Genomic DNA, 57671 nt, shown 5'->3' on the forward strand with positions numbered 1-57671 from the left:
GAGATGCTTTGAACCAATTCCTATATGAAAAAACAAAACGTAAACCGATGATCATCCCAATTATTATGGAAGTCTAATGTAAACGTAAGACCGGACCTGTTCCGGTCTTTATTTTTTTACCTGTTAAGCCGGGATTGAATTGAAGATCTTTGTTCATAATACAAAGAGAAACTCGGAAAGGGTGAAAGCGAAATGGATCATCGTATGGAAAATACAGAAGAAGAACGTCCCGAAAAAAATGATGCGAAAGACAGCATTATGAATAAAATACAGCAGCTAGGGGAAACGACACTTCCGCAGCTGCCGCAAGATACAAATATCCATTGTCTGACCATTATCGGACAAATAGAAGGCCATGTTCAGCTGCCTCCGCAAAACAAAACAACAAAATATGAACATGTAATCCCGCAAATCGTTGCCATTGAGCAGAATCCAAAAATTGAAGGTTTACTTATTATATTAAATACAGTCGGCGGAGATGTGGAAGCGGGTCTTGCAATTGCTGAAATGCTCGCATCTTTGTCAAAACCAACCGTCTCCATCGTACTTGGCGGAGGACATTCCATCGGTGTACCAATTGCGGTATCTTGTGATTACAGCTATATCGCTGAAACAGCTACCATGACGATTCATCCCGTTCGTCTGACGGGACTGGTAATCGGTGTGCCTCAAACCTTTGAGTACTTGGATAAGATGCAAGAAAGAGTCGTTAAATTTGTAACAAGCCATTCAAATGTAGATGAAGATAAGTTTAAAGAGCTGATGTTTTCAAAAGGAAACTTAACACGCGATATTGGAACAAATGTCGTCGGCAAGGATGCCGTCGAGTATGGACTGATTGATCACGTCGGCGGAGTCGGACAAGCGATTCATAAATTAAATGAGCTGATCGAGGAAGCGAGAGAAGAAGAAGGACGGATGATTCAATGATTTTGTATACCACGATGCCGCAGGAAATTGTTTTCGCGGAACAGAACCAACAGCCAAGTGCACACGAGCAAATTGAGTATAGAGGTGTTCCGCTTCTTGTCGAGATGAAAGGCAATGAAGCAGAGGTTATTCAAGTCATGAGCACTAATCCTATGCACTTTCTGCATCCGGATATTTCTCCGGGACAAAAGCTAAAATTAAACGTATAAGATTCCGGCCCTTTTTTAAGGGCAAAATATGCTATAATAGGGGAATCCTACAGAAAAACGCAGCCAGTAAACGGCTGCTTTCTTCATTATGTATGAACTTACATTTTTTAACGCAGTAAGGTGATGAGTGTGGCAAAGAAAAAAAGAAAATCGAGAAAAAAACAGGCAAAACAGCTCAACATAAAATTTGAATTAAACGGATTGCTGTGCATTGCTATCTCAATTATCGCCATTTTACAGCTTGGTGTAGTGGGACAAACCTTTATCTACTTGTTCCGTTTTTTCGCTGGTGAGTGGTTTATTTTATGCTTGTTAGGCTTATTCGTTTTAGGAGTTTCCCTATTTTGGAAGAAAAAAACGCCGAGTCTTTTAACGAGACGAAAGGCGGGGCTGTACTGCATCATTGCAAGCATATTGCTGCTTTCTCATGTGCAGCTGTTTAAAAATTTGACGAACAGAGGATCTATTGAGTCTGCCAGCGTGATCCGCAATACATGGGAATTATTTTTAATGGACATGAATGGGAGTTCTGCTTCACCTGATTTAGGCGGGGGGATGATCGGGGCGCTTCTGTTTGCGGCTTCACACTTTTTGTTTGCATCAACTGGTTCGCAAATTATGGCAATTGTAATGATTTTGATCGGAATGATTCTGGTCACGGGGCGTTCTCTTCAAGAAACGCTGAAAAAGTGGATGAGCCCGATCGGCCGTTTCATCAAAGAACAATGGTTTGCTTTTATTGATGATATGAAATCAGTCAAAACAAATATGAAATCATCGAAAAAAGCGAAAGCCAATACCAGTAAAAAACAAAAGCCGGCGCGCAAAAAACAGCAAATGGAGCCAGAGCCCGCTGCTGAAGAAGAGGAGCAGGAAATGGTATCGCCTCTCATTCATTCAGAGCCGATTATCTCAAGCTTTTCAGACCGGAATGAAGCGGAAGAGCCTCCGGCAGCTGCAGTAAAACGAATTGAGCCGGCCACAGAACCGCTTCAGGAAAATCAGTCTGAGGCTGACCATAATGAAACGGCTGCTGCTCCGCCAATGACCTTTACAGAACTTGAAAATAAAGATTATCAGATGCCGTCATTAGATTTATTAGCTGATCCGAAGCATACCGGCCAGCAGGCTGATAAAAAAAATATTTATGAAAATGCCAGAAAGCTTGAACGCACGTTCCAAAGCTTCGGCGTAAAGGCGAAAGTGACACAGGTTCATCTTGGGCCGGCTGTCACGAAATATGAAGTGTATCCGGATGTCGGAGTGAAGGTAAGCAAAATAGTCAACCTAAGTGACGATTTAGCGCTTGCGTTAGCTGCAAAAGACATCAGAATTGAGGCGCCTATTCCAGGTAAATCTGCCATCGGCATAGAAGTGCCAAACGCGGAAGTGGCTATGGTATCGCTGAAGGAAGTGCTTGAGTCAAAACTTAATGACAGACCTGATGCAAAACTGTTAATCGGACTTGGCCGTAATATTTCGGGTGAAGCTGTGCTTGCTGAATTAAACAAAATGCCTCATTTGCTTGTCGCAGGCGCGACCGGGAGCGGAAAAAGTGTCTGTGTCAACGGCATTATTACAAGTATTCTGATGCGCGCTAAACCGCATGAAGTGAAAATGATGATGATTGACCCAAAAATGGTTGAACTGAATGTGTACAATGGGATTCCGCATTTGCTTGCGCCGGTGGTAACTGATCCGAAAAAAGCATCACAAGCTTTGAAAAAGGTTGTCAATGAAATGGAACGTCGGTACGAATTGTTTTCTCATACAGGAACAAGAAATATTGAAGGGTACAATGATTATATAAAACGCTCCAATAATGAGGGAGAGGCAAAACAGCCAGAGCTGCCGTATATCGTGGTCATTGTGGACGAGCTAGCTGATCTCATGATGGTAGCTTCATCTGATGTAGAAGACTCGATTACGAGATTGTCCCAAATGGCACGGGCTGCCGGCATCCATCTTATTATTGCGACACAGCGTCCGTCAGTTGACGTCATTACAGGGGTCATCAAGGCAAATATTCCGTCACGAATCGCATTCAGTGTCTCTTCACAGACGGACTCAAGGACCATTCTGGATATGGGGGGCGCTGAGAAGCTTTTAGGACGAGGAGATATGCTGTTTTTACCTGTCGGGGCTAATAAACCTGTCCGTGTACAAGGTGCATTTTTGTCAGACGAAGAAGTGGAGCAGGTCGTGGATCATGTCATTACGCAGCAAAAAGCTCAATATCAGGAAGAAATGATTCCTGAGGAAACAACGGAAACCCATACTGAGGTTACCGATGACCTTTATGATGAAGCCGTCGAATTAATCGTCGGCATGCAGACTGCATCCGTATCGATGCTGCAAAGAAGGTTCAGAATCGGGTATACGAGAGCGGCACGCCTGATTGATGCAATGGAAGAACGCGGCGTAGTTGGCCCGTATGAAGGCAGCAAACCAAGGGAAGTCTTAATATCAAAAGAAAAACATGATGAGCTCTCTTCTTAAATGAAGGGAGTTCAGTAACAATAATAACATTATGTAAACTGTACACCTTTTTATTTATTTTTTCGACAAAACATGATATAGTTGTCCCAATTGTTCAATAATTTTTATCGAAAGTGGTTTACGGAGGGGAAACATGTCTACAAAAGCTGATAATCGGCACTTGTATTTAAAAGTGATTGAACGAATAAAAGAGGATATTAAAAATGGAATCTACACTGAGAAAGAAAAGCTCCCTTCTGAATTTGAGCTTTCCAAAAAGCTTGGTGTCAGCCGGGCGACTTTGCGTGAAGCACTGCGGATATTGGAAGAAGAGCATGTGATTATCAGAAGGCATGGTGTAGGAACTTTTGTCCATTCTAAGCCGTTATTTCTTTCGGGCATTGAACAGCTGAACAGTGTAACCAAGATGATTGAACAGGCTAATATGATTCCAGGAACGATTTTTCTTTCATCTCAAGTGCTTATGCCGTCTGATGATGATATCAAGAGATTTCATTTGACATCAGGCCAGGAAGTTTTTTATCTTGAACGTGTCAGAACGGCAAACGGACAGCCGATTGTGTATTGTATTGACAAAATTCCGATGGATATATTGCCGGATTCTTTTTCTCACCAGCAAGAGTCTATGTTTGACCTGCTTGAGAAAAATTCAGGCTCTGTGATCAGCTACGCTGTAACTGATATTGAGCCGATCGGCTATCATGATACGATTTCTCCAGTGCTGGAATGCGATCCGGAAACAGCTCTTTTGCTGTTAAAACAAACGCATTACGATCAGCATGATAAACCGGTGCTTTATTCATTAAATTATTTCAGAGCCGACAAATTCAGATTCCATGTTTTGCGTAAACGTTTCTAAAACAGACGCCTGTGATGTGTCTGTTTTTTTATTTGTCTGGTTTATGTTTCTTTGTACATACTTTTACTGCGGTTAACGCAAGATATAAAGGATGACAAAGTGAATGGGTGAAAATGTTGAAAGAAAAAATAGGAATGAAAAATATTATTGCTCTGGCTTCCGTACCGCTTGTTATGACATTAGGGAACTCCATGCTGATTCCCGTGCTTCCGATGATGGAGAAAAAGCTGTCGGTCAGTTCATTTCAAGTGTCATTAATTATCACTGTATATTCGGTGGTAGCGATCATTTGCATTCCGATCGCCGGGTACCTGTCGGATAGATTTGGCAGAAAAAAAGTACTGCTCCCATGCCTTATTATTGCGGGAATAGGGGGAGCTGTGGCTGCTTTTGCTTCGACATATATAGACAATCCTTACGCTATGATCTTGGCCGGACGGGTTCTTCAAGGCATCGGATCAGCGGGTGCAGCTCCCATCGTCATGCCGTTTATCGGCGATCTGTTTAAGGGGGATGATGAAAAGGTCAGTGCCGGTCTTGGCGATATTGAAACCGCTAACACCTCCGGAAAAGTGCTGAGTCCCATACTGGGCGCCTTACTTGCCTCCTGGTACTGGTTCGTCCCGTTTTGGTTTATTCCGTTTTTCTGTTTGATCAGCTTTTTGCTCGTATTGTTTCTGGTCGAGAAGCCTGAAGAAGATGAGGATGCACCTACAATTTCAGAGTTCCTCAAGAATGTGCGGAAAATCTTTAAACAGGATGGACGCTGGCTCTACACAGTTTTTATTATTGGATGCGTCATTATGTTTTTATTATTTGGCGTATTATTTTACTTATCAGATACGCTAGAGAATAAATATACAATTGACGGAGTGGCCAAAGGCGGGCTGCTGGCGATACCTCTTTTATTCCTGTCCAGCAGTTCTTTTATAGCGGGTAAAAAGATCGGCAAAGATAAGGCAAGAATGAAATTTTGCGTCGTTACAGGGATGATTATGTTAAGCCTGTCTTTTATCGGCTTGTGGTGGAACCACAGTTTTTATTTTTTATTTATCTTTTTGAGTTTTGGGGGTATTGGAATCGGAATGGCACTTCCTGCTTTAGATGCCCTGATAACAGAAGGGATTGAGAGTGAGGAATGCGGAACTATTTCCTCATTTTATAATAGTATGCGCTTTATTGGAGTAGCTCTCGGGCCGCCTGTGTTTGCGGCATTGATGTCTAATGCAAGCTGGCTTATTTTCATTCTTTCCGCGTTTTGCGGGATTATTTCCTTATTTCTGGTGCTCTTTAATGTAGATGCTAAAAAAAGTGAAGAAGAAAAAAACTTAGGGACGGTTTGACACACCGTCTTTTTTTTGCTGAGAAAAATAGCGAATCTCGGCAGAAAACTTGTGATTAAGAGGCATCAAGCAGGAAGCTCTTTTTTATGTCCAATAGCGGACGAACAATTAATACGTAAGAGGTTATTGTTTCCTTATAAATCCTACAGTTGCTATAATTACATGAAAGAGTGTTTCTGCGAATGCTGAAATTTGGTCATAATACATACTAATAAGAAATGAACGAAGGAGGTTTCACATGTCATATGTCAATGAAGTCAAAACAAAGCACGGCGGTTTAACCGCACATATTGTAGAAACAGAAAAATTTAAAACCGTCTCGCTTATCTTTAAAATGCTGGCGCCCTTAACAAAGGAGCAAGTTACGAAAAGAGCGCTGTTCCCGCATGTGCTGCTTCGAGGAACAGAAAGCCGTCCGAAAACTGCAGAATTGCGTTCTTACCTGGACGAACTTTACGGCACGTCTGTTTCAGCTGATCTCTCGAAAAAAGGTGAACAGCATGTAATTACATTCAGACTTGAAATTCCGAATGAAAAATATTTAAAAGATCAGACGCCGCTCCTTGAAAAAGGGCTGCAGCTTCTCGCAGAAATTGTCTTTTCACCTGCTTTGGAAGCAGGCGTTTTTCAATCGCAATATGTGGATCAAGAAAAACGAACGCTGAAGCAAAGAATTCAAGCAGTTTATGATGATAAAATGCGTTACTCTAACCTAAGGCTTATACAGGAAATGTGTAAAAACGAACCTTACTCGCTGCACGTCAATGGTGAGATCGACGATGTTGATGCCATTACGGCCGATCAATTATATGAAACATACCGACACGCGATCCAAAAAGACCAGCTTGATTTATATGTCGTCGGCGATGTTGACAGTAAACAAGTGCAAGCTGCTATTGAACAATATTTTCAAACAGAGGAACGCACCCTGGAAGCATTTGTAAACAATCATGCTGAACAACCTGAACCCAAAGAAGTCATTGATGAAGAAGACGTCAAACAAGGCAAGCTGAATATTGGCTATCGGACCAATATTACCTTTACAGATCAGGATTATTCAGCTTTACAAGTTTTTAACGGAATGTTCGGCGGCTTTTCTCATTCCAAGCTTTTCATTAATGTTCGGGAAAAAGCCAGTCTCGCTTATTACGCAGCCTCGCGTATCGATAGCTTTAAAGGTTTATTAATGGTGATGTCAGGAATTGAAGTGAAAAACTACAAACAAGCCGTCTCTATTATTGCCGAGCAATTTCAGGCTATGAAAAACGGGGAGTTCAGTGAGCAAGACATCTCACAGACGAAAGCCATGATTCGGAATCAGGTGCTGGAAACAATTGATACTGCGTACGGTTTATCTGAATTTCTATATCAGCAGGCCGCTGCCCAAGTCGATATTCCGATCGAAGATTTCCTTGCCAATATTGAGCGGGTGACAAAAGAGGATATCATTAAAGTCGGCGAAAAGATTCAGCTTGATACGACTTATTTCTTAAAAGGGACGGAGGGTGCATCTTGATAAAACCAATCGAATTTGAACAGCTTCAGGAGACGCTGTATCATGAAAAAATGTCAAACGGCCTGGACGTATACGTTTTGCCGAAAAAAGGCTTCAACAAGACGTATGCGGTATTCACAACAAAGTACGGGTCTATAGATAATCAGTTTGTCCCTCTTGGAAAAGACGAGATGGTTCAAGTTCCGGACGGGATTGCCCATTTTCTTGAACATAAGCTGTTTGAAAAAGCTGATGGAGATGTTTTTCAAGATTTCAGTAAACAGGGCGCCTCTGCCAATGCGTTCACGTCATTTACAAGAACGGCTTATCTTTTCTCAAGCACGTCAAATGTGGAACGCAATTTGGAGACATTGATTGATTTTGTGCAGGACCCTTATTTTACAGAAAAAACGGTGGAAAAGGAAAAAGGGATTATCGGCCAGGAAATTAACATGTATGATGATAACCCTGACTGGAGGCTTTACTTCGGGGTGATTGAAAACATGTACAAAGATCATCCTGTCAAAATTGACATAGCCGGGACGGTCGAAAGTATATCCCATATCACAAAGGACCTTCTTTACGAATGCTATGAGACGTTTTATCATCCGAGCAACATGCTCCTCTTTATAGTCGGCCCTGTTGATCCTGAAGCGATCATTTCTCAGGTAAGAGAAAATCAGGAAAGAAAACCGTATACAGATCAGCCGGAAATTAAACGGGAAGAAGTAAAAGAGCAAGAAGCTGTTTTCCGGAAAGAAAAAGAAATTAAAATGAATGTTCAGGGACCGAAATGTCTCGTCGGACTGAAATCAAAGCATCCGTATAAATTAGGGAAAGAGCTGCTCAAGCATGAACTTGCAATGAACCTATTGCTGGAATCTTTGTTCGGCAAAAGCTCTGCCCAATATGAATCCCTTTATGAAAAAGGGTATATAGATGAAACGTTCAGCTTTGATTTTACGGCTGAATATGGGTTCGGTTTTGCGGCCATCGGCGGGGACACGCCTGAACCGGATAAATTGGCTGAAGACATTTCAAGCAATCTGCTTCGTGCCGGTGAAATCATCACCGCTGAGAAGATTGAACTTGCCAGAAAGAAAAAAATCGGGTCATTTTTAAAGGCATTAAACTCACCTGAATACATCGCTAACCAATTCACTCGCTATGCATTTTTGGAGATGAGCCTGTTTGATATCGTAACTGTTCTCGAGCAGATCACCCTTGAGGATGTGCAGCAAATCATACAAGAGGAAATTGCTGAGGACAGACTGACTGTCTGCAAAGTGGTTCCTAAATCTTAACATGCATCCCTCCAAGTGAGGGGTGTTTTTCTGCGGAAAGAAGGAAAGAGGATGAAAAAAACAGCATTAGTCACCGGGGCGAGCGGCGGTATCGGCAAAAGCATAAGTGAATCGCTTGCAGCAGAGGGGTATGATCTGCTTTTGCACTACAATCAGAATGAAAGCGCGGCTGCAGAGCTTGCTGAAAAACTGAAACGGTCATTTGGCATATATGCTGATATTTTGCAAGGAGATCTCTCCACTCCCACTGGCGCTGATGAACTAACAAAATCAATTGTTCAGCCGGTTGATGCGATCGTTTTAAACAGCGGCAGAAGCCATTTTGGACTGATTACTGATGTAGATAATGCTACGGTACAGGAAATGGTTCAGCTGCATGTGGCAAGTCCTTACATGCTGACGAGAAATCTTCTTCCAGGCATGATCCGTAACAAATCGGGAGCGATCGTGGCAGTCAGCTCTATTTGGGGAGAGACTGGCGCATCGTGTGAGGTGCTGTACAGCATGGCAAAGGGAGCGCAGCACTCGTTTGTAAAAGGACTGGCTAAGGAGCTGGCCCCAAGCGGTATCAGGGTCAACGCAGTAGCGCCGGGTGCTGTAGATACAAACATGATGAATCAATTCAATCCGGATGAATTAGAAGAGATCGCTGATGAAATCCCGATCGGCAGGCTTGCACAGCCGAAAGAAGTTGCCGAGGCGGCAGCATTTCTCCTGTCTGAAAAAGCTTCCTATATTACTGGACAGATTCTGTCAGTTAACGGCGGCTGGCACTGCTGAAGCAAAATAAAATGTGTATAGTTTCTTTTAAGAAGGACAAAATAATTTTGTAACTTCACATGAAATGGAGGAAACTCACATGTCAGTATTAGAAAACTGGGATAACTGGAAGAATTTCCTTGGTGATCGTTTAAACTATGCGCAAGAAAAAGGCATGAGTCAGGACACCATCACTGACCTTGCTACAGAAATCGGCGGTTACCTGGCTAATGAAGTGGATTCTAAGAACGAGCAGGAAAAAGTGCTGGCAGATCTTTGGAGCGTAGCATCTAAAGAAGAACAGCACGCCATTGCCAATATGATGGTTAAGCTTGTTGAAAATAACAGCACTCATTAAGAAGAGAGGAGATTCTTCCTCTCTTTTTTATGTTTTCCCCATCACAGCAACATTCTTCTTTCTAATTAGAGAAAAATGCTTTATGATAAAGGAAGGTAAAATTTTGCCACAATGAAGGGGGTATATCATTTGGCAAAGCTCGAATGGTATTTTGAATATGAAATTCAAGTGAACCGCCCCGGACTGCTCGGGGATATTTCATCTCTTCTCGGGATGCTTTCTATTAACATCGTAACGATAAACGGCGTCGATCTTTCCAGAAGGGGAATGCTGCTCAGGTGCCGCCATATAGATCAAATTAAACGATTAGAATCAATCTTAAAAACGATGGAAACAATTAAAGTAACGAAGCTGAGAGAACCAAGGCTTCGCGACCGCCTCGCCGTGCGTCACGGCCGGTACATCCAGAGGGATGCCGATGATAAGAAAACATTCCGCTTTGAACGGGACGAGCTGGGCTTATTAGTCGACTTTATGGCCGAACTGTTCAAAAAAGAAGGCCATAAATTAATCGGGATCCGGGGAATGCCGCGCGTCGGGAAAACGGAGTCAATCGTAGCTTCCAGCGTATGCGCCAGCAAAAGGTGGCTGTTTGTGTCATCTACCTTGCTGAAACAGACAATCAGAAGCCAGCTGATTGCCGATGAATACAGCACTGAAAATGTCTTTATCATTGACGGCATTGTATCGACAAGAAGAGGATCAGAACGCCATCTGCAGCTGGTGAGGGAAATCATGAGGCTGCCTGCTACAAAAGTGGTGGAGCATCCGGACATATTCGTTCAAAATACAGAGTATACACTAGATGACTTTGATTATATTATTGAACTGAGAAATGATCCTGATGAGGTTATTACATATGAACATGCTGAAGAACCCCAAATGTTTGATCAATCCGGGTTTTCAAGCTTTGATTTTTAAAATTGGAAGGTGTTTGTTGTGACTGAACTAGGAATCCGGCTGAAAGAAGCCAGAGAGGAAAAAGCAATGTCATTGGATGATCTCCAAGCGGCAACTAAGATTCAAAAAAGGTATTTAACCGCCTTGGAGGAAGGAAATTATGACATTATTCCGGGTAAGTTTTATGTCCGGGCTTTCATCAAGCAATATGCGGAAGCCGTCGGGCTTGATGCTGACCAATTGTTTGAGGAGCATAAAAAAGATATCCCGAATACGTATCATGACGATGTGTCTGAAAAAATCTCCGGCATGAATCTCCAGAAGGAAATGCCAAAGCCTGCTTCTAAGGCGCTGGAATTGCTGCCTACAATACTTGTGATTCTCGGCGTGATTGTCGTGATCGCCATTGTTTACGCTATAATTCAGTTTGCGAATCATAAAAACGATGATAATAGCAATGCGGCATCAGAAAAATCAATCGCGAAAAGTGAAAGCAAGTATGAGATCCCTAAAGATTCAACGCTGAAAGAGAATCAAACCAACAGCTCTGAAAAAGAGACAGACACGAAAAAAGAAACGAAAGACAAAGAAGATAAAAAAGAAGACAGTGACAGTGACAATTTAGAGGTGAAAGCAACTGGCACTGAAGGATCTGTAACAACTTATGAAGTGTCCGGCGCTGATAAAATCGAGCTTGAGCTGAAGGCTTCAGACAGCTCTTGGATTCGAGTGCGCGATGAAAACAGCAGCTCTCTTAAAGAGGGTACATTGAAAAAAGACGAAACGTATAAAAAAGACATAACTGATCAGAAACAAGTTGAAATCCGCACAGGATATGCACCTAACCTGAAAATAAAAATCAACGGTGAGGTTCTTTCATATAAACTTGATCCTAAAGAAGTGATGGCACAAACAATAAAGATTGTAAATAAAAAGGAAGAAAAGTCATCTTAATCACCAGATGACTTTTCTTCACGTCCGAGTATGAAACTGGAGGGGCTTTATGTTTAACTTACCGAATAAAATCACACTAGCAAGAATTGCATTAATCCCAATCTTCATGATTATCATGCTGGCGCCGTTTGACTGGGGCAGGCTCGAATTTGGAGACGAATCCATTCCGGTCACACACTTGGCGGGCGCTATCTTGTTTATTATTGCATCGACGACAGATTGGATAGATGGTTATTATGCCCGCAAACTGAACCTTGTTACAAACTTTGGGAAATTTCTCGATCCGCTTGCGGACAAACTTCTCGTATCAGCAGCGTTAATTATCCTTGTTCAATTTGATCTTGCTCCAGCTTGGATGGTCATTGTGATTATCAGCCGGGAGTTTGCCGTAACAGGTTTAAGGCTTGTATTAGCCGGAACGGGAGAAGTAGTAGCTGCGAATATGCTTGGTAAAATTAAAACCTGGGCACAAATCATTGCAGTATCTGCATTGCTTCTTCACAATCTTCCATTTGAGCTTGTGTCATTTCCGTTCGCTGACCTGGCGTTATGGGTAGCCGTATTCTTTACCGTTGTATCAGGTTGGGACTATTTCGCTAAAAACTGGGAAGCGCTAAAAGCATCTAACTAAGAAAGAAGGACATACATGATGGAATTTCCAAAAAAAGCAGAGATTATTGCAGTCGGTTCAGAGCTCTTACTCGGTCAGATTGCTAATACAAATGCTCAATTTATCAGCAAACAGCTGGCAGAAATCGGAGTAAACGTATTTTACCATACAGCAGTCGGTGATAATCCGGAGCGGCTGAAGCAGGTCATCCGCATTGCTGAAGAGCGCTCTGATTTTATTATTTTTTCAGGAGGGCTCGGGCCGACAAAAGATGATTTAACAAAAGAAACAATAGCAAATGTGCTGGGACGTCCGCTCGTTTTAAATGATGAGGCGTTTCAATCCATTGAGGATTATTTCAAACGAACAAAACGCACGATGTCACCTAATAACCGAAAACAGGCGCTTGTCATCGAAGGATCTGACGTACTGGCGAATCACTTTGGAATGGCGCCGGGAATGCTTACAGAGCATGATTCGCGCTTTTATATGCTTCTTCCCGGGCCGCCAAGCGAATTGCGTCCGATGTTTGAAAATGAGGCAAAACCGCTTCTTCTTAAAAAGATGGGCTCCAATGAAAAAATTGTATCAACTGTTCTTCGCTTTTTCGGTATCGGCGAATCTCAGCTTGAAGCTGATTTAGAAGATATCATTGATGCACAGACGAACCCGACGATCGCTCCGTTGGCAGCGGACGGAGAGGTGACGCTTCGCTTGACAGCAAAACATGCCGATGAAAAAGAAACAGAGCGTTTGTTAAAAGAAACAGAAGCCGTTATTTTAGAACGTGTCGGTGAATTTTTCTATGGTTACGACGATACATCGCTTGTGAAAGAGCTATCTAAAGCATGCAAGGAAAAAGGCATCACGCTTTCTGCCGCAGAAAGCTTTACCGGCGGGCTGTTTTCCGAATGGCTGACAGACCTTAGCGGCGCTTCAGCATTGTTTTCCGGCGGCGTTGTTTGCTATTCAAACGAAGTGAAGCAAAATGTCCTCGGCGTCAAAAAGGAAACATTGGACCGTTTCGGCGCAGTCAGCGAGGAATGCGCATCTGAGCTCGCAAAGGGTGTTCAGCAGCTCACTGGAAGCGATATTGGCATTAGCTTTACCGGTGTTGCTGGCCCTGATACTCAAGAAGGCCATGCACCTGGACATGTGTTTATCGGTATTTTTGCAAACGGAAAAGAAGAGGTTCACGAGTTTCACTTTGCAGGCTCCAGAACAGGAATCAGAAAACGTGCTGCTAAATATGGCTGCCATTTAATTTTAAAACTGTTAGAGCAAAAATAATGTTTTCAGCACACTATCCTCCTCAAAAAACATGATTTCTCTGACTCATTATGATATTTTGGTAGAAATCAGGCCAAGAAAAAATCCGAATATGCGTTCGCTTTTTTCTTGGCAAATCCCTTCAAACAGGGTATAGTATATGTAGTGGTAACATAAAGGAGGAAAAAATAGAATGAGTGATCGTCAGGCAGCCTTAGATATGGCTCTTAAACAAATAGAAAAGCAGTTCGGCAAAGGTTCCATTATGAAACTGGGAGAAAAGACAGATACAAGAATTTCTACTGTTCCAAGCGGCTCCCTCGCTCTTGATACGGCATTGGGAATAGGCGGGTATCCCCGCGGACGGATTATTGAAGTATACGGTCCTGAAAGTTCAGGTAAAACAACTGTGGCGCTCCATGCAATTGCTGAGGTTCAGCAGCAGGGAGGACAAGCTGCGTTTATCGATGCGGAGCACGCGCTAGACCCGGTATACGCACAAAAACTCGGTGTCAATATCGAAGAGCTTTTACTGTCTCAGCCTGACACAGGCGAGCAGGCGCTTGAAATTGCAGAAGCGTTGGTTCGAAGCGGTGCAGTTGACATCGTTGTTGTCGACTCTGTAGCGGCGCTCGTTCCGAAAGCGGAAATTGAAGGCGACATGGGAGATTCACATGTCGGTTTGCAGGCACGTTTAATGTCTCAAGCGCTTCGTAAGCTTTCAGGGGCTATCAACAAATCGAAAACAATTGCGATTTTCATTAACCAAATTCGTGAAAAAGTCGGCGTTATGTTCGGAAACCCGGAAACGACTCCCGGCGGTCGTGCGCTGAAATTCTACTCTTCCGTTCGTCTTGAAGTACGCCGTGCTGAACAGCTGAAACAAGGCAACGACGTTATGGGGAATAAAACGAGAATTAAAGTCGTGAAAAACAAGGTGGCTCCTCCGTTCCGTACAGCTGAGGTTGATATTATGTATGGAGAAGGTATCTCAAAAGAAGGCGAAATCATTGATCTCGGAACTGAACTTGATATCGTGCAAAAAAGCGGTTCATGGTACTCTTATGAAGAAGAGCGTCTTGGCCAAGGCCGTGAAAATGCCAAACAATTCTTAAAAGAAAATAAAGATATCATGCTGATGATTCAGGAGCAAATTCGTGAACATTACGGTTTAGATAATAACGGAGTAGTACAGCAACAGGCGGAAGAGACACAGGAAGAACTTGAATTTGAAGAATAAAAATAAAATGAATTTGAAATGATAAAAAAGGCAGAGTGAAAACTCTGCCTTTTTTTCTTTTATATTTTCTGCAAAATAAAGATAAATAAATTGGTTTTTTTGACAACTTTTATAGTACTTCATACGTCTAACAAAACGTGTGTATTTGAAATTAGATTGGGAGGATAAAATGAATGACAAGCCCCACTCGCAGAAGAACTGCGACGCGCAGACGGAGAAAACTAAATAAAAGAGGCAAACTTTTGTTTGGTATGTTGGCCGCAATCATTTGTTTCACGATTTGGAATGCCATTCATCGAGAGGATGAAGAAGCCGAACCATCTCAAGAAGCTGCGGCGGTTTCTGATACCGGTCAGAAGCAAGCTGATCAGAAGAAAAACAAAGCCAAAAAAACAGAGGAACAAATCAAAGCAGTGGACCGCAATCAAAAAATCAGCAGTTATTTAAAAGAGATCGGCTTCAGCGGGACAGCCATGATCGTCAGAAATGGAGAAGTCGTAATCAATAAAGGTTTTGGTTACGCGGACCGCGAGCATCATATAAAAAACAATCCTGCGACATCCTTTTATGTCGGATCGTCACAAAAAGCGCTGATAGCAACCGCTATTTTACAGCTTGAGGAAAAGGGAAAGCTCCAGACAAGTGATCCGGTCAGCACGTATTTATCCCATTTTCCCAACGGAAAGAATATTACATTAAAGAATCTGCTTACTCATACATCGGGGATAAACGGACATGTTGAAGGGAATGGCGAGATCACTCCGGATGACTTAATAAAAGACATAGAGCAGCAAGGAATCAAACGCCAGCCTGGAATATGGGACTATCAGGATTCTAACTATACAGTTCTCGCTTATATTGTTGCTGAAGTGAGCGGTGAGTCTTATGAACAATACATAACCAATCATATCTTTAAGCCTGCAGGGATGACGCATTCGGGTTTTTACAAGACATACGATAAGCAGCCTTATCCAGCTGTCGGCTACAAGCTGAAAGGCAGCAGGGCCGTCACACCGTATATGCCTGATTTATCTCAGCTTTATGGAGCAGGCGATATATATATGAGTGCTGCCGATATGTACAAATTTGACAAAGCACTGATAGACGGCAAGCTCTATTCGCAAGAAAGCTATGAAAAAATGTTCACGCCAGGGAGCAGTTCCACATACGGGATGGGATTTTATGTTGCTCCCGGAAGCTATTCAAACCACGGAGTCATGCCGGGCTTCAACGTATTGAACAGCTTCAGCAAATCCGGACAAACCGTTGTTGTTTTGTTGTCAAACATTCAAAATAACGCTAAACTTGGACAAGTGAACAATAAAATATACCAGCTTCTAAATCAGGAGTAATTTACGATCTGTTTTTTCAAAAGATTGGCGGATTCACGTTCGGCACGATAAATAGGGGCGGCTCGGCAAACGTTAAGCTGGCAAGCTTGACAAGTATTTCCGACACAATTACAATGAAGTTGTAACATTTGTTTTTTTAACATGATTGTTAAACCATTTAAACTTGACAAGGGCGATGAAACTTTCATTCCCTGTGAAGGTTCTGTATGTTGAGAAAACTAGACAATGTACATGCCGACACTTATTTTGAGCAACAACCAAGTTCATAGCAAGAGGAGGTGAAAGTATGACCCCAATTATGATGGTTCTCATCTCCATTTTGCTGATTCTACTCGGTTTAGTTGTTGGCTACTATGTTCGTAAAACCATTGCCGAAGCGAAAATTGCAGGCGCACGCGGTGCAGCCGAGCAAATTCTTGAAGATGCAAAGCGTGATGCTGAAGCACTGAAAAAAGAAGCTCTGCTTGAAGCAAAGGATGAAATCCACAAACTTCGAATAGATGCTGAACAAGAAGTTCGTGAAAGACGAAATGAGCTTCAAAAACAAGAAAACCGTTTACTCCAAAAGGAGGAAAACCTTGATCGCAAACATGAGGGAATTGATAAACGGGAAGCGATGTTGGAGAAGAAAGATCATTCTCTGAATGAACGACAACAACATATTGAAGAGATGGAAAGCAAAGTGGATGAGATGATTCGTATGCAGCAGTCTGAGTTGGAACGAATTTCGAGTCTGACTCGTGACGAAGCGAAACAAATCATTCTTGACCGGGTTGAAAACGAGCTTTCACATGACATCGCCATCATGACAAAAGAAACTGAGAACCGTGCGAAAGAAGAGGCGGATAAAAAAGCGAAAAACATTCTTTCACTCGCCTTACAGCGCTGCGCAGCGGATCACGTTGCCGAAACAACGGTATCAGTTGTCAATCTTCCAAATGATGAGATGAAAGGACGTATCATCGGCCGGGAAGGGCGTAACATTCGTACGCTTGAAACGCTGACAGGTATTGACCTGATTATCGATGATACCCCTGAAGCTGTCATTCTGTCCGGATTTGATCCGATCAGACGTGAGACAGCAAGGATTGCTCTTGATAAACTCGTTCAGGATGGCCGTATTCATCCGGCACGGATTGAAGAAATGGTTGAAAAATCTCGCCGCGAGGTCGATGACTACATTCGTGAGATGGGTGAGCAAACGACATTTGAGGTTGGCGTTCACGGTCTCCACCCAGATCTGATCAAGATTCTCGGCCGCTTAAAGTTCCGTACAAGCTACGGTCAAAATGTGCTTAAGCATTCCATGGAAGTCGCATTCTTGGCTGGGCTGATGGCATCGGAGCTTGGAGAAGATGCAAAGCTTGCTAAACGGGCGGGACTACTTCATGACATCGGAAAAGCGATTGACCATGAAGTAGAAGGAAGCCACGTTGAAATCGGAGTCGAGCTTGCGACTAAATATAAAGAGCACCCAGTCGTAATTAACAGTATTGCATCACACCATGGGGACGAAGAGCCGACTTCCATTATCGCTGTGCTGGTAGCTGCAGCAGATGCGCTTTCCGCTGCAAGACCTGGCGCAAGAAGTGAGACGCTCGAGAACTACATTCGAAGACTTGAAAAGCTCGAAGAAATTTCTGAGTCCTACGAAGGTGTTGAAAAATCATTTGCGATTCAGGCTGGACGTGAAGTGCGTATTATGGTGAAGCCGGATTCAATAAATGATCTTGAAGCTCATCGCCTGGCGCGAGATATCCGAAAACGAATTGAGGACGAGCTCGATTATCCAGGTCATATTAAAGTGACAGTCATTAGAGAAACTCGAGCCGTAGAGTATGCAAAATAAAGTGATGCGCTAAGCATCACTTTATTTTTTTGACGGCTGAGGAATAGAAAGGATTTACAAAATGAGAATTTTATTTATCGGAGATGTTGTCGGGTCACCGGGCCGCGACATGGTAAAAGAGTATGTGCCAAAGCTGAAAACAAAATACAAGCCGCATTTTACCATTATAAATGGCGAAAATGCCGCACATGGAAAAGGCTTAACAGAAAAAATCTATCACAGTTTAATACAGTCTGGCGCAGATGCGATCACGATGGGAAACCATACATGGGACAAAAAGGAAATTTTTGATTTTATCGATGATGTCCCGAACTTAGTCCGTCCCGCAAACTTTCCGGAAGGAACACCGGGAAAAGGGATCACATATGTGAAAGCAAACGGTAAAGAACTAGCTGTTATCAACTTACAAGGCCGTACGTTTTTACCGCCGCTCGATGATCCGTTTTTAAAAGCGGATGAATTAATTGCCGAAGCTGCTAAAAGAACACCGTACATTTTTATCGACTTCCATGCGGAAGCGACAAGTGAAAAGCTTGCACTCGGCTGGTACACGGATGGACGGGCATCTGCTGTAGTAGGAACTCACACTCACGTGCAAACAGCGGATAACCGCATTTTGCCGAAGGGCACGGCATATATTACTGATGTAGGAATGACCGGCCCATATGACGGTATACTGGGGATGGACAGAGAAACGATTATCAAACGTTTCAAAACAAACCTTCCTGTGCGCTTTACTGTCGCTGAAGGAAAAACAACCCTGAGCGGAGTCGTCATCGATATAGACGATCAAACGAAAAAAGCCGTTAAAATCGAACGTATTTTAATCAATGATGATCACATGTTCTTTGAATAATTGATCACATGGTTATTTTATAAAAATATTAAAAAGAAAAGCAGGAATATAGCAACTCCTTAGTGAATATAGTAAAAATGGAAGGTAGCCCGCTATTTTTGAAAAGCATTGTGGGGATGGCTTTTTGGATAGCAACATCTAATAATGATTGTTCTAATGAACACTCACTTATCCATTGTAAAACTAAGGGGGAGCAGAAATGGAAATCTTAAAAGTTTCAGCAAAATCGAGTCCAAATTCAGTGGCAGGTGCGCTTGCAGGTGTGTTAAGAGAGCGCGGAGCCGCCGAGATTCAAGCAATTGGAGCGGGTGCTTTGAACCAAGCTGTAAAAGCTGTGGCAATCGCCAGAGGATTTGTGGCGCCAAGCGGGGTTGATTTGATTTGTATTCCGGCTTTTACTGATATTCAGATCGATGGTGAAGAAAGAACAGCGATTAAATTAATCGTGGAGCCTCGCTAAGAAAATTAAAGTATTCACAACCTGTTTGCATATGCAAGCAGGTTGTTTTTCATTTATTGTGATATTTTCTCTCAATAGTATTTTTATAATATAAATGAACCATATGTCATGTGTAAAAACGATTCCGGCTTTTTATAAAAAAAATTTAGCCCATTTTTCAAGACGGATACTTTTGTCTTTCCTAGGAGGACACAGCTGTTTACGGTGATTCCAGATCATGGTACAATCCGGTTATAACAAGACTTTTAAAGGAGGATTGTACATGCAGAGTGGAAAGATGAAAGCTGTAATGAAAAAACACGGTGCTTTCGGCGCTGTGCTGGCTGAAGTTCCCATTCCTGAAATCGATAAGCATGAAGTTCTTATAAAAATTAAGGCAGCTTCCATTTGCGGCACGGATGTGCATATTTATAATTGGGACCAATGGGCACGGCAGAGAATAAAAACTCCTTGTGTCTTCGGCCATGAGTTCAGTGGTATTGTCGAGGCTGTAGGCGAGAATGTCAGCAGTGTAAAAATTGGGGAGTATGTTTCTGCGGAAACACACATTGTATGCGGCACATGCGTCCCTTGTTTAACAGGAAAGCCTCATGTATGTAAAAATACGGCCATTATCGGAGTGGACACGGCAGGCTGTTTTGCGGAGTATGTCAAAGTGCCGGCCGAAAACGTTTGGAAGAATCCCGCGAATATGGACCCGGCGATTGCTTCCATTCAAGAGCCTTTAGGAAATGCCGTTCATACAGTTCTTGAGAGTCAGAACGCCGGAGGAACGACTGCTATTATTGGATGCGGGCCGATCGGACTTATGGCGGTAGCGGTCGCAAAAGCAGCAGGCGCAGCGCAGGTGGTCGCCATTGACAAAAATGAGTACAGATTAGCTCTCGCCAAACAAATGGGAGCCACAAGCACGGTCTCCGTCGAAAAAGAAGATCCGCTCAAAATTGTAAGCGCTTTAACGGGCGGGGAAGGAGCTGATCTCGTTTGTGAGATGTCGGGTCACCCTTCAGCTATCGCGCAAGGCCTAGCAATGGCTGCAAATGGCGGGAGATTTCATATTCTCAGCCTGCCGGAACATCCGGTTACCATCGACTTGACGAATAAAGTCGTGTTTAAAGGCCTTACCATCCAAGGGATCACAGGGAGAAAGATGTTTACCACATGGCGGCAGGTTTCACAATTGCTTAGAACAAACACACTGGATCTTTCACCTATTGTTACCCATCAGTTTCCATTAGAAGAGTTTGAGAAAGGGTTTGAACTGATGAGAAGCGGACAGTGCGGAAAGGTTATTTTAATTCCATAAAAGGGGGATCAACATGACAAAAGAATTTGAGTTTCTAAAAGCAGAGCTTGAAAGAATGAAAGAAAACCACACATGGCAAGACGTTAAACAGGTAGAATCAATGCAGGGCCCTTCTGTTACAGTGAATCATAAAAAAGTTATTCAGCTTTCTTCTAATAATTACCTCGGATTTACTTCACATCCAAGACTCATCAAAGCTGCACAGGAAGCTGCTCAGCAATTTGGAGCCGGAACCGGTTCAGTCCGGACAATCGCCGGAACGTTTACCATGCACCAAGAATTGGAGAAAAAACTGGCAGCCTTTAAAAAAACAGAGGCGGCACTAGTCTTCCAATCAGGCTTTACAACAAACCAAGGTGTACTTTCCAGCATTCTTTCAAAAGACGATATTGTCATTTCTGATGAATTGAACCATGCCTCTATCATTGATGGAATCAGATTGACTAAGGCCGATAAAAAGGTTTATCAGCATGTAGATATGAGTGATTTAGAGAAGGTGCTGAGAAAATCAATGAATTACCGCATGCGCTTGATTGTCACTGACGGCGTATTTTCAATGGATGGAAATATTGCTCCTCTGCCTGACATTGTGGAGCTCGCTGAGAAATATGACGCTTTTGTGATGGTTGATGACGCCCACGCCTCCGGAGTGCTTGGCGAAAACGGCAGAGGGACGGTAAATCATTTCGGTCTTGACGGAAGGGTTCATATTCAAGTCGGAACGTTAAGCAAGGCAATCGGAGTTTTAGGGGGATACGCTGCCGGTTCAAAGGTGTTAATCGACTATTTGCGTCATAAAGGCCGTCCATTTTTATTTAGCACGTCACATCCTCCGGCTGTAACTGCAGCTTGTATGGAAGCAATCGATGTCTTGCTGGAAGAGCCGGAACATATGGAGCGTCTGTGGGAGAATACACATTATTTTAAATCAATGCTTGTCCAAATGGGTTTTACTCTCACACAGAGCGAGACGCCGATTTTGCCTATTTTAATAGGTGATGAGGGGGCAGCGAAGCAATTTTCTGATCAGCTTCTGTCACAAGGTGTTTTTGCCCAAAGCATCGTTTTCCCGACTGTTGCAAAAGGAAAAGCCAGAATACGCACAATTATTACAGCCGAGCACACCAAAGAAGAACTGGATCAGGCGCTTGATGCCATTGAAAAGACAGCAAAGGAGCTTCAGCTATTGTAAGGAGAAGGGAACACTCTTCTCCCTTTCATTCCTTATTGATTATTATTCTCAATGAGTGTACAATGATAGGTTGCCAGTTGTGCAGAGCTTCAATAACCTTTATACTGGAGGGTGGAAGTTTGGTTTGAAAGGAGAAATATCATATGAATGAAAAGCAAAAATTAGAGAGCGGACAAGTTAATCCATCGGACAAAAAATCCGAGAAGGATTACAGCAAGTACTTTGAAGCTGTCTACATTCCGCCTTCTTTAAAAGATGCGAAAAAACGCGGCAAAGAAGCCGTTACTTATCATAATGACTTTAAAATTTCTGAAGAATTCAAAGGCATGGGTGAAGGAAGAAAATTCTATATCCGGACGTACGGCTGCCAAATGAACGAACATGATACAGAAGTAATGGCAGGGATCTTTATGGCTCTTGGCTATGAAGCGACAAACTCTGTTGACGATGCCAATGTCATTCTGTTAAATACATGTGCAATCCGTGAAAATGCGGAAAACAAGGTATTCGGTGAGCTTGGACACTTAAAAGCACTCAAAAAAAATAACCCGGATCTTATCTTAGGCGTTTGCGGCTGTATGTCACAAGAGGAATCAGTCGTTAACAGGATTTTGAAAAAACATCCGTTTGTCGATATGATTTTCGGTACGCATAATATCCATCGTCTGCCGGAGCTTTTGTCTGAAGCATACCTTTCAAAAGAAATGGTCATAGAAGTTTGGTCCAAGGAAGGCGATGTCATTGAAAACCTTCCGAAAGTCCGCAACGGAAAAATTAAGGGCTGGGTCAACATCATGTACGGCTGTGACAAGTTCTGTACGTATTGCATCGTCCCGTATACACGCGGAAAAGAAAGAAGCCGCCGTCCGGAAGAGATCATTCAGGAAGTAAGAAGACTTGCAAGCGAAGGCTATAAGGAAATTACACTTTTAGGACAAAACGTAAACGCGTACGGAAAAGACTTTGAAGATATGAACTACGGCCTTGGTGATTTGATGGATGAGCTTCGCAAAATCGATATCCCGAGAATCCGTTTCACAACGAGTCATCCGCGTGACTTTGATGATCATCTCATTGAAGTGCTTGCAAAAGGCGGCAATCTGCTCGATCATATTCATCTGCCGGTCCAATCAGGAAGCTCAGAGGTCTTGAAACTGATGGCACGCAAATATGACAGAGAGCGTTACATGGAGCTCGTCAGAAAAATCAAAGCGGCTATGCCAAACGCTTCTTTAACAACTGACATTATCGTCGGCTTCCCTAACGAAACGGACGAACAGTTTGAAGAAACGCTGTCATTATACCGTGAAGTGGAGTTTGACAGCGCCTATACGTTCATTTACTCTCCGCGTGAAGGCACACCTGCAGCAAAAATGAAAGATAACGTTCCGATGAGAGTGAAAAAAGAACGCCTGCAGCGTCTGAACGCATTGGTTAATGAAATTTCTGCTAAAAAAATGAAGGAATATGAAGGCAAGGTTGTCGAAGTATTAGTTGAGGGCGAAAGCAAAAACAACCCTGAGGTTCTTGCCGGCTACACTGAAAAAAGCAAGCTTGTGAATTTCAAAGGACCAAAGGAAGCGATCGGCAAAATCGTTCGCGTGAAAATCCAGCAAGCGAAAACGTGGTCGCTTGACGGAGAAATGGCAGGAGAAGCAATCGAGGTGAAATAAGATGACGCTCTACTCTAAAAAAGACATTGTGCAGCAAGCACGAAACCTTGCAAAAATGATCTCTGAAACAGAAGAGGTTGATTTCTTCAAACGGGCTGAAGCGCAAATTAATGAGAACGCAAAAGTGTCTGTAATCATTAATCAGATTAAAGCCCTGCAAAAACAAGCTGTTAATCTGAAGCATTACCAAAAACTCGAAGCGCTCAAACAAGTAGAAGAAAAAATTGATGCGCTGCAAGAGGAGCTTGAAGACATTCCTGTCATCCAGGAATTCAGAGATTCTCAGGTTGAGGTGAATGACCTTCTGCAGCTCGTGGCGACCACCATTTCCAACCAGGTCACAAATGAAATCATTACATCAACCGGAGGCGACCTTCTAAAAGGAGAAACCGGTTCGAAGATGAAACATTCAAATAACAGCTGTTCTCTTTAAACGCGGTGCCTTTTCAGGCCCGTGTTTTTTTATGTTAAACTATCAACAGAACTAAATGAACTATGTACTAAATATTCAATGTTTGGCCGCCTTTAGCCAAATAAACTTTATCGCACTTATGAGTAAAGTTTCTAGGCACCCCTGCATACAATGGAACAGAAACTTTGTATTTTTATATTTTATTTATAAAAATGCACACTAGACAAATGCCCAGCATAAGATAACACGAAGAAGAACAAGGAGGCATGCCGGAATGTCTGAATACAGGGAAATTATCACGAAGGCGGTAGTAGCGAAAGGCAGAAAATTTACACAGTGCACCAATACCATCTCCCCTGAGAAAAAACCGAGCAGCATTTTGGGCGGTTGGATTATCAATCACAAGTATGACGCAGAAAAAATCGGAAAAACCGTAGAAATTGAAGGGTATTATGATATAAACGTATGGTACTCTTACGCAGACAATACAAAAACAGAGGTTGTCACAGAACGAGTGAAGTACGTCGATGTGATTAAACTCCGATACAGAGATAACAATTACTTAGACGATGAGCATGAAGTGATTGCAAAAGTGCTTCAGCAGCCAAACTGCCTTGAAGTCACCATATCTCCAAATGGCAATAAAATTGTTGTGCAAGCGGAGAGGGAATTTTTGGCGGAAGTGGTAGGGGAAACAAAGGTTGTTGTAGAAGTGAATTCTGATTGGGAAGAGGATGACGAAGAGGATTGGGAAGACGAACTTGATGAAGAGCTGGAGGACATCAATCCTGAATTTTTAGTTGGAGATCCTGAAGAATAAAAAAGAGACTAGGGGAGTTGGTACCCCAAGTCTCTTTTTTATATAGACATATCATTCTTTTAACACTTTCTGTTTATGTTATAATGAAGGCTGGCAAATAGAAACGTTGATACATAGTGAGGGATTAAACAATGGCTACTTATACGCCTATGATACAGCAATATTTAAAAATAAAGGCAGAGCATCAGGATGCCTTTTTATTTTTTCGTCTCGGTGATTTTTACGAAATGTTTTTTGAGGACGCTAAAAAAGCGTCACAAGAGCTGGAAATTACGTTAACAAGCAGAGACGGAGGCGCCGCTGAAAAAATACCGATGTGCGGTGTTCCGTATCATTCTGCTTCGGCTTATATCGAGCAGCTTATTAAAAAAGGATACAAGGTGGCCATATGCGAACAAACGGAGGATCCAAAGGCTGCAAAGGGCGTCGTCAAACGTGAAGTCGTTCAGCTGATTACCCCTGGAACTGTAATGGACGGAAAAGGCATCCATGAATCAGAAAACAACTTTATTGCATCAGTTTCGGCCTGCTCAAACGGATACGGGCTGGCGCTGTCCGATTTAACAACGGGTGAAAATTTGGCTGTTTTAATTGAACGGCTGGAAGACGTCATATCAGAAATTTATTCAGTCGGCGCGCGGGAAATTGTCGTAGCGGGAAACCTTGATGAAAAGACGGTTGCTCAGCTGAAGGAGCGGTGCGGCGCTACCATTTCGATTGAAGATGGGGAAACGGATGAGCACGTTCAGATTATTGAGCATTTGCAGAATCCGGACGTAACGAAAACATTTCTCCGTTTATATACGTATCTGAAAAGGACTCAGAAACGGAGCTTAGATCACCTTCAGCCTGTACAAGTGTATGAGCTTGAAGAAGCCATGAAAATCGACTTATACTCGAAGCGGAATTTGGAGCTGACTGAAACGATCCGTTCAAAAAATAAAAAAGGCTCCCTGTTATGGCTGCTTGATGAAACAAAAACTGCGATGGGAGGGCGGCTGCTGAAACAGTGGATTGACCGTCCGCTTATCAGAGTGAATCAAATTGAAGAGCGTCAAGAAATGGTGGAAACATTAATGTCCCATTTCTTTGAACGGGAAGATCTTCGTGAGCGTTTAAAGGAAGTCTATGATTTAGAACGCCTCGCAGGCCGTGTCGCATTCGGAAATGTCAATGCACGGGATCTCATTCAGCTGAAGGAATCATTAAAGCAAGTGCCCGGCATTAAACAGCTTGTTGCTTCACTGGCTCATAAGAAAGCGAAGGAACGGGCGGAGCGGATTGACCCGTGCGGTGATGTTCTAGAATTACTGGAAGGAGCCCTGTACGAAAACCCTCCGATATCAGTAAAAGAAGGAAACCTGATCAAAGACGGGTACAATCAAAAGCTCGATGAATACCGCGATGCTAGCAGAAACGGGAAAGACTGGATTGCCCGCCTTGAACAGCAGGAACGTGAATATACAGGCATTCGGTCATTAAAAGTCGGCTTCAATAAAGTATTTGGCTATTATATTGAAGTGACAAAGGCGAATTTGCACCTTCTTGAAGAAGGGCGCTATGAGCGGAAACAGACGCTAACGAATGCAGAACGCTACATTACACCTGAATTAAAAGAAAAAGAAGCGCTCATTTTGGAAGCGGAAAATAACATCTGTGAGCTGGAATACGAGCTCTTCACCGAGCTACGTGAGAAAGTGAAATTGTATATTCCGCGTTTGCAGCAGCTCGCCAAACAGATGAGTGAGCTCGATGCGCTGCAATGCTTTGCGACAATCAGTGAAAATCGTCATTACACGAAACCTGAGTTTTCTAAAGATGAAGTTGAGGTCATAGAGGGCAGACACCCGGTTGTTGAAAAAGTAATGGACAGCCAGGAATACGTGCCTAACAACTGTGTGATGGGCGATAACAGACAGATGCTGCTCATTACTGGTCCGAACATGTCGGGGAAAAGCACATACATGAGACAAATCGCGCTCATCTCCATTATGGCGCAAATTGGCTGCTTTGTGCCCGCGAAAAAAGCTATGCTTCCGATTTTTGATCAAATTTTCACCCGAATCGGCGCAGCGGATGATTTGATTTCCGGACAAAGTACTTTTATGGTGGAAATGCTTGAAGCCAAAAATGCGATTGTAAATGCAACCAAAAACAGCCTCATTTTGTTTGATGAAATCGGGCGGGGAACGTCCACATATGACGGCATGGCCCTTGCGCAAGCGATTATTGAATATGTTCATGACCATATTGGCGCCAAGACGCTGTTTAGTACGCACTATCATGAGCTGACGGTTCTTGAAGAAAAGCTTCCGCAGCTGAAAAATGTCCATGTTCGTGCTGAGGAATATAATGGGACGGTTGTCTTTCTTCATCAAATTAAAGAAGGGGCAGCTGACAAAAGCTACGGTATCCATGTCGCCCAGCTGGCTGAGTTGCCGGAAGATCTGATTTCGCGCGCTCAAGACATTCTAAAAGAACTTGAGCATTCAGGGAACAAACCGGAAGTGCCAGTGCAGAAACCTGAGGTACCAGTACAGAAACATGAGGTAAAAGAAGAGCTGGCACAGCTGTCCTTCTTTGACGAATCGGATAAACCGGCTGCATCACCAAAGCTTTCTAAAAAAGAAAAGCAAGTACTTGATGTCTTTAAATCTCTGAATATACTTGATATGACACCGCTGGAAGCGATGAATGAAATGTACAAGCTGCAAAAGAAATTACATTAAAACGGGGTGATGAATGTGGCAAAAGTCATCCAGCTGTCAGATGAACTTTCAAATAAAATTGCGGCGGGCGAGGTTGTGGAACGGCCCGCCTCAGTCGTGAAGGAATTGGTGGAAAATGCCATCGACGCTGACAGCACAGTCATTGAAATCGACATTGAGGAAGCGGGTCTTGCATCCATTCGTGTTCTGGATAATGGAGAAGGAATGGAAAATGAAGATTGCAAGCGTGCCTTCCGCCGCCACGCAACAAGTAAAATAAAAGATGAGAATGATTTATTCAGAGTGAGAACACTTGGCTTTAGGGGAGAGGCACTGCCGAGTATTGCGTCTGTCTCCCATCTGGAGATTACGACAAGCACGGGAGAAGGAGCGGGAACGAAGCTCATGCTTCAAGGCGGAAACATCATTTCTGAATCGCGTTCCTCAAGCAGGAAGGGAACCGAAATTGTCGTTTCCAATCTGTTTTTTAATACACCGGCCCGCTTGAAATATATGAAAACCGTTCATACAGAGCTTGGGAATATTACGGATGTGGTCAACCGGATTGCGCTGGCACATCCGGAGGTATCGATCCGCCTTCGCCATCATGGAAAAAATCTTCTCCAAACGAATGGAAATGGAGATGTGCGCCATGTCCTTGCCGCGATTTACGGTACGGCTGTCGCTAAAAAAATGCTGCCTCTTCATGTCAGCTCACTGGATTTTGAAGTGAAGGGATATATCGCTCTGCCAGAGATTACACGGGCATCGAGAAATTACATGTCGTCTGTCATCAATGGCCGTTATATTAAAAATTTCCCGCTCGTCAAGGCGGTGCACGAAGGATATCACACACTTTTGCCAATCGGACGCCATCCGATCACATTTATAGAAATCACCATGGACCCGATTTTAGTCGATGTCAACGTGCACCCTTCGAAGCTTGAGGTACGGCTCAGCAAGGAAACAGAGCTGCACGACTTAATTCGTGACGGCATAAAAGATGTATTTAAACAGCAGCAGCTGATACCGAGCGCACAGCTTCCGAAAAAGTCAGCACCTGTGATCAAAAATGAGCAGCAGTTCATGACCTTTGATGAAAAACCTGCTGAAAGAAAAGTGCCGGAAAAAGCGCCTATGCCTTCGTATTCACCAATGAAGCTCAGTTCAGTTGTCAAAGAACCAGTTGAGATAGAAGACGAATTGCCTTCAGAGCAGCTTGTAACTCATTCTGTGGCTGAAATAGAACAAGATATTGCGGAGCCTGCTGTTACAGAGGAATTGCCTGAAGCATTCGAACAGGAGCCCGCTCAGGAACTTCAGCAGACATCATCTGAACGTGTGCCGATCATGTACCCGATCGGCCAGATGCATGGGACCTATATATTGGCGCAAAACGAAAACGGCTTATATATTATCGACCAGCATGCCGCCCAAGAGCGTATTAAATACGAATATTTTCGTGAAAAGGTCGGGGAGGTTGAGCCTGAGGTGCAGGATATGATTGTGCCGCTCACGTTTCATTATTCCACGAACGAGGCACTCATTATCGAACAGCATCAACAAGAGCTCGAAAGCGTAGGTGTCTTTTTAGAGTCTTTCGGCTCGAACAGTTACATCGTCCGCTGCCACCCGGCTTGGTTTCCAAAAGGAGAAGAAGCCGAGCTGATAGAAGAAATCATTCAGCAGGTGCTCGATTCTAAAAACATTGATATCAAAAAACTGCGCGAAGAAGCGGCGATTATGATGAGCTGCAAAGGTTCAATCAAAGCAAACCGTCACCTCAGAAACGACGAGATCAAAGCGCTTCTGGACGATCTCCGAAGCACATCAGACCCATTTACATGCCCGCACGGCCGTCCGATTATGATTCATCATTCCACGTATGAGATGGAAAAGATGTTTAAACGTGTGATGTAGCGGGTTTCGGCGAAGGGGAATATACCCTTTGCCCATATTTTTTCTATGCATTTTTCAAGCATTGAGATATTCTTCGAATTGATCAATGCTTTTTTTATTGTGTTATGTAAATAACATCAGCAGCCATATTAACTGTAGTATGGCCAAAGTCGTATTTAAGGTCTTCACCACTTTCTAACAGCATGATTGCATGAGTATGCTTTAGACCATGTGAGTAACATGATGCAAATCAGCTTTTTCAGATGAAACAATTATTGTTACGTGTAATAAAACAAATCGGTTGGCTTCTAGGTGGGATCGTGGTGGTTTTATTCTTTGCAATTGCAGTTCTGCCGGGGATAGGGGATGACAGCATGCAAAGGCATCGATTTATTTGCGAGAATAGGGGGCATTGCGCTTGCTGCCGAGTGGGTTGGTATTGAAACAGTCGCATTCTGTGAGCGTGAACCCATCTGCCAGAAGGTACTGAATAAAAACTTCTCTGGTGTTCCCATCTTTGACGATGTATGCACCTTGAATAGACAGCTTTTAGAGGAAAAAGGAATGATTGAGTCAGGTGAAACAATTGACATTATTTCAGGAGGATTCCCTTGCCAGCCTTACAGTATTGCCGGGAAGCGAAGAGGCACGGAAGGTGACCGCGACCTCTGGCCGGAAATGTTTAGGATTATCAAAGAACTTAGACCCACTTGGGTTGTTGGTGAAAACGTTGCTAACTTCGCAAATATGGAGCTCGACCTCACGCTATTTGACTTGGAAAGCGCAGGTTACAAAGGGCAATCGTTTATTATACCGGCTTGCGCCGTCGATGGAGGAAGAAAGGCGAGCGAAAAAGCAATATGTCAGATTGGGAAATACAGTCTCAAGCCTGGAGGGGATAAGAGTCGGTGGGCAGCTGAACCCGAAGTGGGTAGAGTGGCTCATGGTGTTCCCAACCGGGTGGACAGAATTAAAGGATTAGGCAACGCGATTGTGCCTCAGCAGATTTACCCGATATTCAAAGCGATTATGGATCAGGAGGCGGCATCATGTTCGAATACAGCTGCCCTGAATGTGATTACAGTGAATTAGATATAAATATCAGCCCGTGCCTGCTTTTAAAATGAAAAAAGCAACCTAAAATAGATTGCCTTTCCAGAAGTTAATCAGTTGTAAACATTACCAGCGAAATTCACTGGGTAACTGCCAAGGTTGGTAACCCTAACATAGTATTTATCTGTAACTTTTATATTGGAGCTGGTAAAGGATAAAGTTGGCCAAGTGCGTCCATCACTTGCTTTAACTTCACCATAATAACTGACTTGAGACACCGTATTACCGGTAGATGCATTTATTAATTCGTACTTAAGATACGCAGCTGCGTTGGCTCTTTCAGATTCTTGCCACCCTTTATAATTTGTTCCAGTGTTATTTGATAGGGTAAATACTTGTGAGTCTTTGTAATCCTTGTTTGAACCATTAGCTTCTAGTCTGCCACCAACATATACAACACTTGCAGATATCGATGCTTTCCCATTTGTGTTGAAAATAGAGTCAGTTTGAAATTTATTAGAGATGGGTAAGACCCCTCCTTTACTATCTAAACTTGTAGCACTAGCAATTGAGCCAGATCCTAAAATAGCTGAAGTTAATAAGGTAGTTGTTACTAACTTTTTAAAATTCATTATCACCACTCCTTTAGTTTTTTGATACACCTAAAGAATTCGTCCTAGGTTAAAAATAAACCTGTATATAAATGTTAATTATTTGTGAACAATATGGGGGGGAGGGTGCTCAGAATATTGTTTTTGCTGATGGGATGCGGATTCTGGATATATTTCCAACACGATTACAGGCCGGACATGAAAGCTAACCTTGCTTTGATCGGTAATCATTTCAATCACGGCTGCGGCTTACTTTAAAGATATTGATAAGTATATAGAGAAGAGGGAAGACAAATGAACCCTATTTAAATAGGGTTTTTCTTAAAAACACTAAAGAAAATCCATAATTTGTCGATTCCAAAAAGAGATTATTAAGAAAAGGAGGAGGAAATGTTATGGATGTTGTTGGTTTGCTTAAGAGCATCGGGATACCAGGCTATGTAGCTGCTGCAGGTATCTTAGTTTACGGGTTAGTTGTAACATTTAGGCCAATAACTACTTTAACAGCCAATATTTTTGAAAAGAAGCTTTTTTCTAAAGAGAAATTGTTTACTGTAATGATTTGGCGTCACTTTTGGCAGACAGTATTTTGGACAGCAGCTTTTCTTTCTATACTAAGTTTGACCAATTTACCAGAATGGACAGTTAATTTCAATTCATCTACGACCGTTGGTACAATAACTGCTACGATTGGAGAAATATTATTCGTAATCATATTGTTTATCAAAGAATTTGAAGACAAGGAATGTGGATTTTCGAATTTTTTCAAACCATATTGGAGAAGGTGTAGCATAGTTATTATTTTTGTAACATGTTTAATCTTGTTCTATGTTGCACTTGATGGTTTTATAATCGGAAGTAGCAAAGACGAGAACCAGCTAACTAAACTAATTTATATCCTGGGTATTCCCTTTGTTTTTTCTTTACCAGTTCCATTTTTAATGAGGCCTGTATCCAGATTAGTTGAATGGTCAAAAGATAAATATATTGTGATAGATAGATCCGAACAAGAACGTCCACAAAATCCTTCAACAAGTGATGAGAGTGATGAGTGTTGGTATGTTTTACATGCTATCAGCAAGGAACTTATTTTGTTAGGGAATAAACCAAATCCTAAATTATGCACGGAAACAAAGATAATAAAATTAGATGAACTATGTGATAAAAAAATGTTTATAAAAGACAAAGCTTAATATAGTCCAAGACGGAAAGCCTGCGGACACTGATCACTGTACAGAGAAATCTGTGCTTTGGTTGGTGTCCGTTTTTTATTTGAACGGAGGGATGGAAGGAGAGGAAGAAAAACTCAATAAAAACGCGCAGGAGCGCTCAGAATGGTTTTGGTGGAAAATGATGGGTCAAGATAGGAGAACACTGAAAAGAGGCAAAGACGGAGCTTTAAGACGCAAATAAACGGGAGGGTAAAAATATGAATCAATTAACATTAAACATTCCTCAGATTGACGAAGAAGCGACTAAATCAAAAGCAGAGAAGCTGCTGAATCAATATCGGTTATATCTCTTACAGGTCCCAGATGATTTTTTACCAAAAGTTACACCTACTTACAGCATTGTTCCGCCAAGTATCACGAATGAGGTTCATTCCTCAACAGAAGATGCAGCATTAAAGCGTCTTGATTGGGAGATTCAGCGTGACAAATTCTTAAAAAGGATTCAAAAGGCTGTTAACCGGCTTTCTCAAAGAGAACGGCAGATCATTGTCATGCTCTATATGAAGCGGGAAGAAATGTATGATTATGAAGTGTATGCAGAAATGGGTCTGAGCCAGCGAAGCTATTATCGTGTGAAAGCAAAAGCTCTCTACCGGCTGGCTTTACTCCGGGAGAAGAAGTCTACAAGAAAGGGATAGCTTCTTAATGAATTTTGTTCAGTCTATACGTGATCCGGAATGTATCTTTTATATCAAGAGATTTTTAAAAGAGCAAAACATGAGGAATTACATGCTATTTGTGACAGGTATCAATTCAGGGCTCCGCATATCGGATATTCTGTAGCTGAGAGTAAGAGACGCCAAACGTCCTTATTTCAATCTCATAGAGAAGAAAACGAAAAAGAAAAAGAGAATCGACATGACGCCAGCTCTTCAAAGAGAATTTAAGGCCTATGTCGAAGGGAAAGAGGATCATGAGTTTCTCTTTAAAAGCCGAGAAGGAATCAACAAACCGATATCCCGGTCAATGGCTTACAAGATTCTCAGGGGTGCTGCTGAGTATGTTGGTTTAAATGACATCGGCACGCATACATTGAGGAAAACATTTGGCTATCACTTTTACAAACAAACGAAGGACGTTGCTATGCTGCAAAGATATTTAATCACTCAGACCAACGGACAACCCTTAGGTACATCGGAATCAATCAAGACGCCAAGAACAACGCTATGAAGAAATTTAAAATATAACTAGGCTCATCCAAAACAACAAGGATGGGCCTTTTTCTTTGCGTTTTTCGTCAATTCCTCAAAAATAACAGGTGTGTAATTCATTTTAGGGATATTGGTTAAAACCCAGAGAGGACAAGGGATTGGCCAGTTCAACGAGTTGCACAGTATAAAACATATGGGTAATTCAATATTGATAATATGCCGATAAGTAAGTACATTATAATATATGAATAATTTGGGAGAAGTGATCTGTGCTTAACTTATTAAATCAGGGGTGGATTGGTTCATTAATAGGACTTTTCGGTATTTTATTTGCAATTTATTCTCATTATAAAAACAGAAAAGTAAATGAACTGACATATACCTTCAAAAGTGAAAGAGTAGTTGGAAAAAACGATAAAGCTCCGGAAGATATAGAAATTATTTTTAAGGGAAAGTCTGTTGAAAGAGTAACCAACACTCAAATGACTGTTTGGAATAGTGGAAATGTTACTATTGAGGGGAAACACATTGTAGAAAAAGATCCTGTTAGAATAGAAATTAGTGAGGGACAAGAAATTATTTCTGCAGCCATATTGGAAAAAAGTAGTGATGCAAATGATTTTATAATTAAAATAGATGAAAATAACCCTAACATTCTAGAAGTGAAATTTGATTATTTAGATGCTTCGGATGGTGCTGTAATTGAAATATTACATACAGATGATAAAAATTTTTATAAATTAAAAGGGTCAATTAAGGGGCTAAAATCATTTTACTCTTTCTCAACACTTGAAGCACCTTCTGTACGTTTATTACCTTTTTTCACCTTACTGGTAGTGAGTCTTTTGGGGTTAGCGTCAGCTTATGTAATAACCGACACTAATTCTTCCAATATCTTTTCTATTATTATGTTAATACTTAATATATTGGCATTGTTAGCTGCAACTATTAATTTTGTTTTTTTAAGAAACAAGAGAAGGAAGAAACCGAAAAAACTTATAATTTAAAGAAATGCCATAAACTTGGCAGGATAACGGCACTCCATTTTCTTTAAAGTGAGTTATTATGGTAATAGGTAATAGATCAAGGGAGCGGCACTGCTGATAAGCGGGGTCGCTTTTTTTATTCTCTGCAAACTGCATCGGTTAACAGTTATCTGAATCACAGAAAACGTTCGACAAATTTTGCAAATTGTTTCTTTGTTCATTCCCTTTACCGATAATAAGGTAGAGGTAAAACAGTGTGGACGAAATTATAAAAACTTTTGGTGTACTACCCACAGCATTAACAGCTGCAGCAGCTATTATAGTACCATTTATTACTTTTATTTTAGGTAGAATCAATGAAGATCATAAAGTTAAGTTTGAATACAGAACTTTTATGGTGATGGATGAGATAACAGGAAAATACCATCTTAAAAATGCTCCTTTTGTAAAGGAGGGGGCCAAGTTATTATTGCCTAATAGCTACGAGAGTTTAGAGAGATTAATAATAGGAAAAAGACTTGATCAAGATGCGAATTTCACTGATGTATCTAGATTTAACTATTTACAGGTAAGGACTGTAGGAAAAAGTATTATTACAGGCGGATACATTAAAATAAAATTAGGTAACGATGATAAGAGCATAATAGAAACATCTTTGCCATTTATGCTTCCCGATGATGAGGTTTATATACCACTGGATATAAATTATGGGAATGTTACGAATCGCAAATATGGAATTAAAAGAATAGATGTTTGGTATCAATTGCAAACAGGACAACGGATGAAATATAAAAGTGTAAGATCATTTAAAGAGGAAGAAAACGAGACAATCATTGAAGATAGCCGTAGTGTAAAAAAATTTCATTTATATTACTGGAGGATACAAAATTTAAGAGGAAAGAATATGGGATGGTATTATCTAAATTTAAATAAAGACGAACAAAAGAACCCTTCTAACTGAAGGGTTTTATATTCTCTGTAAACTGCTTCCGGTAAATCTCAGAATAGACAATTGACGGTTAACGGTTTGAGCGCGGGGGCAGTTTAGAGGGAATATTATTTAATGAAACCAATATCTCATTAAGAACGTATCAATATTAGTGCCGTATTTGATTAGCCTTATTTGGCAGATTACTTTTATGAAAGTGGTGATATGATGGATTGGCCTTGGTATGCTGCAATGATTATTGCATTGGCAGTTGCATTTGGTTTATTTGATAGTAAAAAAAGAAAAAATAAAGAAAAAAAATGAAGTATGTAGTGAATGGTATTGATGTGTAAAGCCTTGCGTATATTAATTAAAGATTGAATGGGTCTAACGCAAGGCTTTAACTAAGCGAAAATAAAGTGTTGAAGGTGTTACGCTCAGATAAAATTATTATCTTAAATTTTATTTTATATTCGTTAAGGCGCTTTTTATATTCTCTGTAAACTGCTTCCGGTAAATATCAGGATAGACAATGGGCGGTACGGTGGCAGTTTAGAAAGAATAAATATGTGATTAAAAGGGAATCGTTCGACAAATTTTGCGAACTGTTTCATTTCTAGTCCTCTTGTCTGATAATAAATCAAGAGGTGAAAGTTTATGAAATTTGAAGTTGTTTTTTGGTTTGATAATGAAAATTTAAGAACAGCTAAAGTAATTGCAGAATCTGAGAAAGCACTTATAAAAGAATTGCAAGAATGTGAACATTGGTATGAGTTTGAAGATGGTAAGCGTATAGCAAATGTTAATATGCGACTTGTCACGCAATTTGATGTGAAAAGAAAATAAAAAAGCATCCCTCGGGGTGCTTTTTTATTTGGGTAGTTGCGCGATGCAGGTGCACATGTGAACAGAGGAAAGGAATGTATGGGGGAGGGATTAACTTTTGTCTATTAAAAAGTAGTTTGAAACAATCATGTAAGGTATACTCTTCTCATAATGGAGGGAGTTACATGAAATTTATAATAATTACTTTGATATCTATTGGACTGCTTGCTGGCTGTTCAACCAGCAATGAAACGAAAAACAATGACACTACGAAACAGAATGAAATAAACAAGGAATCAAACACAGATGGGTTGTCTATAGTTGATGCTGGTGTTACTCAAGAAGACGAGTCTACAGACACAGCACGGACAGAAGTTAACGAAACAGTAAAGGAAATTGCTACTCAAGCATCATACGAAGAATTAAATGTAAACGATCCACCAGTTGATAAAGTTGTGAAGATAACTGGCACAGTCGAGAGTGTAATGGATGAAGGTGGTGCTTTGGATTCGTTTATAATTTCTCAGGAAGAAGATGGTGAAAAGTGTTTGTATCAAGTGATGAACATGAGTTACTTAACATTAACTAAGGGTGATAAGGTTTCAGCTTACGGCCCTGTGCAAGAAGGTGAAGAGACACCGGTGATTACAGGCGTTCTAGTAGAAAGAGAGTAAGACATCCGATTGGGTGTCTTTTTATATTGGCAAAGGAGAGTATGAATAGGATACAAAATATTCGAAGGAGAATTAAAGAGTACTAAACAATTCATTAAAAAGATTTCATATGTATCTTCACTCGCGAATGAAAGGACAAAGAGTGAGGGCTATGCCCTTAAGCCTTGAACCGCCTCTGGTTGCCCGATCCTGCCTCACCCGTAGCCGGGCTGTGATGCACACTAGACACAGCAACAAGAAGAAACGAAACCATAACAAGTTTTTAGACATATTTTGATTTTTGTTTTGCATTCCAGGTTTCATTCCTCTAATTGTTTTACACTTTCTCGTTGACTATATAGGAAAGTGAGGCGACGAAAATGTCATTACAGCATAAAACCGCTTGAATCAATCACAAGCGGTTTTTTATCGGTTTATGTTTTAGGCCGATCATCAAATGCTAGTTCAGTGAACGCCATAAATGCTGATATGACAAAGAGTAATGCGTCCGGAATATAAATAGAATCCATAAAGTAATCTACTAAACAAATTGTTATGAAATTAGCGATGAAATAAAAAACAAATGTGAAAAGTGCTGTTTTTCTGATAGAAAGTGAATGGATCATTATCAAAGAAACGACTTTTGTTAGAGGGTCTATAACCAGTCCAGCAGCAAAGCATCCCAATATAAAAAACAATAAGGATTGATTGGAATCGTATGTGATGCCGAGGATGGCAAATAGCCCTTTCATGCCGAAGAAATAACCGCCGAAGATCACAGCAGCTGCAATTGTGATAAGGAGGGCAATGGATACAATCACTATTATTTTTGAGCTTGGTTTTAAGTCTTTAAATGGCGTGTCGTGTTCTTTCTGGCTCACGTATTACACTCCTTACATGTTAGTGATTCACAATACAGCAGAACTCATAAAATAATAATAAAAACAGGATATGTTTCCTAGGCAAGTGCCTAATGAAAAAAGCGAAAATCCGACAGGTATACTGAGAAAGCATAGGCTTTTTTCATATAAGCTCCTTATCTAGATGACTTGCATAAAGTGTAACATATATTTACAAAAGTGAAAAAATCCTTTTTCTATTGAAAAAGGATTTTTTAGCGAGACTAATTTTAACTTCTGAGATTTTTTGAAGCTTTCGCTTTTTTCGGCCAGATAAAATAACTGGCGGTGATCAGGCAATCAATGCCCAGAATGACTGTCCATAGCTTTAAAACACTGCTCAGCGCTTCGGTACGGGCAGCATCATTAATAAAATAAATCATCCCGGCCAGCAGCCCGGCTCCAATAAGATAAGCGAGCACATGTCTGATCAAGCTTTTCGCATAATGTTTCGCATGATCCATTCCATAGCGCACAAGCGGTTTTGAGCCTTGCTTTGTTACATAATAACGGAATTTTTCATCCGCCCATTGGATCATTTGCTTGCCGAAAGCAATCGATACGCCGATGTACACTGCAGCAATCGCGTGTGCAGTAGTCGCAACGGCTCCGCGGTATAAGTCCGCAGACGTCATTATTAACAAAATCAGGTCAATGACAGGGGTTAAGGCAAAAAGAAACAGCCCTAATTTATCTTGTTTAAATAGATAGCGTACGACAAGGCCTAACACTATTACAACCCAAAATCCTATTTCGCAGAAGACAATCATCCAAGCGACACTGTTCAATCTGTTCCCCTCTTTCTAATACAGTTGTATTATTTAATATGATTTTACCATCTGCGTTTTTATAAAACAACTGTATTATAAAAATTGCTCTCTGATTTTTTTCTTGGTAAAATAAAGATATGCCAAAACAAATTGACCATGAAAAAAGAAGAAAACACATTGCAGAAGCGACATGGCGGGTGATTTTAGAACGAGGGATGGAGGGGGCCTCAGTCAGAAACATTGCCAAAGAAGCAGGACTGTCGTTAGGTGCGCTTCGCCATTATTTTTCAACTCAGGATGAATTGCTTGTTTTTGCAATGAAACTTGTCAAAGAAAAGGTGACAGCCCGCATTAATAAAATTGCTGCCCTTGATTTGCCGCCTAAAGAAAAAGTGTTACACATACTGCTTGAAATTGTCCCGACAAATGCTGAAACGATTAGAGAGATGGAGGTATGGTTTGCTTTTACTGTTTATGCGAGACATAAAGACAATATGTTTGATGCGGGACATGATGAGATTTACAAAGCAATTCGAAATCTGATCGACTACTTGGACCAGCTTCATTTATTGCAAAAACATGCTGATAAAGAAATAGAAGGAGAGAGGCTGTACGCTTTAATCGATGGTTTGGCTTTACATGCGATGTTTGACCCTCGCCGTGTGAATAAAGAACGGATCAAACGTGTTATGATGCAGCATTTACAATCTATATGCGTTGATGAATCAGCCCAAGAGTGAATAGGTCACTGCAAAAAGTTATTCTTAATGGACAAGTCTCCAAAAAGAATAACTTTTTTTATGTGAATCAAGCCGTAACTGCAAGAATGAATTGAAGAATGGAAAAGCCGCATACCGTTTGGTAAAGTGGGAATGGAAGAGAGAATGAAAGAACTTCATATTGATAGGAATGGTGAAAATGGTTACTTATGCGGTACATACGATCAAAACATTTCATCAAGGGTGGACTAACTATTGTTACATCATTGAAGATATTGTAAGCCGATCTGCGATAGTTGTTGATCCATCATGGGAATTGAGTAAACTAACTAATAAACTTTCTGAGCTGGAGGTTGATTTATCAGCAATTCTTTTAACGCACTCTCATTATGATCATGTAAATCTTGTTGAGCCACTCTCGGCATTATTTGATCCTCAAGTGTATATGTCGAAAACAGAAATCGACTTTTACCAATTCAGATGCAAAAACTTAATTGCTCTTCAAGACCGTGAAACCATCAGCATAGGAATGACGAAAGCGCAATGTCTGCTTACACCTGGGCATACAGCCGGCGGGATGTGTTATTTGTTTTCAGAAAGTATATTCACAGGAGATACGATTTTTACGGAAGGATGCGGGATATGTGAAGATCATGGCAGTTCCGCAGATGATATGTTCGACAGTGTTCAGAGGATAAAATCCATCGTTTCCCCAGAAGTGCGGGTTTATCCGGGGCATTCATTTGGTCAAACACCAGGGCAAACAATAGGTGAGCTTTTAAAACATAATATTTATTTTCAGATTGATAAAAGAGAATACTTTGTGAAATTCCGCAATAGAAAAAACCAAAGAGGTATTTTTGATTTTAAATAAGTTTTTCCGAAATCATTCTATTAGACTATTTTCTTTCTGCATCCGAAAGATTTGCCTTTTGAAAAATGATGACAAAGCACGGGTTGATTTTATTAAGTAATGAAATGAAGCTTATGTATCATCATCTTTTGGCACAAGTGATATGCAGGTCTATTTTCTTATGTTTTACAGCATGTCCTGATTCTTTATACCTTTATGGAAAAATGCAGAGAAAAAACGATGGAAAGTGTAGGAAAAATTAACTTGACGGATAATATTTACAGAGGTTACCATCAACATGAACATGCTACTATTTATCCGGGGCAATACTTATATTTTCTATAACGTAAGTCAGCAGGTAATTATATATGCGGGGAAGGGTGGCTTTAATAGAATGATCACATATGTTTTTCCGGGACAGGGTTCACAGAAACAGGGAATGGGCAGTGAGTTATTTGATGAGTTTAAAGAACTGACGGCACAAGCAGATGAGATCTTAGGGTATTCTATCAAACGCCTATGCATAGAAAATCCTTATTCAAACTTAAACAAAACGCAATTTACTCAGCCGGCCTTATATGTAGTGAACGCATTAAGCTACCTGAAAAAAATACAGGAAACAGACATAAAACCCGATTTTGTTGCCGGGCACAGCCTTGGAGAATACAATGCGCTATTTGCGGCTGAAGCCTTTGATTTTGAGACGGGGTTAAAGCTTGTCAGAAAAAGAGGCGAGCTGATGAGCATGGTAAGCAACGGCGGTATGGCGGCCGTTATGGGAATAAATGAAGAACAGGTTTCAGAGGTTTTGATAGATCATCATTTACATGAGATTGACATTGCGAATGTAAATGCTCCTTATCAAATTGTGATTTCAGGTCAAAAAGAAGATATTGACAAAGCCGCACCCATCTTTGAAGCCAAGACAGACGTTACGATGTTTCTCCCCTTAAACGTCAGCGGTGCGTTTCATTCCAGATACATGAATCATGCAAAGCAGGAGTTTGAACAGTTTCTTGACACTTTTCATTTTGCTCCTTTATCTATTCCGGTTATTTCTAATGTATATGCCAGACCGTACTCTTCTGAAGTAATTAAGCCGACACTGGCGGATCAAATCAACCATTCGGTAAAATGGACTGAAAGTATACGCTTTTTAATGGAAAAAGGTCAAATGGAGTTTGAGGAAATAGGACCGGGAAATGTGTTAACAGGATTGATCCGCCGCATTGAAACAGATGCGGAACCTATGACACGCTAAACCGATTTCTATACCAAAAGGCCTCAAATTCGGGTCTAAAGTATACGTCATGCATGATTCGATAGACACTGTTAAAACTGAAAGAATTTATATACTGTTACATAAAGAGGCTCATAAAAAAAGTTCGCTCTCTAGCGGACATTTGCACTATCGCAGTCAGTTTTTATATTACGATAAACCATCGCTCTCCTTTCAAGAGAACCGCCCTTTATTTCAAAAACATCTAAGTCATAATAGAGTCGATGTTTTTGGCGATGCCAAAATGATTCACATCAAATTCAGATACTTCCAAGATCACTTCATTAACGAGCTTCCACATCCAGAACAACAAAACCAAAGCATTTTGCCATTCATGTTATAAACCATAAAACGAGGCTTTTCTCACAGCTAGCCAGCACCATCATATTTTCGTAACTCACCTTTAAATACATAAAAAAGAAGGTTATACAAATGAATGAACCACTCGTTTTTATGTTTTCCGGACAAGGCTCTCAGTACTATCATATGGGAAAAGAATTATTCAGCGGAAACACCGTTTTTCGCCAATGTATGCTTGAAATGGATGCCATTGTCTCTCGGCGAATCGGCATATCTATAGTCAATGAAATGTATCATCCCGCTAAGCGTGTATCGGAACCGTTTGACCGTGTCCTTTATACGCACCCCGCTATCTTTATGGTTGAGTATTCTTTATATCGGGTTTTCGCAGAAAAGGGAATCCAGCCTGATTACGTGCTGGGGGCAAGTCTGGGAGAATTCGCGTCAGCTGCTGCTTCCGGTGTTTTAGACGCAAAAGAGATGCTGGAATGTATACTTGAACAGGCTACCGTCATCGAAAAATACTGCGATAAAGGAAAAATGCTGGCTATACTCGACAAACCGCAACTATTACTTGATCATCCGCATCTATTTGAAAATAGTGAATTAACCTCCATTCATTATGATTCGCACTTTGTCATTTCGGGAGATAGTGAAAACATACAGCAGATCACTGATGTCCTGAGAGAGAACGGGATTCTCTGCCAGCCGCTGCCTGTATCCTACGGATTTCATTCTTCCCTTATTGATCCTGCAGAAGATGTATATAAAGAATTTTTAAGATCAAAAGCTTTTAAACACCCTTCAATCCCGTTGGTATCCTGTTTAACGGGAAGGAGCATTCGCGAGATTCATAACGATTTCTTTTGGGATACTGTAAGAAGACCAATGAGATTTCGAGAAGCTATTCAATTTTTGGAAAGTCAGCATACGTGCCATTTCATTGATTTGGGGCCTTCAGGAACCTTAGCTGCGTTTGTTAAACAATTAATCTCGGGAGATTCAGCGAATCGCTGTCATTCAATCATCACACCATTTCATCAGGAGCTGAAAAATCTGGAGATGGTTGAGCGTTTACAGAAACTAGAAAGGAAGTAAACAAGATGATTACATATGTTTTTCCAGGACAAGGCTCCCAGCAAAAAGGAATGGGACAAGGACTTTTTGAGCAATATCAGCATTTGACGGACCAAGCAGATCAAATACTTGGATATTCAATCAAAAAACTCTGTACTGAAAAAGGCTATTTCGATGTCAATCATACTCAATATACTCAGCCGGCTTTATACGTGGTCAATGCACTCAGTTATTTGAAAAAGCTGGAGGAGACCGGCGGAAAACCTGATTTTGCGGCGGGGCATAGCTTAGGAGAATACAACGCGCTGTTTGCAGCAGGCGCATTTGACTTTGGGACAGGTTTAAAGCTGGTGAAAAAAAGAGGCGAGCTGATGGGACGGATTACTGGAGGCGGTATGGCTGCGGTGATCGGTTTAGATAAGGAACAAGTTACAGCTGTATTAGAAGAACATCATTTACATACGATTGATGTGGCAAATGAGAATACACCTCGGCAAATTGTGATTTCCGGACAAAAAAAAGATATTGAAAAAGCGGGAGCTGTTTTTGAAGCCATCCAGGATGTAAAGCTGTTCCACCCGTTAAACGTAAGTGGAGCTTTTCATTCCAGGTATATGAATGAAGCAAAACAAGAATTTAAGCAATTTATAGAAACATTCCATTTTGCGCCTTTGTCTTTTCCGGTTATCTCGAATGTATATGCAGAGCCTTATCAACAGGAAAGGCTGAAAGAGACCCTGTCTCAACAAATGAACAGCACGGTTAGATGGACAGACAGCATTCGTTATCTTATGGGAAGAGGAGCAATGGAGTTTGAAGAAGTCGGTCCTGGAAAGGTGTTAACCGGCTTAATTACCCGGATAAAAAATGAAGCGGAGCCGTTAACACATCATGTTGATTCAACAGAGAAAAATGCCTCTAATGGCCAGCAAAATGAACAAGCAGAAACTGACGCCCATTTAGCTCGAATGTCTGCTGAGATTACAGCTCATTCATTAGGAAATGCCGAGTTTAAAAAAGACTATCAACTTACATATGCTTATCTTGCAGGAGGAATGTACCGCGGAATTGCTTCGAAAGAAATGGTTGTAAAGATGTCAAAAGCGGGGATGATGGGGTTCTTTGGCACGGGCGGTTTGGATCTGAATAACGTTGAGGACGCGATTCTGTCTATTCAAGGCGAATTGGGGCAGGGACAAGCCTATGGCATTAACCTGGTGCACAATATGAAGCATATTGAATCAGAAGAAAAAATGATTGATCTTTTATTGAAACATAATGTGAGACATTTGGAAGCCTCCGCATTTCTAAGTGTCACTCCTGCTTTAGTAAGATATCGCGCAAAAGGATTGAAACGGCGTCCAAACGGTGAAGTGATATGTGCAAATCGAATGATAGCGAAAATCTCAAGGCCGGAGGTTGCCGAATCCTTTATGAGTCCTGCGCCGGAGAATATGGTAGAAAAACTTTTAAGAGAAAACAAAATCACAACTAGTGAAGCTGAGTTATTGCGGGAGATCCCTGTGGCAGAGGATATTTGTGTGGAAGCAGACTCAGGCGGTCATACGGACGGCGGTGTTGCATACAGCTTGATGCCGGCGATGACATTATTAAGAGACGAAATGATGAAAAAGTATCGATATAACAAAAAAATACGCGTCGGTGCGGCAGGCGGGATAGGGACTCCTGAGGCGGCGATGGCTGCCTTTATGCTAGGTGCTGATTTTATCTTAACCGGCTCAATCAATCAGTGTACGGTTGAAGCGGCTACAAGTGACAGAGTGAAAGATTTATTGCAGCAAATCAATGTTCAAGATACGGCGTATGCGCCAGCGGGTGATATGTTCGAATCGGGCAGCAAAGTGCAAGTGCTAAAAAAAGGTGTGTTTTTTCCGGCGCGAGCCAGCAAGCTGCATGAACTTTACCAGCGATTTGAATCATTGAGTGAGATCGATCAAAAGACCTTAACTCAGCTTGAGGAGAAATATTTTAAACGCAGTATCGAAAAAATATATGAAGATATTAAATCACACTATCCATCGGCAGAGATTGAGAAGGCTGAACGGAATCCGAAACATAAGATGGCATTGATTTTCAGATGGTACTTTAGGTACAGCTCGCAATTGGCGATCAGCGGAAGCGAAGAGTCTAAAGTCGATTATCAAGTTCACTGCGGCCCTGCGTTAGGGGCTTTTAATCAATGGGTCAAAGGCTCGGAATTAGAGAGCTGGCGGAACCGTCATGTGGATGACATCGGGAAAATATTAATGACAGAAACCGCAAAGTTACTTAACGACAGAATTGCATTATTTTCTCAAAAGGCGCTTTAAAGTCTATTGTGCAATAATAAAAGATTGAATATTGTGAAAAAAATGGGCGAAGCCTGCATATTTAACATTCCATTTAAAGGAGAGACAAACGTTATGAATAAACAGAAAGTCTTCGAAGTATTGATTACTAATATTTGTGAGGTTCTTCCTGAATTGGACGGACACCGTTTTGAGCCTGAAGAGCGATTAGCTGATTTAGGGGCTGATTCTGTAGACAGGGCTGAAATTATAACCATGGTGCTTGAGGATTTATCATTAAAAATCCCTCGTGTCGAGCTGTCTGGTGTGAACAACATCGGCGAATTAGCTGAGGTGCTTTATGACAAAGTACAATCCGCCTGAGATTCTGGTGACCGGTGTCGGAGTAACGGCAGCGATCGGCCAAGGAAAAGAGGCTTTTGTTTCTTCGTTGTTGTCTGGGAGGCATGCCTTTGAAGTGATGCAGCGCCCTGGCAGACAAAAAGACAGCCGGTTTATTGGGGCTGAAATTCCTGCGTTATCTTATCCGGACCGTCTTTCTAAGAAACTGCTAAGAAAAGCGTCATTTTCCAGCCGAGCTGCTTTGGTTACTCTCTCAGAAGCCTGGGAGGAGGCGAAGTTAGACGATGCTGGTTCCGCACGTATCGGGCTGGTAGCAGGAGGATCGAACTTTCAGCAAAGAGAGACCCTCCAGCTTTATGAGAATTATAGGGACCGCTCTGGTTTCATGTCGCCAGCATATGCACTGTCTTTTATGGATAGCGATCTTTGCGGTCTTTGTACAGAACAGTTTGGAATCACCGGTTTAGCTTATACGGCGGGAGGTGCTTCCGCAAGCGGCCAGTTAGCGGTGATTCAAGCAATTCAGCAAGTCCTGTCAGGAGAGGTTGATATTTGCATCGCACTGGGGGCGTTAATGGATATTTCCTATATGGAATGTGAGGCGCTCAGGGCTTTAGGCGCTATGGGAACGGATAAATATGCTGATGAGCCGGAAAACGCGTGCCGTCCCTTTGACCAGAACAGAGATGGATTTATTTATGGAGAATGCTGCGGCGCATTGGTGATAGAACGAAAAGATACGGCTGTCCGCCGGGGCGTAAAACCCTATGCTGCATTGTCAGGATGGTCAATCAAAGTAGATGGGAACCGCAATCCTGATCCTTCTTTAGAAGGGGAGATCTATGTCATACAAAAGGCATTGGAGCGAGCCGGTCTCACACCTGAAGAAATTGATTACATAAACCCTCATGGCACGGGTTCTTTCATTGGAGATGAAATTGAATTGAAGGCGCTGCATGCTTGCGGTCTTTCTCATGCTTATATAAATGCAACAAAATCAATAACCGGGCATGGGCTCAGTGCAGCAGGCATTGTTGAGATTATTTCTGTACTGCTTCAAATGAAAGAATCACGCCTGCATCCGAGCCGGAATTTACATGATCCAATTGATCCTTCCTTGCATTGGGTGACGGATCAATCAATTTCACACGACATAAAAAACGCGTTGAGTTTAAGCATGGGTTTTGGCGGAATGAATACCGCTGTTTGTATACAAAACATTGAAAAATGCGGAGGCGAATCATAAATGGTTTCTGCTGGAATAGAAGCGATGAATGTCTTTGGCGGAACGGCATACCTTGATGTCATGCAATTAGCCAAGTACAGACATTTAGATACTGCTAGATTTGAAAATTTATTGATGAAAGAAAAAGCGGTAGCACTGCCTTACGAAGATCCTGTGACCTTTGGAGTGAATGCGGCTAAACCGATTATTGATTCACTAAGTGATGCAGAGAAGGACAGGATTGAATTGCTGATCACCTGTTCCGAATCTGGGATCGATTTTGGAAAATCATTAAGCACCTATATCCATGAATATTTAGGGCTTAATCGCAACTGCCGTTTGTTCGAAATAAAACAAGCCTGTTATTCAGGAACTGCCGGATTTCAAATGGCAGTGAATTTTATATTATCCCAGACGTCTCCGGGTGCCAAAGCACTGGTCATCGCCAGTGATATTTCCCGTTTTTTAATCGCTGAAGGCGGAGACGCTTTAAGTGAGGATTGGTCCTATGCCGAACCGAGTGCCGGAGCGGGAGCAGTGGCTGTTTTGATAGGCGAAAATCCTGAGGTGTTTCAAGTTGATCCCGGGGCAAACGGCTATTACGGCTACGAAGTGATGGATACGTGCCGTCCCATTCCCGACAGTGAGGCGGGAGATGCTGACCTGTCTTTAATGTCATATTTGGATTGTTGTGAACAAACGTTCTTGGAATATCAAAAACGTGTACCCGGGGCTCATTATCAAGATACGTTTCAATATCTAGCCTACCATACGCCTTTTGGCGGGATGGTGAAAGGGGCGCACCGCACGATGATGCGTAAGATGGCAAAGGCGAAAACGGCTGAGATAGAAACTGATTTTTTGAAACGGGTACAGCCTGGATTGCTCTACTGCCAAAGGGTCGGAAACATTATGGGAGCCGCATTGCTTCTGGCGCTGGCTAGCACTATTGACAAAGCGCAGCTTGACTCGCCTAAACGAATCGGCTGTTTCGCCTATGGTTCAGGCTGCTGTTCTGAGTTTTACAGCGGAATTGCAACGCCTCAAGGCCAACAACGCCAGCGCTTATTTGAAATCGAGAAGCACTTGGACAATCGATATCATCTTTCAATGGATGAGTATGAAACGCTGTTCAAGGGAAGCGGGATGGTCCGGTTCGGAACTCGTAATGTCAAGCTGGATCTTGAGATGATTCCGGGGATATTGCAGTTTCATCAAGAAAAGCCGAGGCTGTTTTTAGAAGAAATTTCTGAGTTTCATCGCAAGTACAGGTGGATGTCGTGACATACCAAACGATTAAGGTCCGGTTTCAAGAGTCAATTTGCTATCTAACCTTTCATCGTCCTGACGCTAATAATACGATCAATGACCAATTAATCGATGAATGTTTACAAGTGATGAATCAATGTGAGACAGCTTCCGTTACGGTCATTGTTTTAGAGGGACTCCCGGAGGTATTTTGTTTCGGAGCCGATTTTCAAGAAATATATCAGGAGATGAAAAGCGGCAGAAAACAAGCGAGTTCTCAAGAACCTCTCTATGATTTGTGGCTGAAATTGCAGACTGGTCCTTTTGTCACCATTTCACATGTGCGGGGAAAAGTAAATGCCGGAGGTCTTGGATTTGTGGCTGCCAGTGATATTGTCATAGCGGATCAAACTGCATCATTCAGTCTGTCCGAGTTATTATTTGGTCTTTATCCAGCTTGTGTGCTGCCATTTCTGATTCGCAGGATCGGCTATCAAAAAGCGCATTATATGACATTAATGACAAAACCGATTTTTGTTCAGGAAGCCATGGAATGGGGCTTGGTAGATGCCTGTGACGCTCAAAGCGAGGTCCTGCTGAGAAAGCATTTATTGCGCTTGCGGCGGTTAAATAAAAAGGCAATTGCGCGGTATAAACAGTTTATCAATTCATTGGATGACCGCCCGCGGCGTACGAAATCCATGGCTTTAACTGAAAATCAAGACATGTTTTCCGACCCTCAAAATCAAATGGGAATCATAAGGTATGTTGAAACGGGGCAGTTCCCTTGGGAGAAGAGCCCGTAAACTGTGTGAAATACATACAATCAGAAACCGTTAGGAGGACATCATGACGCATTCTGTTGTAGAGCTTTTTGAAATCGAGCCCGCTATTATTCAGGTCAAGATGCATGACCGTGCTCATAAAAACGCGTTTTCGCAAGAACTCACAGACGGATTAATTCAAGCGTTCGAATTCATTCGCAATCAACAAAGCTATAAAGCAGTGATTTTAACGGGATACGACAATTATTTTGCTTCAGGCGGAACACAAGAAGGTTTGCTGAGAATCCAGCAAGGAATCACTAAGTTTACTGATGACAATCTCTATTCTCTGGCACTTGATTGCAGAATTCCCGTCATTGCTGCCATGCAGGGTCACGGAATTGGGGGCGGCTTTGTCATGGGGCTCTTTGCTGATTTTGTTATTCTGAGCAGGGAGAGTGTGTATACCACTAATTTTATGAAATACGGGTTTACACCGGGTATGGGAGCTACTTTTATCGTTCCCCAAAAACTCGGGTTCAGCTTGGCGCAGGAGTTATTAATGAATGCAGGCAATTACCGGGGAGCCGATCTCGAAAAAAGAGGAATACCCTTTAAAGTCCTCCCTCGATCTGAAGTTTTGGAGTATGCTGTGGAGCTGGCGCGTGAGCTGGCGGAAAAACCGAGAAACTCCTTAATTACACTAAAAGACCACTTGGTTGCGCCGCTTCGCGAGCAGCTTCCCAGCGTGATAGAACAGGAGCTCGTTATGCATGAGAAAACATTTCATCAAGACGAAGTCAAAACGAGAATCACAGGTTTATATGGGAATTAATTGAATTAGAAACGATCGTCGTGTGATACATAAAAATGTGCAGGTGAAATGGAGGCAGCTCTATGAGAAATGATGTGAATACCCGCGGATTATCTAATCCCTCTGTCAGCTATGGGGAGCCATTACATATATCCGAAGATCAATCGGCTACAATACCCGAGGTTTTATACAAAACTGCAGCGGAGCTTGGAGAAACAAAGGGGATCATTTATCTGCAGCCGGATGGAACTGAGATTCATCAATCTTACGGCCGTTTATGGAATGATGCGCTGCGTATTGTGAAGGGGCTCCGTCAATCTGGCCTGAGAGCAAAGGATAATGTGATCTTGCAGCTTGGTGACAATTCACAATTTATCCCTGCTTTCTGGGGCTGTGTTTCAACTGGAATTGTTCCGGCTCCTTTAGCTGTTGCTCCAACGTACACAGAGTCGAACAGCGGGACTCAAAAGCTGAAAGACGCATGGACACTTCTTGACAGGCCGCCGGTGATTACGAGTCGGGAATTGCTTCAGGAAATGATTGATTGGGCAAAAGAGCAAGAACTTGAAGGTTTTCGCGCCTTGGCTGTCGAGGATCTTTACCGTGATGAGATGGAAACCGACTGGCATCAAGCTCACCCTGAAGATTTGGCGCTTCTGCTGCTGACTTCAGGGAGTACGGGCACTCCCAAAGCAGTCATGCTCAATCACAAAAATATTTTAAGCATGGTGAAAGGCATTATTCAAATGCAAGGTTTTACAAGAGAGGATATCACGTTTAACTGGATGCCGTTTGATCATGTCGGAGGCATTGGGATGCTTCATTTGCGGGATGTCTATCTTGGCTGCCAAGAAATCAACGTCGCAAGTGAAACGATTTTGATGGAACCTCTAAAATGGCTTGATTGGATTGATCATTACCGTGCTTCTGTTACGTGGGCGCCGAATTTTGCTTTCGGACTTGTCACTGATTTTTCTGATGAAATGAAAAATCGAAACTGGGACCTGTCATCCATGCGCTATATGCTCAATGGCGGTGAAGCGATGGTCGCTAAAGTCGGGCGCAGAATGCTAGAGCTTTTAGAACCTCACGGATTGCCTGGTGACGCGATTCGCCCTGCATGGGGCATGTCTGAAACTTCATCCGGCGTGATTTTCTCTCGTGAGTTTACCCGTGCCGCAACAAGCGATGATGATGGTTTTGTGGAAATAGGCTCCCCGATTCCTGGATTCTCCATGAGGATTGTGGATGACCATAATGAATTGGTTGAGGAAGGCGAGATCGGCCGTTTTCAAGTCTCTGGCCTCTCTGTTACCAGCGGATATTATCGGCGCCCGGATTTGAATGAGAGTGTGTTTACGGAGGATGGCTGGTTTGAAACTGGCGATCTTGGTTTTTTGCGCAATGGGCGTCTAACCATTACGGGCCGTACGAAAGATGCGATTATTATTAATGGTGTCAATTACTACAGCCATGCGATTGAATCCGCGGTTGAAGAATTAGCGGAAATCGAAACTTCTTATACTGCCGCTTGTGCTGTCCGTGTGAATAACAATACAACGGATCAGTTGGCTATCTTCTTTGTTACTTCCGCCCAGATGAATGATGATGAAATCGTTCAGCTTCTTAGAAACATACAGTATCATGTCACGCAGACAATCGGTGTGACTCCCGAATTTTTGCTTCCGGTGCATAAAGAAGAGATTCCGAAAACAGCTATAGGAAAGATTCAGCGCACACAGCTGAAAACGGCATTTGAAAATGGGGAGTTCGACCACTTGCTTCACAAACCCAACCGTATAAACGGTGAGGGAGAGACACAAGAAGCAGATGATGCCAAAAGAATAAGAGAAGATATACAGGAATATCTGCTCAGCTGTTTTACTGATGAGCTTCATGTTTCCCGCAATTGGATTGAGCCCAACACCAATATCCAAAGCCTTGGTATTGACTCTATTAAGATGATGAAGCTTATTCGGGCGGTCGAGAAAAAATACCGCATCAGACTCACAGCCAGAGAGTTATATAAGTATCCTGCAATCGAATCACTGGCCAACTATCTGTCTGAAAAAGAAGATTTGCGGAGCAGCCTGTCTGGTGACAAAGATAGCATTGACGCACCCCAATCGGTAGAGGCGGAAAAAAAGCAAGCAGCCTTTCAACCTCTTTCTGAAGTTCAAAAAGGTTTGTGGACATTGCAAAAAATGTCACCTGAAAATAGCGCGTATCACGTACCTCTCTGTTTTCGATTTACGTCAGCGCTTCACCTTGAAACTTTAAAGCAAGCTTTTCAACGTGTGCAGAAACAGCATCCGATATTAAAGCATGTGATTCAAGAAAAAGACGGAGTGCCTTGCCTCAAAAATGAGCCGGCGCTATCTCTTGATATCAAAACAGAAGACATTTCGGGTATGAAAGAGTCTGACACAACTGCTTATCTTAGAAAACAAGTAAAAGAACCGTATGTAAAGGAAAACAGCCCGTTAATGCGCGTCCGTGTTTTTTCCAGATCAGAAGAAGAGCACTTTTTGCTTGTGGTTATTCACCATATTATTTTTGATGGGATTTCTTCCCTGACGTTTATTCGCAGCCTTTTTGACAGCTATAAGCTTCTATTAGAAGGACAGGAGCCGAAAGAGTCTGTTTCACCGGCCGTTTATCATGATTTTGCCGCTTGGGAACAGAACATGCTTGCCGGTGAAGACGGCGAGAAACATCGTTCGTATTGGCGGAAACAGCTATCGGGCACATTGCCGAATCTTCAGCTGCCGGCTGTAAGCACCAGTACGTCCGTTTCAGAGTTTAAGGAAGACACATACGCTCGGCGGCTGCCCAGCAGTTTAATGGAGCGTGTCAGATCGTTTGCCAAAGAGCATTCTACAAATGTTTCAACGGTATTGCTGAGCTGCTATATGATGCTGTTAGGCCGTTATTGCGATCAGAAAGAACTGATCGTCGGCATGCCTGCGATGGTGAGACCTGAAGAGCGATTTGATTCTTCTATTGGGCATTTTCTCAATATGCTGCCTATCCGGGGTGAACTGAAAGCGGCAGAAACTTTTTCTGAGTTCGTTTCGAGATTGCAATTCACAATCCTCGATGGACTGGATCATGCGGCTTATCCTTTTCCAAAAATGGTGCGGGATTTGAATATTTCTCGCCAGCAAGCAGGTTCACCTGTTTTTCAGACAGCTTTTTTCTATCAGAATTTTCTTCAAACTGGAAGTTATCAAAGTCTGTTGAGTAAATATAAGGATTCCTTTTCTATTGATTTCGTTGAGAGTATTCATCAAGAGGGTGAATACGAATTGGTGTTTGAGCTATGGGAAGAAGAAGAAAAAATGGAGCTGAACATCAAATACAATACTGGGCTGTTTGATACCGCTGCTATTTCCGCTATGTTCGATCATTTTGTTTATTTAACAGAACAGGCTGTGGGGAGTCCTTCTCAGACTTTAAAAGAGTATTCCTTATTAACTGACGAAGAGGAACAAATGATTCTCAGAACGTGGAACGCTACTGACAAGAATTATCCACATGCGTGTTTTCATGAGTTATTTGAGCAGCAGGCGAAAAAGACGCCTAATCGGGCGGCTGTCAGCTATAAAGGTAAAACATTGACGTATCGGGAGCTTGATGAAAAAAGCACACAGCTGGCCATATATTTGCAGGCGCATGGAGCGGGGCCGGATCGCTTGGCAGGTATCTATGTGGATCGATCGCTGGAAATGATTGTGGGTTTATTGGCGATTCTCAAGGCAGGAGGAGCATATGTGCCGTTAGACCCGTCTTATCCGGCTGAGCGATTGGAATACATGCTGAAGGACAGTGAAGTCTCCATTACACTGACTACTTCCGAATTGGCCAATACTTTAAGCTGGAATGGGGTTCAGACAGTTTTGTTAGATCAGGACTGGGATGATATCGCTCAAGCCTCTTTTGATCGACGTGTTCTTTCGCGCACCGTCAAGCCGGAAAACTTGGCTTATGTCATTTATACGTCCGGCAGCACAGGGAAGCCAAAAGGTGTCATGATTCCGCATAAAGCGTTGACAAACTTTCTCGTTTCCATGGGTGAGACGCCCGGTCTTTCATCAGCGGATCGCCTGCTTGCTGTGACAACCTACTGTTTTGATATAGCTGCTTTAGAGCTATATCTGCCTTTGATAAAGGGGGCGCAGTGCCATATTTGCCAAACTGAACATACAAAAGACGTTGAAAAACTGAAGCGCGACATACAAGATTTGAGACCGACAATCATGCAAGCAACCCCTGCGACATGGAAAATGCTCTTTTATTCAGGCTGGAAAAATGAAGAGGGAGTCAAGATTCTATGCGGAGGCGAAGCCTTACCTGAAAAACTAAAGCGGCATTTTCTCAATACGGACAGCGAAGCCTGGAATATGTTCGGACCTACGGAAACAACAGTCTGGTCTGCGGTCCAGCGTGTGAATGAAGAAAGCTCTCACATCACGATAGGCCGGCCTATCGCAAATACCCGGATTTATATTACCGATTCGCAGCTTACGCCTGTCCCGGCTGGTGTCCCGGGAGAGCTTTGCATTGCGGGAGACGGAGTGGCAAAGGGCTATTACAAACAGGGTGAATTGACGGATGAAAGATTTATAGACAGCCCTTTTGAGCCTGGGTCAAAGCTTTATAGAACAGGTGACAAGGCACGCTGGCTTCCGGGAGGCAGGATTGAATATATTGGCCGCATCGACAACCAGGTGAAAATACGCGGATTCCGCATTGAGCTTGGCGATATTGAAAGCCGGCTTAATGAACATCCGGCTATTCAGGAAAGCGTCATTCTGGCAGCTGAACAGGACGGAGACGAGAAGCTCGCTGCCTATTATACAGTGAAAGATGCAAATTTATCTCTATCATCAAGGGAGCTGCGGAATTATTTAAAAAACAGTTTACCAGCCTATATGGTGCCTTCTTATTTTACCCAGCTTGACCATATGCCGTTAACACCGAACGGCAAGATAGACAGAAACACTCTGAAGAAACAAAAAGTGACAGCGAAGCAGCCAAGGCAAGGGAATATTGCTTCTATGAAAATACAAGAAACTATTTTATCTATTTGGCAAGATGTACTGAACGTTTATGACATTGAGCAGGAAGACGGATTTTTCGATGTGGGAGGCGATTCGCTTCTCGCTGTTACGGCGGCCGAACGCATCAAGCATGAACTATCCTGTGAGTTTACTGTCACAGACTTGTTTGAATACTCAACGATCAAAGGCATCAGTAAATATATCACTGAACAGCAAATGGCGGATACTGGTTTCTCTTTGACTTTAGCATCAGCGGAAAAGTCAGATCAGCCTATTCACATTCAAAATGTTACTGGTGATCTTCCGGATTATTATGAGGACAGTGTAGCGATTATTGGGATATCGTGTGAATTTCCAGGTGCGAAAAACCATGCTGAGTTTTGGGAGAACCTTAGAGACGGCAAGGAAAGTATTAAATTTTTCAGTACAGAAGAGCTTCGGAGTTTTGGTGTTTCAGAGGAACTGACTGAGAGCTCACGGTATGTCCCGGCTAAATCCTCGATTGAAGGGAAGGACGAGTTTGACCCTAGCTTCTTTCAAATATCACCTAAAGATGCTGAATTTATGGATCCGCAGCTGCGGATGCTCATGACTCACTCCTGGAAAGCGATAGAAGATGCCGGTTACGTGTCCAAACAGATTCCGGAAACGAGTGTTTATATGTCGGCAAGCAATAATTCATATCGCGCGCTCTTGCCAAAAGAAACAACGGAGAGCCTTGAAACGCCGGACGGTTATGTATCGTGGGTGCTTGCACAGAGCGGAACCATTCCGACGATGATTTCTCATAAGCTCGGATTGAAAGGGCCTAGCTATTTCGTTCATGCCAATTGTTCCTCTTCTTTAATCGGATTGCATTCCGCCTATCAAAGCCTGATGTCTGGTGAATCTAATTATGCTTTGGTCGGCGGAGCGACATTGCACACTGAGTCAAATATCGGATATGTGCATCAGTCAGGTTTGAATTTTTCAAGCGATGGGCATATTAAGGCATTTGATGCCTCTGCCGACGGAATGATTGGCGGTGAGGGCGTTGCCGTTGTATTGCTGAAAAAAGCGGCGGATGCCGTAAAAGACGGTGACCACATCTATGCGTTGTTAAGAGGCATAGGTGTAAATAACGATGGAGCTGACAAAGTCGGCTTTTATGCTCCAAGTGTAAAAGGACAGGCGGACGTGATTCAAAAGGTCATGAATCAAACGAATATTCAGCCTGAATCCATCAGCTATGTGGAAGCGCACGGTACAGGTACGAAGCTTGGAGATCCAATCGAGCTGTCAGCGTTGACGGCAGTTTACAGGCAGTATACAAATAAAAAACAATTTTGCGGAATCGGATCGGTCAAATCCAATATCGGACATGCTGATACGGCCGCCGGGCTGGCAGGCTGCATTAAGGTGGTGATGAGCCTTTACCATAATGAGCTTGCTCCTAGCATCAATTATAAGGATCCGAATCTAAATACAGACTTAGCTAATTCTCCTTTTTACGTCGTCGATCAAAAGAAAGCATTGAGTAATGAAATAAAAACGCACAGGGCTGCACTTAGTTCGTTCGGGCTTGGCGGGACAAACACTCATGCGATTTTCGAGCAATACAAAACAGTTTCTGCTGATCAGAAACAAACAGGGGCCTGCATCATTCCGATATCGGCAAAAAATAAAGAGCGGCTGCATGAGTATGTACATGGCATTTTTGTTCATTTGGAAAGAAGAGGGCTTGAAAGCGGCCGTCTGGCTGATTTTGCTTATACCCTTCAGGTCGGGCGAGAAGCAATGGAATATCGGGTTGCCTTTATCGCTGATCATGTGGATGAGTTAAAACAAAGGCTGGCTGATTTTATCAATGGAAATTCACCAATAGAAGGCTGTTATCAAGGAGAGAAGCAGCAAGCCAAGGATGTTTCATGGCTGACAGAGGATGAAGACAGCGCGGAACTGATTGGGAAGTGGATCGCAAAAGGAAAAGTGAACAAGCTGGCGGAGATATGGAGTAAAGGAGCGCATATTGATTGGCTACAGCTTTACAAAGATGTGCGTCCAAACAGAATGAGTTTGCCGACATATCCTTTTGCAAAGGAACGATACTGGGCATCACAGGATGATCACAAGCTTTCGGGAAGAATGTCCGCTAAACAGGCAGGCGTCAGTGCACTGCATCCGCTGCTTCATCAAAATACGTCAGACTTTTCTGAGCAGAGATTCAGTTCAGTTTTTACAGGTGAGGAATTCTTTCTGACAGATCATGTGGTGAGAGGGAAGCCGGTGCTCCCTGGGGTTGCCTACCTTGAAATGGCGCAAATGGCTGTAAACAAGGCGACAGGCAGCACGAACGAACAGGATGTCAGAATCAAATTGAATCACGCCGTTTGGGTTCAGCCTGTAGTGGTTGAGAGTCAGCCGGTTCATGTGCATATCAGTCTCTTTCCAGAAGAGGATGGGAAAATCACATATGACATTTACAGTACCGGAGAAGGGTCAGACTCAGCCATACACAGTCAAGGCAGTGCGGAACTGATAACTGCAGCAGAAAAGCCGGCTTGGGATCTTGGTGAATTACAGCGCCGCTGCAGCCGGAAGGAGCTTTCGCCTCACCAATTTTACGAGGAAGGCAGAAGCAGAGGAATGTTTCATGGTCCGGCATTCCAAGGAATTCAGAAAGTGAATATCGGAAACAGAGAGGTTTTGGCACGATTGCAGCTGCCAGCATCTGTTTCTGACACACAGGAACGTTTTGTGCTGCATCCAAGTATGATGGACTCCGCTGTTCAGGCTGCCACAATCTGTATCATGCAGGAATTTACTGAGCAAAAATTGATTTTGCCGTTTGCGCTTGAAGAACTTGAAGTGATCAAAGGATGTACGTCTGCGATGTGGGCATATGCCCGGTTAAGTGACGGTGATCACGGCGGAGATATGGTGCAGAAAGCGGATATCGATTTGTTTGACGAGACTGGGGACGTATGCGTAAGGATGAAGGGATTTTCAACAAGAGTGTTGGAAGGAGAAGTTCATTCGCCAAAACCTGCAGTTACACATGAGCGGTTAATGCTCGAGCCGATTTGGAATAAGCAGGATGAGGTGATCGCTAAAGAGGTGACATCTTACGGAGAGCATCTCGTTGTCTTCTGTGAAACCGAACGAAAGGTCAGCGACGGCATTGCATCCCGCATGCAGAATGTGCATGTCATTACTCTGAATGAAACTGAGGGGAATATCGCTGAACGTTTTCAAAGCTATACACAGCAGGTTTTTGAACTCATACAAAAGAAGATTCGCTCTAAAGCTAATCTGATCATTCAAGTGATTGTGCC

General features: G+C 42.3%; 47 protein-coding genes and 3 pseudogenes (2 of these 50 running past the window's edge). 47 read left to right on the forward strand and 3 right to left on the reverse strand.

Going from position 1 to position 57671, the window contains the following annotated elements; all coding sequences use genetic code 11:
- The 27 genes from rnjB to NYE43_RS09155 form a co-directional block, all read left to right on the forward strand.
- On the forward strand, positions 1–77 hold the final stretch of the coding sequence (gene rnjB / locus NYE43_RS09025; RefSeq protein WP_101861229.1) for a ribonuclease J2. Its footprint begins 1591 nt before the window's first position; only the last 77 of its 1668 coding nucleotides appear in the window; the start codon falls outside the window, past its left edge; its stop codon occupies positions 75–77.
- Positions 78–192: 115 nt separating this feature from the next.
- On the forward strand, positions 193–930 hold the full coding sequence (tepA, locus tag NYE43_RS09030) for a translocation-enhancing protein TepA (RefSeq protein ID WP_024121443.1): 738 nt from the start codon (positions 193–195) through the stop codon (positions 928–930).
- Positions 927–1139: a YlzJ-like family protein gene (locus NYE43_RS09035; RefSeq protein WP_024121444.1), complete on the forward strand. Its 213-nt coding sequence runs from the start codon at positions 927–929 to the stop codon at positions 1137–1139. The genes tepA and NYE43_RS09035 overlap by 4 nt, the downstream gene beginning before the upstream one ends.
- Before the next feature lie 129 nt (positions 1140–1268).
- Positions 1269–3638: a DNA translocase SpoIIIE gene (spoIIIE, locus tag NYE43_RS09040; RefSeq protein ID WP_142367112.1), complete on the forward strand. Its 2370-nt coding sequence runs from the start codon at positions 1269–1271 to the stop codon at positions 3636–3638.
- A 133-nt stretch (positions 3639–3771) separates the two neighbouring features.
- Positions 3772–4497 carry a GntR family transcriptional regulator gene (locus NYE43_RS09045; RefSeq protein ID WP_059292764.1) on the forward strand — a complete coding sequence of 242 codons (726 nt, stop codon included), beginning with the start codon at positions 3772–3774 and terminating at the stop codon, positions 4495–4497.
- A 134-nt stretch (positions 4498–4631) separates the two neighbouring features.
- The gene (locus NYE43_RS09050; protein ID WP_240312855.1) at positions 4632–5840 is read left to right on the forward strand and encodes an MFS transporter; all 1209 of its coding nucleotides are present in this window, start codon (positions 4632–4634) and stop codon (positions 5838–5840) included.
- 238 nt (positions 5841–6078) lie between these two features.
- The gene (yfmF, locus tag NYE43_RS09055) at positions 6079–7356 is read left to right on the forward strand and encodes an EF-P 5-aminopentanol modification-associated protein YfmF (protein ID WP_193660529.1); all 1278 of its coding nucleotides are present in this window, start codon (positions 6079–6081) and stop codon (positions 7354–7356) included.
- Positions 7353–8639: an EF-P 5-aminopentanol modification-associated protein YfmH gene (gene yfmH, locus NYE43_RS09060; protein WP_101861233.1), complete on the forward strand. Its 1287-nt coding sequence runs from the start codon at positions 7353–7355 to the stop codon at positions 8637–8639. Before yfmF ends, yfmH begins: the two co-directional genes overlap by 4 nt.
- 51 nt (positions 8640–8690) lie before the next feature.
- On the forward strand, positions 8691–9419 hold the full coding sequence (gene ymfI / locus NYE43_RS09065; protein WP_024121450.1) for an elongation factor P 5-aminopentanone reductase: 729 nt from the start codon (positions 8691–8693) through the stop codon (positions 9417–9419).
- Positions 9420–9498: 79 nt separating this feature from the next.
- Positions 9499–9756 carry a DUF3243 domain-containing protein gene (locus tag NYE43_RS09070; protein WP_024121451.1) on the forward strand — a complete coding sequence of 86 codons (258 nt, stop codon included), beginning with the start codon at positions 9499–9501 and terminating at the stop codon, positions 9754–9756.
- Between the two features lie 129 nt (positions 9757–9885).
- Complete coding sequence (locus NYE43_RS09075) at positions 9886–10677, forward strand: DUF3388 domain-containing protein (protein ID WP_024121452.1); 792 nt, start codon at positions 9886–9888, stop codon at positions 10675–10677.
- An 18-nt stretch (positions 10678–10695) separates the two neighbouring features.
- On the forward strand, positions 10696–11610 hold the full coding sequence (rodZ, locus tag NYE43_RS09080; protein ID WP_411809818.1) for a cell shape determination protein RodZ: 915 nt from the start codon (positions 10696–10698) through the stop codon (positions 11608–11610).
- Between the two features lie 49 nt (positions 11611–11659).
- Positions 11660–12241, forward strand: a complete 582-nt coding sequence (gene pgsA, locus NYE43_RS09085; RefSeq protein ID WP_024121454.1) for a CDP-diacylglycerol--glycerol-3-phosphate 3-phosphatidyltransferase — start codon at positions 11660–11662, stop codon at positions 12239–12241.
- An 18-nt stretch (positions 12242–12259) separates the two neighbouring features.
- Positions 12260–13510: a competence/damage-inducible protein A gene (locus NYE43_RS09090; RefSeq protein ID WP_101861306.1), complete on the forward strand. Its 1251-nt coding sequence runs from the start codon at positions 12260–12262 to the stop codon at positions 13508–13510.
- A gap of 172 nt (positions 13511–13682) precedes the next feature.
- Complete coding sequence (recA, locus tag NYE43_RS09095) at positions 13683–14729, forward strand: recombinase RecA (protein WP_010334307.1); 1047 nt, start codon at positions 13683–13685, stop codon at positions 14727–14729.
- Between the two features lie 173 nt (positions 14730–14902).
- Positions 14903–16081, forward strand: coding sequence for a serine hydrolase domain-containing protein (locus NYE43_RS09100; RefSeq protein ID WP_127695202.1), 1179 nt, complete (start codon positions 14903–14905; stop codon positions 16079–16081).
- 286 nt (positions 16082–16367) lie between these two features.
- Positions 16368–17930 (forward strand): ribonuclease Y, encoded by a 1563-nt coding sequence (gene rny / locus NYE43_RS09105; protein ID WP_010334309.1) that lies wholly within the window; start codon positions 16368–16370, stop codon positions 17928–17930.
- Positions 17931–17991: 61 nt separating this feature from the next.
- Entirely contained in the window at positions 17992–18786 is a 795-nt protein-coding gene (gene ymdB, locus NYE43_RS09110) for a 2',3'-cyclic-nucleotide 2'-phosphodiesterase (protein ID WP_003245138.1), read from the forward strand.
- A 199-nt stretch (positions 18787–18985) separates the two neighbouring features.
- Positions 18986–19246 carry a stage V sporulation protein SpoVS gene (gene spoVS / locus NYE43_RS09115; RefSeq protein ID WP_003154135.1) on the forward strand — a complete coding sequence of 87 codons (261 nt, stop codon included), beginning with the start codon at positions 18986–18988 and terminating at the stop codon, positions 19244–19246.
- A 262-nt stretch (positions 19247–19508) separates the two neighbouring features.
- A complete protein-coding gene (gene tdh / locus NYE43_RS09120; protein ID WP_268497740.1) occupies positions 19509–20552 on the forward strand; it encodes an L-threonine 3-dehydrogenase in 1044 nt (347 codons plus the stop codon).
- A gap of 13 nt (positions 20553–20565) precedes the next feature.
- Positions 20566–21744 carry a glycine C-acetyltransferase gene (locus tag NYE43_RS09125; protein WP_095713857.1) on the forward strand — a complete coding sequence of 393 codons (1179 nt, stop codon included), beginning with the start codon at positions 20566–20568 and terminating at the stop codon, positions 21742–21744.
- A 143-nt stretch (positions 21745–21887) separates the two neighbouring features.
- Positions 21888–23417, forward strand: coding sequence for a tRNA (N6-isopentenyl adenosine(37)-C2)-methylthiotransferase MiaB (gene miaB / locus NYE43_RS09130; protein ID WP_024121459.1), 1530 nt, complete (start codon positions 21888–21890; stop codon positions 23415–23417).
- A gap of 1 nt (position 23418) precedes the next feature.
- Positions 23419–23850, forward strand: coding sequence for a RicAFT regulatory complex protein RicA family protein (locus NYE43_RS09135; RefSeq protein WP_024121460.1), 432 nt, complete (start codon positions 23419–23421; stop codon positions 23848–23850).
- Positions 23851–24103: 253 nt separating this feature from the next.
- Positions 24104–24649, forward strand: a complete 546-nt coding sequence (cotE, locus tag NYE43_RS09140; protein ID WP_024121461.1) for an outer spore coat protein CotE — start codon at positions 24104–24106, stop codon at positions 24647–24649.
- Between the two features lie 131 nt (positions 24650–24780).
- Complete coding sequence (gene mutS / locus NYE43_RS09145; RefSeq protein ID WP_024121462.1) at positions 24781–27378, forward strand: DNA mismatch repair protein MutS; 2598 nt, start codon at positions 24781–24783, stop codon at positions 27376–27378.
- A gap of 15 nt (positions 27379–27393) precedes the next feature.
- Positions 27394–29277 (forward strand): DNA mismatch repair endonuclease MutL, encoded by a 1884-nt coding sequence (gene mutL, locus NYE43_RS09150; protein ID WP_185847961.1) that lies wholly within the window; start codon positions 27394–27396, stop codon positions 29275–29277.
- Between the two features lie 345 nt (positions 29278–29622).
- Positions 29623–30348: a DNA cytosine methyltransferase gene (locus NYE43_RS09155; RefSeq protein WP_185847960.1), complete on the forward strand. Its 726-nt coding sequence runs from the start codon at positions 29623–29625 to the stop codon at positions 30346–30348.
- Positions 30349–30422: 74 nt separating this feature from the next.
- Here the strand turns inward: NYE43_RS09155 and NYE43_RS09160 are convergent, their stop codons facing one another.
- A complete protein-coding gene (locus NYE43_RS09160) occupies positions 30423–30941 on the reverse strand; it encodes a hypothetical protein (protein WP_151175029.1) in 519 nt (172 codons plus the stop codon).
- A 93-nt stretch (positions 30942–31034) separates the two neighbouring features.
- Between NYE43_RS09160 and NYE43_RS09165 the strand changes: the two are divergent.
- From NYE43_RS09165 to NYE43_RS09200, 8 genes and pseudogenes are all read left to right on the forward strand, one after another.
- A pseudogene (locus NYE43_RS09165) lies at positions 31035–31218 on the forward strand (hypothetical protein).
- 97 nt (positions 31219–31315) lie between these two features.
- The gene (locus tag NYE43_RS09170) at positions 31316–32113 is read left to right on the forward strand and encodes a hypothetical protein (protein ID WP_185847959.1); all 798 of its coding nucleotides are present in this window, start codon (positions 31316–31318) and stop codon (positions 32111–32113) included.
- Positions 32114–32349: 236 nt separating this feature from the next.
- Positions 32350–32790, forward strand: coding sequence for an ArpU family phage packaging/lysis transcriptional regulator (locus NYE43_RS09175; protein ID WP_185847958.1), 441 nt, complete (start codon positions 32350–32352; stop codon positions 32788–32790).
- A 7-nt stretch (positions 32791–32797) separates the two neighbouring features.
- Positions 32798–33339 (forward strand): annotated as a pseudogene (locus NYE43_RS09180) (tyrosine-type recombinase/integrase).
- A gap of 233 nt (positions 33340–33572) precedes the next feature.
- On the forward strand, positions 33573–34310 hold the full coding sequence (locus tag NYE43_RS09185; protein WP_185847957.1) for a hypothetical protein: 738 nt from the start codon (positions 33573–33575) through the stop codon (positions 34308–34310).
- A 235-nt stretch (positions 34311–34545) separates the two neighbouring features.
- Positions 34546–35250 carry a hypothetical protein gene (locus NYE43_RS09190; protein ID WP_341061647.1) on the forward strand — a complete coding sequence of 235 codons (705 nt, stop codon included), beginning with the start codon at positions 34546–34548 and terminating at the stop codon, positions 35248–35250.
- 624 nt (positions 35251–35874) lie between these two features.
- On the forward strand, positions 35875–36063 hold the full coding sequence (locus NYE43_RS09195; RefSeq protein WP_024121464.1) for a hypothetical protein: 189 nt from the start codon (positions 35875–35877) through the stop codon (positions 36061–36063).
- A 164-nt stretch (positions 36064–36227) separates the two neighbouring features.
- Positions 36228–36716 (forward strand): hypothetical protein, encoded by a 489-nt coding sequence (locus NYE43_RS09200; protein WP_185847955.1) that lies wholly within the window; start codon positions 36228–36230, stop codon positions 36714–36716.
- Positions 36717–37129: 413 nt separating this feature from the next.
- Here the strand turns inward: NYE43_RS09200 and NYE43_RS09205 are convergent, their stop codons facing one another.
- Positions 37130–37576, reverse strand: a complete 447-nt coding sequence (locus tag NYE43_RS09205; protein ID WP_151175036.1) for a YrvL family regulatory protein — start codon at positions 37574–37576, stop codon at positions 37130–37132.
- Positions 37577–37824: 248 nt separating this feature from the next.
- On the reverse strand, positions 37825–38382 hold the full coding sequence (locus NYE43_RS09210) for a hypothetical protein (RefSeq protein WP_095713862.1): 558 nt from the start codon (positions 38380–38382) through the stop codon (positions 37825–37827).
- A gap of 119 nt (positions 38383–38501) precedes the next feature.
- On the opposite strand from NYE43_RS09210, the gene NYE43_RS09215 reads away from it, so the two are divergent.
- The 12 genes and pseudogenes from NYE43_RS09215 to NYE43_RS09270 form a co-directional block, all read left to right on the forward strand.
- Positions 38502–39104 (forward strand): TetR/AcrR family transcriptional regulator, encoded by a 603-nt coding sequence (locus NYE43_RS09215; protein WP_024121469.1) that lies wholly within the window; start codon positions 38502–38504, stop codon positions 39102–39104.
- 178 nt (positions 39105–39282) lie between these two features.
- On the forward strand, positions 39283–39957 hold the full coding sequence (locus tag NYE43_RS09220) for an MBL fold metallo-hydrolase (RefSeq protein WP_198098560.1): 675 nt from the start codon (positions 39283–39285) through the stop codon (positions 39955–39957).
- 177 nt (positions 39958–40134) lie between these two features.
- Positions 40135–40257: pseudogene (locus tag NYE43_RS09225) on the forward strand (hypothetical protein); the annotation flags it as partial.
- A 73-nt stretch (positions 40258–40330) separates the two neighbouring features.
- Positions 40331–41197: an ACP S-malonyltransferase gene (gene fabD, locus NYE43_RS09230; RefSeq protein WP_198097427.1), complete on the forward strand. Its 867-nt coding sequence runs from the start codon at positions 40331–40333 to the stop codon at positions 41195–41197.
- A 450-nt stretch (positions 41198–41647) separates the two neighbouring features.
- Entirely contained in the window at positions 41648–42613 is a 966-nt protein-coding gene (locus NYE43_RS09235; protein ID WP_326323829.1) for an acyltransferase domain-containing protein, read from the forward strand.
- Positions 42614–42618: 5 nt separating this feature from the next.
- Positions 42619–44922: an ACP S-malonyltransferase gene (fabD, locus tag NYE43_RS09240; RefSeq protein ID WP_341061654.1), complete on the forward strand. Its 2304-nt coding sequence runs from the start codon at positions 42619–42621 to the stop codon at positions 44920–44922.
- A gap of 93 nt (positions 44923–45015) precedes the next feature.
- Entirely contained in the window at positions 45016–45264 is a 249-nt protein-coding gene (locus tag NYE43_RS09245; RefSeq protein WP_326365557.1) for an acyl carrier protein, read from the forward strand.
- Positions 45242–46489, forward strand: a complete 1248-nt coding sequence (locus NYE43_RS09250) for a beta-ketoacyl synthase N-terminal-like domain-containing protein (RefSeq protein WP_101861246.1) — start codon at positions 45242–45244, stop codon at positions 46487–46489. The genes NYE43_RS09245 and NYE43_RS09250 overlap by 23 nt, the downstream gene beginning before the upstream one ends.
- Positions 46490–47752, forward strand: coding sequence for a hydroxymethylglutaryl-CoA synthase family protein (locus NYE43_RS09255; RefSeq protein ID WP_185847950.1), 1263 nt, complete (start codon positions 46490–46492; stop codon positions 47750–47752).
- Positions 47740–48522 (forward strand): enoyl-CoA hydratase/isomerase, encoded by a 783-nt coding sequence (locus NYE43_RS09260; protein WP_185847949.1) that lies wholly within the window; start codon positions 47740–47742, stop codon positions 48520–48522. The genes NYE43_RS09255 and NYE43_RS09260 overlap by 13 nt, the downstream gene beginning before the upstream one ends.
- A 43-nt stretch (positions 48523–48565) precedes the next feature.
- Complete coding sequence (locus NYE43_RS09265; protein WP_185847948.1) at positions 48566–49315, forward strand: polyketide synthase; 750 nt, start codon at positions 48566–48568, stop codon at positions 49313–49315.
- Between the two features lie 62 nt (positions 49316–49377).
- Positions 49378–57671: the 5' portion of an amino acid adenylation domain-containing protein gene (locus NYE43_RS09270; RefSeq protein ID WP_341061659.1), read on the forward strand. It continues 6859 nt past the right edge of the window; 8294 of the gene's 15153 nt are visible here — the first part of the coding sequence; it begins with the start codon at positions 49378–49380; its stop codon lies off the right edge, out of view.

Source organism: Bacillus sp. FSL R5-0434 (genome assembly GCF_038004745.1).
Taxonomy (GTDB): domain Bacteria; phylum Bacillota; class Bacilli; order Bacillales; family Bacillaceae; genus Bacillus; species Bacillus halotolerans.

Coding starts and splice junctions, on each gene's coding strand:
- NYE43_RS09125 (WP_095713857.1), top strand. CDS start 20,566: ATGACAAAAGAATTTGAGTTTCTAAAAGCAGAGCTTGAAAGAATGAAA.
- miaB (WP_024121459.1), top strand. CDS start 21,888: ATGAATGAAAAGCAAAAATTAGAGAGCGGACAAGTTAATCCATCGGAC.
- NYE43_RS09250 (WP_101861246.1), top strand. CDS start 45,242: ATGACAAAGTACAATCCGCCTGAGATTCTGGTGACCGGTGTCGGAGTA.
- tepA (WP_024121443.1), top strand. CDS start 193: ATGGATCATCGTATGGAAAATACAGAAGAAGAACGTCCCGAAAAAAAT.
- NYE43_RS09215 (WP_024121469.1), top strand. CDS start 38,502: ATGCCAAAACAAATTGACCATGAAAAAAGAAGAAAACACATTGCAGAA.
- tdh (WP_268497740.1), top strand. CDS start 19,509: ATGCAGAGTGGAAAGATGAAAGCTGTAATGAAAAAACACGGTGCTTTC.
- ymdB (WP_003245138.1), top strand. CDS start 17,992: ATGAGAATTTTATTTATCGGAGATGTTGTCGGGTCACCGGGCCGCGAC.
- NYE43_RS09070 (WP_024121451.1), top strand. CDS start 9,499: ATGTCAGTATTAGAAAACTGGGATAACTGGAAGAATTTCCTTGGTGAT.
- NYE43_RS09220 (WP_198098560.1), top strand. CDS start 39,283: ATGGTTACTTATGCGGTACATACGATCAAAACATTTCATCAAGGGTGG.
- pgsA (WP_024121454.1), top strand. CDS start 11,660: ATGTTTAACTTACCGAATAAAATCACACTAGCAAGAATTGCATTAATC.
- NYE43_RS09200 (WP_185847955.1), top strand. CDS start 36,228: ATGAAATTTATAATAATTACTTTGATATCTATTGGACTGCTTGCTGGC.
- spoVS (WP_003154135.1), top strand. CDS start 18,986: ATGGAAATCTTAAAAGTTTCAGCAAAATCGAGTCCAAATTCAGTGGCA.
- NYE43_RS09090 (WP_101861306.1), top strand. CDS start 12,260: ATGGAATTTCCAAAAAAAGCAGAGATTATTGCAGTCGGTTCAGAGCTC.
- ymfI (WP_024121450.1), top strand. CDS start 8,691: ATGAAAAAAACAGCATTAGTCACCGGGGCGAGCGGCGGTATCGGCAAA.
- NYE43_RS09050 (WP_240312855.1), top strand. CDS start 4,632: ATGAAAAATATTATTGCTCTGGCTTCCGTACCGCTTGTTATGACATTA.
- fabD (WP_341061654.1), top strand. CDS start 42,619: ATGATTACATATGTTTTTCCAGGACAAGGCTCCCAGCAAAAAGGAATG.
- NYE43_RS09255 (WP_185847950.1), top strand. CDS start 46,490: ATGGTTTCTGCTGGAATAGAAGCGATGAATGTCTTTGGCGGAACGGCA.
- cotE (WP_024121461.1), top strand. CDS start 24,104: ATGTCTGAATACAGGGAAATTATCACGAAGGCGGTAGTAGCGAAAGGC.
- mutS (WP_024121462.1), top strand. CDS start 24,781: ATGGCTACTTATACGCCTATGATACAGCAATATTTAAAAATAAAGGCA.
- NYE43_RS09155 (WP_185847960.1), top strand. CDS start 29,623: ATGACAGCATGCAAAGGCATCGATTTATTTGCGAGAATAGGGGGCATT.
- NYE43_RS09035 (WP_024121444.1), top strand. CDS start 927: ATGATTTTGTATACCACGATGCCGCAGGAAATTGTTTTCGCGGAACAG.
- NYE43_RS09100 (WP_127695202.1), top strand. CDS start 14,903: ATGACAAGCCCCACTCGCAGAAGAACTGCGACGCGCAGACGGAGAAAA.
- NYE43_RS09160 (WP_151175029.1), bottom strand. CDS start 30,941: ATGAATTTTAAAAAGTTAGTAACAACTACCTTATTAACTTCAGCTATT.
- NYE43_RS09045 (WP_059292764.1), top strand. CDS start 3,772: ATGTCTACAAAAGCTGATAATCGGCACTTGTATTTAAAAGTGATTGAA.
- NYE43_RS09235 (WP_326323829.1), top strand. CDS start 41,648: ATGAATGAACCACTCGTTTTTATGTTTTCCGGACAAGGCTCTCAGTAC.
- NYE43_RS09135 (WP_024121460.1), top strand. CDS start 23,419: ATGACGCTCTACTCTAAAAAAGACATTGTGCAGCAAGCACGAAACCTT.
- NYE43_RS09175 (WP_185847958.1), top strand. CDS start 32,350: ATGAATCAATTAACATTAAACATTCCTCAGATTGACGAAGAAGCGACT.
- NYE43_RS09245 (WP_326365557.1), top strand. CDS start 45,016: ATGAATAAACAGAAAGTCTTCGAAGTATTGATTACTAATATTTGTGAG.
- NYE43_RS09265 (WP_185847948.1), top strand. CDS start 48,566: ATGACGCATTCTGTTGTAGAGCTTTTTGAAATCGAGCCCGCTATTATT.
- yfmF (WP_193660529.1), top strand. CDS start 6,079: ATGTCATATGTCAATGAAGTCAAAACAAAGCACGGCGGTTTAACCGCA.
- rny (WP_010334309.1), top strand. CDS start 16,368: ATGACCCCAATTATGATGGTTCTCATCTCCATTTTGCTGATTCTACTC.
- NYE43_RS09170 (WP_185847959.1), top strand. CDS start 31,316: ATGGATGTTGTTGGTTTGCTTAAGAGCATCGGGATACCAGGCTATGTA.
- fabD (WP_198097427.1), top strand. CDS start 40,331: ATGATCACATATGTTTTTCCGGGACAGGGTTCACAGAAACAGGGAATG.
- recA (WP_010334307.1), top strand. CDS start 13,683: ATGAGTGATCGTCAGGCAGCCTTAGATATGGCTCTTAAACAAATAGAA.
- NYE43_RS09195 (WP_024121464.1), top strand. CDS start 35,875: ATGAAATTTGAAGTTGTTTTTTGGTTTGATAATGAAAATTTAAGAACA.